We start from the raw sequence: 57,671 nt of genomic DNA, 5'->3' as shown, positions 1-57,671 counted from the left end.
TTCAGACAACTTACTCAAAGTATCCAGGCTTGTCATCCCTGTAAATCATCTGATGAAATCTGACTACTGCCGGATGATCATTATCTATTCTGCAGTCAGCAATTCACCTTTTTTCGCTTTATAGCAGCGTACGAAATGCTCCCCGGTTAACGGTAGTAGCGACTGTGGTTTAAAACACTCATGCGTAGCATAGGGGCACCGCTGACGAAAATAGCAACCTTCAGGAAGCTGGCGATTACCAGGTAACTCGCTGTTATCAGGTTCACCTTCCAGTGGACCACCGATACGTGGTACTGAGTCCATTAGCAGCCTGGTATATGGATGTTTTGGACTATCCAGCACCTGTTTTGCATCGCCGATTTCTACAATTTGTCCGAGGTACATGACTGCAACACGGTCACTCATATGACGAACGACGGATACATTATGGGAAATAAGTACATAGGTGAGTCTGTGCTGTTTTTGTAATTCTCCCAGAAGATTAAGTATCTGTGCCTGAACTGAAATATCTAATGCTGAAGTGGGTTCGTCCAGAACCATAATATCAGGATGTCCTGAAAGTGCCCGTGCAATAGCAATCCTTTGCCGCTGACCCCCGGAAAAAGCATGAGGCAGACGGTCAAGGTATTCTGGCCGTATCCCGACTTTTTCTGCGAGTGATGCAGCCAGAGAACGTCGATCACTATCTGAAGGATGAGACTGAATCCAGACCGGTTCAGTGATCGTTCTCCAGACAGGTAACCGGGGGTCTAAGGAGGAAAGAGGATCCTGGAAAACCATTTGCATTCCCCTTCCTAACCAGGAGTTTGGGGAACGAGTGAGTTCCAGTGAACCGGTGGTTGGTTTTATCATCCCCATCAATAATTTCGCCAGCGTACTTTTTCCACAACCTGATTCACCGACAATTCCCAGAGTTTCTCCGCGTCGAATCCCGACATCCAAACCGTTTAATGCATGTACAAACTCAGTGGGTTTACCCCGCCAGTTTGTCTTTACTGGAAAATGTACATGTACTTCATTGAGTGCTAATAGGGTCTCAGACATAAGGATGCTCCTGTTGAGGGTTCCAGCAAGCAATCTGTCGCTCATTATCCATCGTTTGCCGAAGTTTCGGGACGTTCTGGCAGGCATCACTGGCCGCAAAGCAGCGTTCTCTGAATGAGCAACCTGAAGGAAGTTTGGAAAGGTTAGGGACAGTTCCTGGTATAGAGGTTAGCTTCGTGCCTGGCTCACAGCCTTCCGGCGAACAACGGAGCAAACCGGTAGAGTAGGGGTGATAAGGTGTACTGAGTACTTTCCTGGTATTTCCGCTTTCTATCACTGAACCCGCATACATTACATAAAGTCGGTCACAGACCTGGGAAACAACCGCCATATCATGACTTATAAACAGAACTGCTGTGCCGGTTGATTTCGCTTTCTGCTTTAGCAGACGTAAAACCTGACGTTGTACCGTCACATCCAGTGCTGTCGTTGGCTCATCAGCAATGAGTAAGTCGGGGTTACAGGAAAATGCCAGGGCAATCATAACTCGCTGGCGCATGCCTCCTGATAACTCAAAAGGGTAGCTATTCATTATTGTGGCAGGATCGGATATCTGCATATCATTGAGTAATTCTATCGCTCTTTCCCGGGACTCCTGTTTATTGAGATGCCGGTGCTTACGAATGACATCCATCATCTGCTTACCGATACGCCTTGTAGGATTTAGTGCAGTCATAGGTTCCTGGAAAATCATGGCGACTTTATTACCACGAATATTGGTCATACTCGCTTCGCTGGCCTGCAGTATATCGGTGCCGAGCAAATCAATTCTGCCACTATGAATCTTGTAAATACTCTGTGGTATTAACCGCATAGATAACATGGCAGTCACAGATTTCCCTGAGCCTGATTCACCTACGACTCCGACGATTTCACCAGCATTAATATGCATAGAAATATCGTTCAGAACACTCACTTCTCCCTGATAAACGGGGAAACTTAGCCGCAGATTTTCTATTGTGAGAACTCGTTCGCCCATTAGTGACGCCCTCCAGCCTTCGGATCCAGCAGATCCTGAATCCCATCGCCAAAAAGATTAAACCCGATAGCTGTAATGAGTATTGCAGCGCCAGGAAAAGTGCAATACCACCACTGGTCAAGAACATAATTACGACCTACAGCAACCATGGCACCCCATTCTGCGGTTGGTTGCTGTGCTCCGAGACCGATAAAACCTAAAGTTGCGGCCATCAGGATGGCATTACCGATGTCCAGAGATGCCTGCACAACCAGCGGGGGCATCGCATTCCTCAATATATGCCAACTGATAAGATGCCAGTTAGATGCTCCAAATGTTTTGGATGCCTCAACGAAAGTATGCTGTTTGACAATTAATGTCTGTCCGCGAGCCAGCCGGACATAAAAGGGAATGCGGACAATTGCAATTGCCAGCATGGCATTAAAGAGGCTTGGCCCGAGCGCTGCAGCTAAAGCCATAGTGAGTACCAACGATGGGATAGATAACATAATATCCATAAGTCTCATGATCACTGCATCGCTACGTCCCCCTAATACACCTGATAAACAGCCCAACAGCGAGCCGCAGACCCCGGAAATAAAAACAACGGCCAGGCCGGCTGCAACCGATTGCTGAGCCCCAATGATGACGCGGCTGAAAAGATCCCGGCCCACTTCATCAGTGCCGAACCAGTGCGTACTACCAGGAGGTGCCAGTCGGGCTGAAAGATTAATAGCATCAGGGTCTTGAGGTACAATCCATGGGCCGAATATCATTATTAACAACATCAGTAGAATAATTACGCCACCAATCAGAGTCAGAGGACTTTTTCTGAGCATCCATAATCGCCGTTTCCACATGTTATGACGAATTTTCGGTTTTACAGAGGACGCTTTTTCAGCGGATAACATCATTTTTGTTCTCCCCGGCTCATTCGTGGATCAATCAATAAGTAAAGAAGATCTACCAGTAAATTAACCAATACGTAGGCAAATGAAACAACAATGGCAAATCCCATGACAGCCGGGAAATCTAAAGCCTGAATAGAATTCACCACGTATGCCCCCATACCTGGCCAGGAAAAAACGGTTTCGGTTAATACTGCGCCATACAGTAAATCTCCCAATGCAAGCCCCAGTACGGTCACTGAAGGTATTAAGGCATTGGGTAATGCATAACGAACAATAATCGTGAAACGGCTCATGCCATTAGCACAAGCGGTACGGATATAATCCTCTCTTAGTTGCTCAAGCATTGCTGAGCGAATCTGGCGGGCGACAATCCCCAGATGAACAAACGCGAGAGTCGTTGCTGGTAGAATGATATGTTGGAGAGCATTAAAAAAAGTTTCTATATCACCACTAAGAAGTGAGTCAATTAAATAAAACCCGGTAACTCTGTGAGGAGGATCTAACCAGTCATCTAATCTTCCCCCTCCGGGAAGTAAATTGAGTTTTCCGTAGAACAGTACAATCGCACCTAATCCTAACCAAAAGGCAGGAGTCGATATACCGGTCAGAGCGAGTACCCTGACTAAGTGATCCAGCCATCGATTTTTAAATACTGCAGAAAGAACTCCCAGCGGTACTCCTACGACAAGAGCAATAAAAAGAGCACAAAATGCCAGCTCCAGTGTTGCCGGGAAATAAGATTTTAAATCTTCCAGAACCGGTCTTCCCGTTCGTATAGATATACCGAGGTTTCCATGTAGAAGTTGCGCTACATATCGAATAAATTGTTCCCATAATGGTAAATTAAGGCCCAATTGTTCCCGTATGTGTTGGACTATTTCATTACTGGCTCGATCTCCGGCGAGTAAGCGAGCCGGATCTCCTGGGATAAGATGTGAGATTATAAAAGTAATCACACAGACACCTGTGACGACCAGAAATAATCCCCAAAAACGTTGTCTTATTAAACTCCAGAAACTCATTTTTTACTCCTTAGGGGGGCTGTTTAAGCCCCCGATACAAGGATGCATTGTCCGTCAGTTATTTTCTCATATCGGCAATATTGAAAATTTGTTCAAGCATTGGGTTGAAAATATACCCTTTAACAGACTTGCTCATTCCGACCTGATAATTTTTCTGGAATAAATAAACGTAGGCAGCATCAGAAATGACGATCTTTTCCGCCTGTTGATAGTATTTTTTCCTCTCATCCTGATTTGTCGTTGAGGTAGCTTCTTTGAGAAGGTTATCTACCTGGGGATTTGAATAGAAAGACCGATTTCCTGGTAGCCCTTTTTTATCAGATGAAAACCAGTAATTCATAAACATATAAGGATCAGCAAAATCCGGACTCCAGTTTCCGATGGCAATATCATAGTCACCTTTACCAATTCGGTCTCGCATTGTTGCATTAGCCAGTTTTTCAAGTTTTAAGTTAATGCCCAGTAGTTTTAGGTTGGCTTGCATAGATAATGCAATTGGCTCCCAGTTGGGATCGTTATCTGAATAAAGGAAAGAGAGGGTCTTTGGTTTATTCGATACCTTGTTAAATTCATCTTTTGCTTTATTCAAATCGAGAGAGTATTGCATCGCATCAGGGTCATAACCCCACATTCCATCAGGGATAGGTCCGCGCATTTGCTTACCATTCCCATCAAGAATACCTGAGACTATACCTTTATAATCTGTAGACCACGAGATTGCCCGGCGTAAATCAGCTTGGTTTAAAGGGGGTTTGCTGTTGTTTAAATAAAGATAAGTTACCCTTAATGCGGGATAATCATAGACTGCTACTTTATTCTGTTTTTTTAGTGCAGTAAATTGATCTACGGGTAAGGAATCGGCAATATCTATATCACCTTTCTCCAATTGCAGACGTCGGGCAGAGCTCTCACTAATGATTTTAACCACCACACGTTTAAACTCAGGTTTGACATCTGCATAATGAGGATTAGGAACTAATATGAGCTGCTGGCCTTTCTGCCAGTGTTTAAGCATGTAAGCACCGGAACCGGCAGTATGCTCTGCAAGATAGGCACGTGCATCATCTGCAGAATATTCCTTGATAATGGCCGGATTGATTATCGCGGCTCCATCATTTGCCAGTGTATAGAGAAAGGGCGCAAATGGGGCATTTAGTGTAAATTGTACGGTTTGAGGATCAATCACTGCGACCTTCATTCCGTCCGGAAAAGCTTCTGATGGCCCTTGCTTGATATGCATCAAACGCTCAAATGATAGTTTTACTGCTTCTGCTGTGACCGGGGTTCCGTCATCAAATTCTTCACCTTTACGCAGAGTAAAAGTCCACACTTTACCGTCATCAGAATTTTTCCATGCGGTTGCCAGCTCGCCTTCTACCTCAGTAGATCCTTTGCCGTTTTCTGTTTTATATTTTACCAGGCGCTGGTAGGCAGGGTAAGTGACGGTCCAATCGTTATTATCTATAGTAACAGCGGGATCCAGTGTCTGAGGATCGGCAGCTTTACCGATAACCAACATATTGTCGGGAACGGCTGCCAATACTGGTACGCTAAGCGGCGCCGTAATTGTGGCGATCATTAAAGTGAGTATGTTTCCGGACCTTGTGAACTTCGTTTTCATTGAAATACTCCGTCAGTCTTGGCTGGGGGAAAACAAGTAAATACATCATCAATAAGCGGATAATCTGCAGCGGTAGGTAATTCGAAATGCCACCATTCAGTAACTATTCCCGTAAATCCACCTCCAAACATAATGGCATTTAATAAAAGACGGTTACGCTGGCTGGTCTGATTAATAGAAGGATGGTGAGGATGAGAAAGCGGATTCATCTCATCGAACTCTGTACCCATATCAAGTATCATTCCACTGGCTGCATCCACTAATGTTACGTCAATTGCAGTCCCACGGCTGTGATTGGAACCCTGAGATAACGGCACGACATAATCATTATTTGGACAGGCATTCCAAAGTAACTCCTGTGCTGCAGTTGGTCGATAAGCATCCAGTACTAATAAATGGAATCCTGCTAATGTGGCAATGTTAATACTTTTCTCCAGCGCGTGTGCGGCATCAAAATGTAAAAGGCATTTTGATGTACTATAAATCGGCTGTTGAGTGATATTGTCTGATGAAGCATATTTCATATCTATAATTAGATTTGGGAATTTACTTCTGATGTCAATCAGGTAATTATTTTCATCCATATTAAGCTCCCTGGGTTTTTAATGTTCAAACTGTCCAAAATCTTGCTGTAATTTACGGTTATATTCGAGCCTGGCGGAAATTTTTGGTCCCAACTGCTCAACAATAGATGATAAAAGAAGATTAAAGAGGCAGCTCAGTGGCGCCAGAGAGTCCCAGAAGTTTCCTGTGTCAGTTTTTACTTGTAATAAGTCTATAGGATAGTCACGTGCCCAGGGGCACCAGATATCGGTTACTAATACCACCGGTACTTTAGTCTCTGAGGCTACGCGGCAGAATTGGCGGGCAGCGGCAGAATAAGCACGGGTATCTGTCAGAACAACATAAGGGTTTTCGTATTCTGAATTCAATGATTCAAGCCAGCTCCCTGAACTTCCGTCGGCATAGATGACCCTTGGACGTAAATATTCCAGATGGCTAAAAAAAGTATGGGCCGTTCCACGGGTGGACTGAATGCCTAAAATAATCACTGCATCGGCGGTCGCAATTTTCTGACTGACCGTAAGAAATTCTTTTGTTTTTGCCAGTTGGTAAACATACTTAATAGCTTCAATCTCCATTTTAAGAGATTGGTTACTTCTGTCCGGATGGAATTTTTGTTGTTCCCACGAATCTAAACGATCTATTACCCCCCAAGGCTTGTAGGGAGAATTAGACACGTTACGAAGAATATTCTTCATATCATCCAGATTACGAAAACCTAGCTTTCGGAGATAGCGTCCGACAGTAATACCACTGGTACCTGTCGCCTGAGCGATACTATCAGCCGTTTCATAGGGAATTTGCTCTCTGTTATTCAGCAACCAGGTGCTAATACGTTTATCACTGGGTGTTTGTTTACTGAATGTTTCTTCGATGGTTTCGAAAATTTCAGATCTCATGTTCATATCCGACTCAATGTTATATTGTTGTCATAAGGATAATTTTGATACTGAGTTAACAAAGCACAATGCGTGCCACTTTTTTATAAATAAAAAAACGATAAAATTCAGTCAGATGAAAATTAAGAGATATTTTTTATAATACTGAAAACCCGGGGGGCTGTGATCTATTGAGTGCAGGAGCGGTAAATCTTGAATTGTTATGGTGCACAGACAGTCGTAAAAAATATCAAAACAATGCAGTAAGGCTTGGAACAGGGCAACAGATAACAGCTCTCTCTGAACCGGTATTTTGCGGAGGATCCTCCGGGCAGTCCCTTAGCGGTTCATTATCTTTCCGGTCTCGTTTATACCCGGGCAGGTCTGAAACTCCTGTCTGAATGATTGTCACCAAGTCTCTGCTTGTGAGTTTTTCGCCTCGCTTCGGATCTTTGATGATCCGTCGGCTGTTCGTAGAAAACGAAACAGCCTCGGCATCCGTTTTCTTTGTAAATCGGTTATGAACCCGGGTGAGGTTGACCTGTATCTAACAATATTGCGAATGATAACTCCCGGAGTTATTGGACAGGATATCCAGCACGGGCAGGGGAGGGATAACTTATGCGGGCGTCTGCACTGAAGTTTAGCTGCGGGTAGTTGCTTCCTGATTTCACTGATCCCCTGTCTGAGATTTGCGACATTACCTCCATTGATTATTACGCTGGCCCGGCTTTGTTGCGGACCAGTCGTGAGACCCGCGTAGCCGTGATAAAGGTTTAACCTTTTTGCAGAGTAAATAGCGTAATTTCACCCGGATATCCCAGCCGCAGGGCGAAGCCATTCCATAAGCCGGTACCATTGCTGACATACAGCAACATCCGGCCCAGACGATATTCACCGGAATAGAACCCGTGGTTGGCTCGTTTCACCAGAATATCCAGCCCCGGAACCATACCGCCGTGGGTATGACCGGAAAGTTGCAGGTCGACTCCGCTGGCCGCATTCTGACGGGCATTCACCGGCCGATGGTCGAGCAGGATCACGGTATCCTGTTGCGTCACGCCCTGCAGGGCATCAGACAGTGAAGGACCGGGCTGAGAAAACCGCAGGGCTGCTTCATCGGTTACTCCGGCGACCACGATGCTCTGTTCACCGCGATAAATCCGTACCGACTGATTCATCAGTTCGCGGATCCCGGCGGCCTCAATTTCACGCATCCAGCCTGAAAAATCAGCATAGTATTCATGATTCCCCGGGATCGCGACCACGCCATCCCCGGCCCGCAGTAATCTGAGTGGCGCGACATCCTGTTGACGGTCTGCCACTGTACCATCGGCGATATCCCCGGTGATGGTGATCAAATCCGGATGTAATGCATTGGTCTTTTTGACGATCTCTGCCATTCGCTTACCCCGTAATAAGGTACTGGCATGCAAATCGGTCAGTTGTACCAGCCGGTAGCCTTCAAAGGCGGAAGGTAACCCGGAGATATTCACCGTCACATTTTTCACTGCAGGTACCTTCACGGCCTGCCATACCGCATATCCTGAAATAGCCAGTGATACGGCGCATAACAAACTATTGGTGGCCCCTTCATGGGATAACGGGTGTCCCGCAAGGTAAGCTACCCCGGCGATCAGACCATGCAGCACCAGCAGCAGCGTAAACAGGATCTCTGCGCCGAACAGTACGTTAATCGCCACCATGACCGGCTGCGGAAATTCCGGTGAAAACATATTGCCGAACACCAGACGATAAATGAGGTGACACTCCGCCACCAGCAAGGCAAAAACAAACAACAGTATTCTGACGGAAGCGGGCAGCGGAAGATGTAAAATGAAACGCCAGCCAATCACCAGCGCCATTACAGGGGTCATAAAAGGTAGCACAGTCACTCCTGTGGATTTGTCAGTCATCCCTTAACTCTAGCATCGCTCAGCCAATAGTCACATGACGGTGGCCTGAGACAGAGATCCCGCACCCTGACCCGCGGTTCGTCAGATATCCCCCGGACCGTTACTGAACCGATGTATCCCGGCATTACCGGACTCCGGGTGTGTGCTGTTGTCCGGGATGGCGGGGGCCATATGCCCTGGCCGGTAATAAGGCGGGACGATCACAAACGTCACTGTGATTTTTAGGAGGAGGGACGTCTCTGTGCAGAAAGGGTGAGGTGGCTTTTCAGTGGAAGGGGCGTGTGATGCCAGCCTGTTAAGGCAGCCGATCGTCTGTGAATACTTCCGGCCCCGGAGGGTGCTCTCCTGTCCGTGCGGAAAGGTTGTCGGGTTGCTTTTTGCAATGATATCTCACGAAATCCTTACGGCAAGTGACCGGTTAACTCTTTTTCTATGACATATCATGGAAAAAAAGACCTTATCCTTTCCCCGTCGATATTGAGATCACTTATGAAATTAAAATATCTGTCTGTCAGTGTGATTTTCCTGCTTTCAGCCTGCGATCAGGGAGCGTCCCGGCCAGTGGCATCAGCCCCGCCGGAGGTCGGTGTCGTGACCCTGAAGAGTGAGCCCGTCACGTTGTTTACCCAATTACCCGGCCGCACAAATGCGGTAAAAACCGCAGAAGTTCGTCCCCAAGTGACCGGTGTGATCCTTAAACGTCTGTTTACCGAAGGCGGAGAAGTCAGGCAGGGGCAACCACTGTACCAGATTGATCCCGCATCCTATCAGGCGGCGTATGACAAAGCCCTGGCGACCTGGCAGAACGACGAAATGCTGCGTAAACGCTATCAGCCGCTGGCCGCCGCGCATGCTGTCAGCCAGCAAACCTATGATGATGCCCTGGCCGCAGAACGCGAAGCCAAAGCAGATGTAGAAGCCGCCCGCGTTAACCTGAATTATACCCTGGTCAGAGCACCGATTTCCGGACATATCAGCCGTTCACTGGTCACCGAAGGGGCGCTTGTCACCAGCGGGCAGACCGATTATCTGGCCACTATCCAGCAACTGAATCCGATGTATGTGGATGTCAGCGAATCGTCGACCGAATTATTGCGCCTGCGCCGGGCACAGGCGGAAGGAAAACTGAAAAAAGTAGGGGATAACACGGCTGATGTTCAGCTACAGCTCGATGATGGTAGTCAGTATCCGCTGGACGGAAAACTGGCCTTTTCTGAAGTCAATGTTAACGAAGCGACCGGTACGGTCGTGCTGCGGGCGGTGTTCCCGAATCCGAATAACGAGTTACTGCCGGGGATGTTCGTCCATGCCAGCCTGCCACAGGCTGTTCAGCAACAAGGCATTCTGGTCCCACAGGAATCCATTATGCATGACAGTAAAGCCCGGCCGTACGTCTATGTGCTTCGTAAAGATGACACCATCGCGCAGCAGAGTGTGACAACCGGCGAAATGACCGGCGGAAACTGGCTGGTAACACAGGGACTGGTTAGCGGTGACAGGGTGGTGGTTAACGGGCTGCAGGATGTCCGTACCGGCATGAAAGTCAAACCTGTTGCCGCAGATACCAACGATACGCCGGATGCCAGCAAGGTCAGTCTTTCAATGACTGATCCTGCGGCACAATAAGGGGGCCTGATGTCAAAGTTCTTTATCGAACGGCCCATTTTCGCCTGGGTCATCGCGATCATTGTGATGCTGGTCGGAGCCATAGCGACCTTTAATCTTCCAGTGAACCAGTACCCGAATATTTCACCGCCGGCAATTTCTATTTCGGTCAGTTATCCCGGGGCCAGTGCTGAAACGACCCAGAATACGGTAGTACAGGTCATCGAACAGCAACTGAACGGTCTGGACGGGTTGCGATATCTTGAATCCACCACCAGCAGTGATGGCAGCGCGTCTATTATTGCCACCTTTAATCAGGGAACCAACTCAGACATTGCGCAGGTTGAGGTACAGGACCGGGTATCGCTGGCCGAGTCTCAGTTGCCATCCAGTGTGACGGACCAGGGGATCCGCATCCGTAAGTATCAGAAAAACTTTATGATGGTGATTGGTCTGATCTCCAAAGACGGCAAGCTGAGTAATGCTGATTTGGCGGATCTTCTGGTATCCAAACTGGAGGACCCGATTTCCCGGACCAAGGGTGTCGGCGACTTTATGGTGATGGGGGCAGAATATGCCATGCGCATCTGGCTGGACCCCGCCAAGCTGTACAAATATAAACTGATCCCGAGTGATGTCACCACGGCCATTGATAATCAGAACGTACAGGTCTCTTCCGGCTCCCTGGGCGGCTTACCGACGGTTCCCGGCAACAAAACCACCGCGACCATTCTCGGTAAATCACGTTTCACGACAGTACAACAATTCGAAAATGTTTTATTAAAAGTGAACAGTGACGGGTCTCAAATCCGGCTTAAAGATGTGGCTAAAGTTGCCCTGGGGCCGGAGAGTTACACCATCGACTCGACCATGAACGGGCGGCCTTCTGCCGGTATTGCGTTACGTCTGGCGACCGGGGCGAATGAACTGAACACGGCAGAAGCGGTGCGTAATACCGTGGCTGCATTGAAAGATTCATTGCCGGACAACGTCGAGGTGGAATATCCCTATGATACAACACCGGTTGTCAGTGCTTCGATTGAGGATGTGGTTAAAACACTGATTGAAGCGATTGTGCTGGTTTTCTTTGTGATGCTTATCTTCCTGCAGAACCTGCGGGCGACGTTGATCACGACACTGGTGGTGCCGGTCGTCCTGCTCGGGACCTTTGGTATTCTCGCTGTCTTCGGTTACAGCATCAATACACTCACTATGTTCGGGATGGTACTGGCGATAGGTCTGCTGGTGGATGATGCCATCGTGGTGGTCGAAAATGTGGAAAGGGTAATGCACGATGAGCAGCTCAGCCCGAAAGCCGCCACCATTAAATCGATGCAGCAAATCCAGGGGGCATTATTCGGGATAGCACTGGTGTTATCGGCTGTATTATTACCGATGGCATTTTTCTCCGGCTCGACCGGCGTTATCTATCGTCAGTTCTCGGTGACCATCGTGTCTGCTATGGCGTTGTCGGTACTGATGGCGCTGATTTTCACCCCTGCCTTGTGTGCCACCGTGCTGAAGCCCGGGTCGGCAGAAAGTAAAACCCGCGGGCTGGCGGGCTGGTTCAACCGTAAGTTTGAGCAGGGGACGCTGAGTTACAGCCGGGGTGTAAACCGGATCCTGTCGCGGCGTGGTCTGTTTATGCTGGTGTATCTGGTGATTATCGGTGTGACGGCTTTTCTGTTCACCCGGGTACCGACCACGTTCCTGCCTAACGAGGATCAGGGGCTGATGATGATTCAGGTCACCCTGCCGGTGAATGCGTCGTCGCAGCGGACACAGAAGGTGCTGAATGATGTGTCTGAGTATCTGAATAAAGATGAAGGCAGTGTGGTGTCCACCGTTTTTGCGGTGGATGGATTTAACTTTGCCGGTCGCGGACAAAACAGTGGTATGGCCTTTGTCCGCCTGAAAGACTGGAGTCAGCGAACGCAGGCTGACCAGAGCGTCAGCGCGCTGGCTGCCCGGACGATGGCCCATTTCAGTCATTATAAAGATGCCAAAATCTTCGCTATGGTACCTCCGGCGGTGATGGAGCTGGGGAATGCGACCGGATTCGATTTCTATTTACAGGATACCGGCGATCATACCCACCAGCAGATGATGGAGGCGACCCATAAATTCATTGAACTGGCGAATAAGGATCCCCGTCTGGCCGCAGTCCGTATGAACGGGATGGAAGATGAACCGCAATACCAGCTCATCATTAATGATGAGCGGGCCAGCGCATTAGGGCTGAGTCTTTCTGATATCGATAACACCTTATCCGTAGCCTGGGGCTCCAGCTATGTTGACCAGTTCATGTATAACGGGCGGGTGAAAAAAGTCTATCTGATGGGGAAAGCCAGTTCCCGCGTCACCCCGGAAGATCTGAATAAATGGTATTTCCGCAACAGCAGTGGCGATATGGTGCCGTTTTCCGCGTTCGGCAGTGGTAAATGGGTTATCGGGGCACCGCACTACGAGCGTTTTAACGGTATGTCGGCTCAGGAAATTCAGGGATCACCAGCCCCGGGTTACAGCAGCGGGCAGGCAATGAAAGCCGTAGAGCAGATTGCTAAGCAATTGCCGTCCGGATTCCGGGTGCAGTGGTACGGTATTTCCTATGAAGAGCAGGCATCAGGATCGCAGACGTACTCCTTGTATGCCTTATCCGTCCTGGTCGTGTTCCTCTGTCTGGCGGCTTTGTATGAGAGCTGGTCTGTTCCGTTCTCGGTGATCATGGTGGTGCCTTTAGGCGTCCTGGGGACTATTGCGGCGGTGCTTATCCGGGGATTAAGTAACGATGTCTTTTTCCAGGTCGGGTTATTAACCACGGTCGGGCTGGCGGCGAAAAATGCCATCCTGATAGTCGAGTTTGCGAAGGAGCAGCATGAACGTGAGGGCCGTTCATTAATTGATGCGGCGAAAGACGCTGCACGGATGCGTATCCGGCCGATTATTATGACATCGATGGCCTTTATTCTCGGCGTGTTCCCGATGACTATCGCAAACGGAGCCGGCGCAGGCAGCCAGCACTCTATCGGTACAGCGGTGGTCGGAGGAATGCTGACAGCCACTTTCCTCGCTATTTTCTTCGTGCCTATGTTCTATGTTGTGGTGTCCCGGGTGTTCTCCGGGAAGAAGCAATCCCCTTCTGAGGTGATTACACATGATAATTAAGTCGTTCCCGTGGAAGCTGCTGCCGCTGGTGGCAGCAATGGGGCTGGCAGGGTGCAGTCTGCAGCCCGACTACAAACGTCCGGCAATGCCGGTGGATGCCAGTTACAGTTTGTCCGGTACGACGGGGAATGTCGCCGACCTGTCATGGCAGAACTTTTTCACCGACAGCACGTTACAGCAGTTAATTCAGTTGTCGCTGGAGAATAACCGCGACTTACGGGTGGCGGCGCTGGATGTGGAAGAGGCCAGGGATCAGGTCACGGTAAACCGCGCGGCATTGATGCCGACGGTGGATGCCACTGCCAGCCAGACCTCTGAACATCTGCCGGCCAACCTCTACAGTACCCGGACTTCGGGGGCGGTGACGGAACATGAACTGAGTGCCGGGCTAGGGGTCACGTCCTGGGAACTGGATTTCTTTGGACGTTTGCGCAGTCTGAAGGATGAAGCTCAGGAAACCTACTTATCGACTGCCGCCACAGAACAGGCGACGCGGATCTCACTGATCGCCGAAGTAGCCAGCGCCTGGCTGACGCTTTGTTCGGACAACGATCTGCTGCACCTGGCACAGCAAACGGTACTCAGTCAGCAGGACTCTTACCGGCTGACCAAAATGAGCTATGACGGCGGGGTCAGCAGCGATCAGGACCTGGCCGAAGCGGAAATGACATTGCGCAGTGCTCAGGCCGATGTTGCCAGCTACACGCGGCAGGTACGTCAGGATGTGGATGCCTTACGGCTACTGGCGGGGACCGACTTACCGGCGACATTACTTTCTCATGCGACGCTCAACAGCCACTGGCAGTTCCCGCCCACCCCGGCAGGGCTGCCTTCTGACTTACTGACCCGCCGGCCGGATATTATTGCCGCCGAGCATACTCTGAAAGCAGCGAACGCCAATATCGGTGCAGCAAGAGCCGCGTTCTTTCCAAGCATCAGTCTGACGGCCTTCGGAGGCTCATCCAGCAGTTCACTGAGCCGTTTGCTCGATGGCGGGACCGGAGCCTGGTCGTTCGTACCGTCAATCAATCTGCCCATCTTTGATGGCGGAGCTAATACGGCCAACCTCAATATTGCCAGAATCGAAAAACGCATTGATATTGCCAATTATGAGAAAGCTATTCAGACGGCATTTAAAGAAGTGAATGACCAACTGGCCGGAGAAGACACCTGGAGGGAGCAGTTACAGGCGGTGGATCAGGAAGCGGCCGCCAGCCAGCGTGATTACCGTTATGCACAATTACGCTACCGGCAGGGGGTGGACAGTTATCTGAGCGTTCTGGTCGCGCAACGTTCCTGGTATAGCGCACAGCAATCTCTGATTGCTGCCCGACTGGGCCAGCTTAATCAGAAAATTACTTTGTATAAGGTGCTGGGAGGTGGCTGGCAAACCGGTGGCTACTCACATTCATCTTCTTCTGCGCTATAGCGTACGCTGGTAAGACGCTGTTCCGGCAGGATCAGCGCGCCGTAATGGGCGGTAGTGCACTTATCCGGCCTGCAATTGCAGGCCGGAACTTTTTCGCCTTGCCTTACCCTGTGGGATAACCGACCCGGCGAACGGGCGTCCCCTGCAGAGCCGGCTCTCTGTCCCCGTCACAGAATGACGGGGACGACAACCGTATCTCCGGCTGTTTTTCGGATTACTTCGCCCGTTTCTCAATGGCACAACAGGTCGCGAAGGAGCCGCCCACGGCCAGCATTACCGGAATGACCAGAGTACTGCCCATATGGGTGAATTCTGCCGCCAGCATCACCGTTGTCAGCGGCATCTGCATTGACGCCGCAAGGAAGGCGGCCGCTCCTGACAGCGCAATTGCCGTCTGATCTCCGGCAGGTAAGAACGGAGAAAAAACCGTGAACAGAATACTGGCGAGCAGAGCACCGACGGTAAAGCCTGGTGTCAGAACGCCGCCTTCAGCCCCGGCCCGTAAGACAGCCCAGATAAGCACCAGTTTCAGTAACAGCAACATCACGGGTAACAGACCGGTTAACTCACCCCAAAGAGCCAGTTGCGTCGGCCCCTTACCATTACCGGGTAATTGCGGAAACCAGAGTGACAGAATACCGGTCAGGCCAAAACTGAGCAGACACAGCACCGGCATTTGCCAGTTAGTCTTAATGCCTTTACGGGCATGTCCGGTATAACGGCGAAAAAGATGCGCGGCATAGCCGAACAGCGGTGAGGTCACGATAGCCCAGATAATCAGAGGCGTATCTGCGGCCGGTGCCGAAAAATGGTATTGCGACTCATTGCCCAGGCCAAAAGTGGCGACATAGGCTCCCAATGCAGAAGTCACCAGTGCCGGCAGTACGCAGGACCAGCGGAAAGAGATCAGCAGCACTTCCAGGGTAAAGATAGCTCCGGCCAGCGGGACGTTATATACCGCGGCCAGCCCGGCCCCGGCACCACAAGCGATAAGAACCCGGGTATCCTCAGGGGCAAGCCCGAAAGCACGAGCCAGAGAGGTGGCGCCCAGCGCCCCGATTTCCCGCGGAGCCACTTCACGACCTAACGGTGAGCCTAACGCAACCGTGATAATCTGTAATAAGGCATGGATCAGGGAAGTAACCCCCGGCATGGGTTTGGCAGGATCTTTCACTGCCGCGTTGACCGAAACCCGCGGGCGGCCATACCGAGCCAGTAACCACCAGCCTGCCCCGGCAATGATCCCTCCCGTCAGCAACGCCAGGAGCCGTCGTTCACCACTGGCCGCGGTCACTCCCTGTAAAAAGCTCTCTTTGCTGATAATGGCATCCTGACTGTATCCGAAAGCCAGATGCTGAACGGCATGCAGCAGCATCGCCAGTAACATTCCGCCCAGCCCGGAGAGTATCCCGGTCATTACCACCGCGCTTGCGAACCGTAGTGATTTGGTCATATGACAACCCTTAATACGATGAATAAAAAATATTGATGTCTGTAAAGTATGATGCAGCGATTATCAATCCGGCTTCAACTAACGGGTATAAGTTATCTTACATGATGAAAACACGTTACTTTTTACGTTTTTCATCGCCGTTTATGATGAGTTTTTTTTATGGAAAATCTCTGTGAGTGTGTCATTATTGAGCAGAGTTCTCATCACGCTGATACAGAATATATCAGTTATGATTATGAGCTGCGGGGAGGCAGAAAAAACAGGGGGATAAACGGGAGAAATACGGCCGGAAGAGGGGGGCCTCACCGGTTTTTAAGGAATTTTGTCAGTGGCCCGGAAGCAGCTTCCGGGAATGATCTCGCCTGTTTTTGTCAGGAAATGAATAATTGTGCGCAAGCACTCATATTTCCTATATCATAATCATTCAGGAGTTCGTACCATCTCCTTATGGCGAAAAAAAGACAGACGCAATTTGTTACATTTTGGTCCCTGAATCATTGACTCGCCAGTTTGTCTTAGTGATGAGACATAAAATAATGTCGACTAATAAATTGGTGATGCAAGCATGAAAAAAAGTAATGGGTTCAAATTAAGCTTCCTGAATCCTAAGTATTTCACCCTGTGGCTTGGGATCAGTGTTTTGTGGTGTGTGGTTAAGCTCCCTTATCCGCTGCTTCTTGCTCTGGGGAAACGTCTCGGCACCTGGTCGCAGCCGTTCCTGAAACGACGTAAATCTATCGCCCGCCAAAACATCCGTCTCTGTTTTCCTGATATGTGTCCTCAGGAACAGGAAGCGTTGTTACAACAAAATTTCGAATCCCTGGGACTGGGATTTCTGGAAACCGGCATGGCCTGGTTCTGGTCCGACAGACGTATCCGTAAATGGTTTGATGTTGAAGGGCTGGAAAACCTGAAGAAGGCACAGTCCGGCAAACGCGGTGTGATGTGTGTCGGGGTTCATTTTATGTCCCTTGAACTGGGCGGCAGAGTCATGGGGCTTTGTCAGCCAATGATGGCGACCTACCGTCCGCACAATAATCCGTTGATGGAATGGCTGCAAACCCGCGGGCGCTTACGCTCGAATAAAGCGATGATTGACCGCCGTGATCTGCGTGGCATGGTCGGTCAGCTGAAACAGGGTGAAGCAGTATGGTTCGCGCCGGATCAGGATTACGGAATGAAAGGCAGCTCCTTTGTGCCGTTCTTCGGGGTAAAAGATGTGGCGACAACCAACGGAACCTATGTGCTTTCCCGTCTGTCGCATGCTTCGCTGTTAACCATTACGCTCGTCCGAAAAAAAGACGGCAGAGGTTACCAGTTACATATAGAGGCACCTTTAGAGGATTTCCCGACCACGGAATGGAACGCGGCGGCTTATATGAACCAGATCATTGAGCGGGAAATTATGCGTGCACCTGAGCAATATATGTGGGTACATCGCCGCTTTAAAACCCGCCCGATGGGTGAAGCCTCTCTTTATACCTGATCCTGTCCTTTACAGTCCCGGTATCGCTCAGGCGGTACCGGTCTGATAAGACCGCTGTAATCCCCCCTTTGACGGTTCTGATTTTATCACCCCTCTCGGGTATAACGCGTTATGCGAACCGCCTGCATCAGTTATGTCTTAACCTTAACGGTATCGGCTTAAAGAGCGGTGGCCTCCGGTGAATACCCGCAAACCTTCTGATAAGTCCTGTCTGATCTGTTGCCTGTTCCGCGGTGTTATATACGTCCGGTATTCATGAGTATTTACGGGCCACAGAAAGGTTGTGAGTAATTACTTACATTGAGGTGGCGAGTGCTTCGTAAAAGACTCAGAGTCTGCAGTTCGCTGGAGCGATGACTGTGAACCCGGCGGGTGACAGAAACTCCGGTGACGTTGAGTGACTCCGGTGAGAGATCGCTTAAGTGAAGGGTCGCTTACCACGATAGCGCTATCTCTCCCCCGTGGTTTACAGAAAAACAGGAGGTATTTTCGGGTTCCGGGGTAAGATTTACCGGTGAAAGAGGGCTGGCAGATCCGGAATTATTCAGTAATTGCAAGGTATGAGTAAGGTGTGGGTACACACTAACATTTTAGCGGATAATATCTGCCCGGGAAGGGTAACGGCAGGATGCGCCGATGTATTGCTGAAAGGTGGCAGAGGCTTATTGTTACCGAAAAGGATGAGCAGAATAAAAGGATAAACAGAGTTCATCAACCGTTGATCCGGTAACGCATCATCGAAAGGTGTGGATTAACGCAGGTAATGTATAAGAATAAATCCGGCTGCTGAGAACTATGATTATTTCAATGCGGTTAATGATAGTAAGTGTTTACAATCATAAAGGTGAAGGGCATCAGAAAAGTGCAACATAACGTCTGCCCGGAACGAACGGAAGCCATGCTGCAGTTATCACCGATAAAGACCGGCACAGTCCTCACTGTGCCGGTAGCAGTATTAACGGATGATGACGTTCTCCATTGGCGGGATGTAACCGTAGTCGAATTCTTTGACCATAAAGGTCCGTTTACCTTCGATCTTAATCTGTACGGTGGGGGCTTCGGTACCACCGATACGGTATTCGCCATCGTAGTCACCGTCAGATGCCGGCACGGTATCGATAAATGACGTGACCAGCCCGTTTGGCATCACACAGTGTGAATAGGTCTGCAACGGCTGAGACGATGGGTTACCCAGTACCAGGCCGGAACCATTCAGAGGCTCGTAAGGGCCAAACAGTGAATCACTGACAAAACCGTAAACGCCGTCCGGGCCGGTCAGGTTATCGGCATAGGTCGATTTATGGCTGATAGTAAACAGGTAGTACTTCCCGTCCTTAAAGACAAAGTGAGGACGTTCAGTCTGGTCGTTGACGCCTACCGCCGTGATCAGTGGTGGCAGCAGTTGCCAGTCATTACCTTCCGCATCTTTCGCCGCCGCCAGACCGATACAACCTGTCTGATAACGTGCGCCACCGACATCGTCATAGCCCGGAGGAATATCACCCATATCTTCAGTGGTGATTTCATGGCTGCCACGTTCCCCGGCCACATTACCTTCAAAGACCATATAGAGGTTGCCATCATTCGGGTCGATGAACGGGCTAGGGTCACGGAAGCCCCAGTACGGGTTTTGCTCTTCTGTCTGGTAGTAGAAACCGTCAGCGGAGAACAGCTCAATCACTTCATTAAAGCCGGACATCGTTACACCGTTACCATCGGCAGCAATTTTACCTTTCACCTTCACGATGGTCGCTCCCGGTGTCACGCAGGTGTAGTACAGTTCCACATCACCCTGTTCATTCAGCAGAATCGGGGTACCTGCCCATTCACGGGTGGTGGGTGACACACCTTCTGCCATCACACGGCCGCCGAATGTCCAGTTCTTGCTGTCTTTTGAGTACCAGAAGCAGATTCGGGCACGGCCGTGACGCGCATTCCAGTCGGTGTAGATGTCGTAAGTCCCATCTTCTGCGATATATTCTTCCGGAAGACGATCAGCTGTCAGCGTGAAGATAACGGACCAGCCATTGACGGAAACAATATTACCGTCATATTTACGCAGTGGCAGAGTATCCCAGATAAAGACTTCATCACTCATTACCGGAAAATCGATAGAGACCACAGGTTGAGTGGTAGTGGGATCATCGGCCCGGACTTTCAGTGCATCGGCACGGCTCCATGCTGTTGTTTTTACTTTATCTTGCAAATTTTTAATTTCAGTATTTTTCATTTTTAAAACCTCCGTAGTTAAGTGAGGCTTTATAAAAACATGGCGTGTTATTTAATTAAACGTATCCCGGATTTGTCATTTACCACACAACAGATTCAGAAAATAAACTTATTTTTTGTTGTGTGGTGGAGGACACGACGGGGAAATATATCAATATTAATTTTTTTATTAAAAGCTAACCGGTTTCCTTCGGGGTAGATATCACCGGAATCATTTTATTGATAAGATGACAAGAAAAACATGGGGCGATATCCCTGCGACTTTTTCTTAAAATGTGGGGGTGATCGGTTTTTAAGGGAATATCCCGGTAAAAAAGTGCTGTGTTTCATGGGTGTTTAAAATAACAGGAGGGTGAGGTTGAGATATCCGGGAACCACCTCCCTGAACAGTCAATGTGATCCACTAACCGGAAAAGCGTTCAACCATTACTATGAAATAAATAGCGGTGAAAGATAAGAAATTGTCAGGATTATGACAGATCCTGTTTCTGAGATTTTCCGGATGATTCATATTTTCGTCCGGACGTTGTCCGGTATCTGTGTACTTAATTGCCGATGTCTGATCTTTATTCTTTGATATTTCTCCGGTTGTATATCAGATATACCTTTCCGGTAACGATGATGTAACTTCTGAACCCGTTACTGTTTTCTGTTCTGTTTTTCAGACGTGCTGATATGATGTTTTTCATTACGCGGAACAGGGGGCACTGCTGTACTCATCCCCTGTGATCCCATGTTTATACCGCCGGTCTGACAGGGGGTGAGAGACTCTGTCAGACGGTATGCCCGCCGCAAAGTTGGTTGCAGAGAAATATCCTCCGGCCCGGCCGCCTTGCCTGCCTGCCGGCCACGGCGGGGAAAGAGCCGCTAATCGGGGGAAATAAGCACAGAACGGTGTGTCTTCGGCTGCGGATCGCCCGGGAGGAGGGACTGCGATTACTGAATACGTCACCCCTGAGTTTTCCGGTGAATGGTGGGGGAAATATCGAAACCTGAGCTTTATGACGGCGACAGTCAGATAAGTGATCAGGGCTGTCATGTTACGGTCATTGGGCCGGGAAATATAAACGAGCATCACCGGGCCACGGGTTAATCCGGTTTCAGGAAGGCATAAATCCGCTCAGAAAGTTATTCATGTCGGGCGCTTAACTTATCGTGCATAACCGCGATAAATATTCCCCTGCGATAATCAGGGGAATATCCTTTATCTGACGTTGGATGTGGGAATAATGTTAAATAAATGAAAACCCCACACGCTATATAAGGTTATGGTGTGGGGGGATGAATTATCGGACAATAATTTTATCCGGCGTTCATCCTGTTATTCACTGCCCTGATATTCATTTTTCCAGGGGTGTCAATTTTGCGGATTAATTTAATTTCTTCATGATAATCCGGTTTATCCAGAAGCTGATTTTTTTTACGCCCATAAATCCGATAAATCCGCCCACAGAAACGGTTAACTGACTGGATACACCAAAATAATTCATTAATGATACGGAAACAAATGTCAGGCAGCCACAAATCCCTCCTTCAAGTAATGTTTCAATAATCCCCCGGCCGGAATATATCATTCGCAGGATAGCCATAAAGAAGGAGATGAAAACGCCAAAGAAAACAGAATCTCCTCGTACGGCCCCCTTAGCGGTATTAATAATGCTGTTAATATCCATTTTATTTTTCCTGATAAAGGCGCGACATCGGTCGCGCCGTAATGAATATTATTTGACGATGACATTTTCCATAGGAGGAATATAACCGTAGTCAAATTCTTTAACCATAAATGTCTGGTTCCCTTTTATTTTAATTTGTACGGTAGGGGCTTCCGTCCCTCCCACACGATAGCTACCGTTATAATCTCCGTTCGATTGCGGAATAGTATCGATAAAAGAGGTCACCAGGCCATTTGGCATCACGCAGTGTGAATAAGTCTGATAAGGCTGTGACGATGGATTCCCCAGAACTAAGCCGGAACCATTTAAGGGTTCATAAGGGCCAAATAATGAATCACTGACAAAACCATAAACCCCGTCAGGACCCGTGACTCCGTCGCCATAGGTAAACTTATGGCTGATAGTAAACAGGTAATACTTACCGTCTTTGAAGACAAAGTGAGGACGTTCGGTCTGGTCATTGACGCCGACGGCAGTGATTAATGGTGGCAGTAACTGCCAGTCGTTCCCTTCGGCATCTTTCGCTACCGCAAAGCCGATACAGCCGGTCTGATAACGGGCTCCGCCGACATTCTCATACCCCGGAGGCACCTCACCCATATCTTCGCTGGTGATGACGTGGGTCCCGCGGTCGCCGGCCACATTCCCTTCGAAGACCATATAAAGATTGCCATCTTTAGGGTCGATAAACGGGCTCGGGTCGCGAAAGCCCCAGTATTCATTTTGCTCTTCTGTCTGATAAATAAAACCATCGGCAGAAAAGAGTTCAATCACCTCTCTGAAGCCGGAAAGCGTTACTCCGTTGCCATCGGCAGCGATCTCACCCTTAACTTTAACAATCGTCGCGCCGGGGGTGACACAGGTATAATAGAGTTCAATGTCACCCTGCTCGTTGAGCAGGACAGGTGTACCGGCCCATTCCCGGGTGGTCGGTGAAACGCCGTCCGGCATGACACGGCCACCGTAAATCCAGTTTTTGCTGTCTTTGGAATACCAGAAGCAAATGCGTGCGCGGCTGTGGCGATTGACCCAGTCACTGTCGATATCGTAGTTGCCATCGGCATCGGTATAGACCTCAGGCTGGCGTTCTGCCGTCAGCGTAAAAATGACAGACCAGCCATTCACGGAAACGATATTACCGTCATATTTTTTCAGCGGCATGGTGTCCCAGATAAATACTTCATCGCTCATGACCGGAAAATCAATACCGACCAACGGCTGTGTGGTGGTGGGATCATCAGAACGAACTTTAAGGGCGTCAGCACGGCTCCATGCAGTAGTTTTCACTTTATCTATTAAATTTTTCATATTAAACCTCCGTAATTGAATGAGGTTTAATAAAATCATGCACCCGAAAATAATTAAAACAGATTTAATTTTGTAATGCACCACACAACAGACATAATTAAAAAAAGGGCTGTGTTGTTGTGTAGTGAGTGACAGACCAGAGAATGATGGCGCTGGCCGGGTATATAAATAAGTATCTACAGCCAGATAAAAAGCAGATAGAATCTTTAATCTATTATCAGCCATTAATGTAGTGATTGATCATTTATACCTCTACATGTTTTAAAATTATTCAGTAAAAATAGGTGGTACTTATGATGCGTTGCCCGATCTGTAACAAGCCGGCTCACACACGTACAAGCCGTTACTTAAGTGATACGACCAAGGAAGCATACTATCAATGTCAGGATATTACCTGCTCATGCACCTTTAAAACGATAGAGAGTCTGGAGAAAATTATATGTGCTCCGATGGCGGATCAGGAACAACGAATAATGGCTGCATTATAGGAATAGTCTTAATAACGATTTTTCCACTGAACTTTCCATCAATATTGTAAGCGCTGATAATAATCAGAGATGTCGTATGGAAAATATTTTCCGACGGCATATTCGCGGAAGCTTATCAATAATTGATCAATATTGTTTTCTGTAGGGTTAAACCGCGTATGCAAAATATACCGCGGTTTAACCCTCTCCCTGTAATAATGTAAATTACTCGTTATTATTTTGTTTTGTTGATGGTCCGGCAGGCCCGGAGCCTGACGGTTCATCCTGTTTTTTACAGAGCACCCCGGTTCCGGTTCTTCGTTATTCAGACGACCGGCTTTATGCGGTGAAGATCGCATACAAACCCTTAGGGTGCACCGTTTCCTGTCCGACGCTGACCCCTGAAGGTTTCACCTATCCTCCGCACTGTTCATTGAACTATCTCCCGCACGATCCATAACACTCTCTCCCGTACTGTCCCGCAGCAGCATCCGGCATCTTTACTCTTTCCTGACAGACTTAGTGTTTAAAAAGTGTAAATGCAGTTGATAATTATTATCATATTGATGTAGATTCTCATCCAAGAATAAGTGGCTGATATTTGCACAGTTTATTCCATTGAGAGGAAAGTCATTCGTTTGCATTCACTTGCCGGCAAACGACATTTTTGGCGTGTCTGGATACTGATAATTATGTATAAATTTCTGACTCAGGGTAAATTGAAACCCGCATTGTTCAAATTCACCGCGGTGGCACTGTCCGTTCATTCGGCCTGTACTTTTGCCGCAACCACAGCGAATACTGCCGGCGAGGCCGGGAGTTCTGAACAGCAACTGACCGTCACGGCCACCCCGTTGCCGTTGCGTGCCGATAATCAGAAAACGATAACGGCTGATCAGATGCAAAAGCAGGGAGCAACGGACTTTGGTACGCTGATGCGCTATCAGACGCTGGTCAGTGCTACCGGAGCCAGTGGCGGCTCCGGTAACGGAAAAAGTGGTTTTGACCGTGGCGGCTACACCGGCTACAACATCCGCGGTCTGGAAAGTAACCGTGTCGGCATTGATGTGGATGGGGTGGAACTCCCGTCGGCTACCGGGCGTGGCTATGTCGGACGTACCGGCGTGAATACTTTCGGTATCGGTCGCGATTATATTGACCCGTACCTGTTTGGTGTAATGAATATTGATGCAGGAGCGACAGCGGTATCACAGCCGAATACCTCTATCGGCGGCATGGTTTCCTTCCGGACTAAATCCCCGGACGATTATCTGAACCCGGAAAAGCCGGCCTATTTCGGTTACCAGTCAGATTACGATTCTTCCGATCGGGGCTGGCACAACGGGATCACTGCGGCAGCCGGTGATGAAGAACTGCGCGGGATTTTTGTCTATAGTCGTCGTGACGGCCAGCAAACCCGTAATAACAGCGGTACCGTTTCCGCGTATCCGGAGAACTGGCATTCCGACGCCTTCCTGACCACCGGCATCTGGCAACCGAATGATCAGCATAAGCTGACCGGAACGTTCAGTTACTATGATAAAACCACCCATACGCATTATGACACCTGGGATTCCTCCGGCGCGGAAGTGATCGGTACCAGTCATCAGTCCGGGGAAACCCGTCGGTTAGGTGTCAATCTGCAGGATGAATATACCCCGTATAATGACTGGATAGATTCCCTGACCACCCGGGTTAACTGGCAAAAAACCCAGGCGCATGACAATACGCTGGCACCTTATGATACCGGGGTGATAGGCCGTACCTACTCGGACTACAATACGAACTCTCTGGGGTTCTCCAGCGAACTGCGTAAAACCCTGGGTCGCCATGAGCTGAGCGGGGGAGTGAACGCCGGTCTGGAAAATACGGCGCGTCCGTTCGCTCAGTCACCGGCTCCGCTGGTGTACTTCTCAGTCATGCAGCCGCAGGCTGACAGCCGGAGCACGACCCTCGGTGCTTTCCTGCAGGATAAAATTAACTTTGATCTGCAGGGCCATAATTTCGCGATCACACCGGGTGTTCGTGTCGCCTATCAGAAAACCAAACCACAGAATCTCTCTTCTCTCGCCGCGGGGAGTTCAGTGCTGACCACTGAGGATCTGGAGACCTTATACGGTTCAGGCACCAGCGATACCGAGGTCTTACCGTCCCTGACGCTGCAATATTCGTTAACTCCGACGCTGCTGACTTATGTTCAGTATAAACGCGGGGCCGAATTCCCGGATGCCAGCCAGTTGTACGGTTCATGGAACCTGGGGTCAAGCTATGCAGGAACCCAGCAATATGCACTGATCGGTAACCCGTCACTGAAAACAGAAACCAGTAATAACTTTGAGTGGGGCCTGACCGGGCAACTGAACCCGGGGGTTACCCTGAGCGGCTCGGTCTTCTACAACCAGTACGATAACTTCATTGCGTACACACGTTATACCCGCAGCGGATCCCCGGAGGCGTTTACCCAGGTACCATCGAATATTTATACGATTTATCAGGCTGAAAACCGCGATAAAGCCTTTATCTATGGCGGAGATATCAGTGCGAAATTCCATATCGGTCATTGGCTGGAGTCTGCTGAAGGCCTGAGCACAACCCTGGCGCTGGGTTATACCAAAGGTGAGTCTAAGTCTTCACTCAGCGGTGATAGCTACACCGATCTGGATAGCGTAGCGCCAATGAAGGCAGTGGTCGGTGTGGCATGGGATGCACCGTCAGGCGTCTGGGGCAGTGCAGTAACGGCGACGTTTGTGAAAGGGAAACAAGCCAGCGAGACCACGCGTAATACCGTCACGACCGGTCCGGTGACCAGTACAGAAAGCCCGTATTTGCGTATTCCGGGTTATGGCCTGATGGATGCGACCGCTTACTGGCGTATCACAAAAAATGTCAAACTGAGCGGCGGGATCTATAACATTACTAATCGTAAATATATCGATTACCTCAGCAGTCGTGATCTGAAAACATCGACCGCGCAGAACAACAATGATATTGCATTAGCCGTGATGCCGGGCCGGACGTATCAGTTAGGTCTGAACGTTGATTTCTGATGATCCATTATCCGCCCTGCCATGGCGGCAGGGCACTCAGGGAACAGAGAGCAGGAGAAGTTATGACAACCCTTTATCAGCATTATCTGCAGTTAAAAACCGAACATCCGGGATGTTATGCCCGGGATCTGGCGAAAATGATGGGGATCAGTGAAGCTGAGCTGACGCAGGCAAGGGCAGACGAAGCGCAACCTCTGCGGGCAGACTTCCCGGCGTTACTGAATGCGCTGAAAAGTGTGGGTGAAATTAAAAGTATTACCCGCAACGAATATGCAGTACACGAACAGATTGGCACCTTTGATAACCTGCATCTTGGTCCGCATGCCGGGCTGGTATTAAACCCGCGGCACCTGGACCTGCGTTTTTTCCTGGCAAAATGGCACAGTGTTTTCAGCCTGCAGGAGCAGAGCACCCGCGGCGAACGCCACAGTATTCAGATCTTTGATAGTCAGGGCGATGCCGTGATCAAAATCTATGCCACCGGGAATACCGATCAGGCGGCCTGGCAGCAACTGATCACTGATTTCCGTCAGCCTGAACCTGCGGTGATCTCTCTGAACCAGGCACCTGCCCCTGCGTATGCAGAACAGATTGATGCGTCACTGATAGAGCAGGAATGGCGGGAAATGACCGATGTACATCAGTTTTTCCGTCTGCTCAGCCGTCATAATATCAGCCGGCAACAGGCCTTTGCGGCGGTCAGTGATGATCTGGCCTGGCGGGTAAATTCCGGGGCACTGGCACAGATCCTGACGCTTTCGAAGGAGGCAGGTAATGAGATTATGATCTTTGTCGGTAACCGGGGCTGCACACAGATTTTTACCGGTCAGGTGGAAAAACTTGAACCGATGAAGGGCTGGCTGAATATCTTTAATCCCCGCTTTACCCTGCATTTACAGGATAAGCAGATAGCTGAAAGCTGGATCACCCGTAAACCCACGGTGGACGGACACGTCACCAGCCTGGAGTTATTTGCCGCGGATGGCACGCAAATCGCGCAGCTCTACGGACAGCGCAGTGAAGGGCAGCCGGAGCAGGATCTCTGGCGTCAGCAAATCGAATCACTCACAGGGGTATAATGGCATGAGATTTTTTGGCCTGATGCTTTGTTTGCTGGCATTACCTGTTTTTGCCAGCCCGCGGGTGGTTTCCATTGGCGGAGATGTCACCGAAATCGTCTATGCACTGGGCGCCGGTGACCAGCTGGTGGGCCGTGACAGTACCAGTATCCATCCGGCACAGGCCGAAAAACTTCCCGATGTCGGCTATATGCGCCAGCTGAATACCGAAGGTATTCTGGCGTTGAAACCGGCGGTGGTACTTGCCAATAACCAGGCGAAACCCTCACAGGTTCTGGAACAGCTATCGCAGGTCGGGGTGAACGTGGTGCATGTTACCGGCGAGAACAGCCTGCCGGCCATTCTGCAAAAAATTACGACGGTTGCCAACGCCCTGCATAAAGAAGAGGCCGCAAAACCTCTGTTACGTCAGGTCCGTGAACAGATACAGGCATTGCCGACCCGGCCTTTGTCGATCAAAGCGTTGTATATTATGGCCAACAGCGGTATGACCACCCTGGTGGCGGGTAAAGAGACGGCGGCAGATGTGGCGATGCGCAGCGCCGGGCTGAGTAACGTGATGGGGAATGTCCCTCACTACCAGAGCCTGTCGGCGGAGGGCGTTATTGCCGCGGCTCCGCAGGTCATTCTCATCGACCGTCGCGGTGTGGCTGCCCTGGGGGGAACAGACAAATTGTGGCAGTTACCTGGACTGTCTATGACCCCGGCCGGCCGGGATCACCGGGTGATCATTATTGACCAGGTGGCGCTGCTGGGCTTTGGTCCGGAGACGCCGGGAGCTATCCTGCAGCTGCGTCAGGCGGCAGAAAAGATCCATGCGGAGTAACCGTCGTACTTTCGTCTGGCTGCCGGTAATGGGGGGGATCCTGCTGGCAGCCTTACTGATTTCCAGCCTGTCCGGGGCTTTACCTCTTTCTCTGTCCACCGTCTGGCATGCGGATCCTGATAGCCTGACCCGGAAGATATGGCTGAATATCCGCTTGCCCCGGGTGTTGCTGGCGGCGCTGGTCGGGCTGGCTCTGGCCGTCTCCGGTACCGTGATGCAGGGATTATTTCGTAACCCGCTGGCCGACCCGGGATTACTGGGGATCAGCAGCGGGGCGGGCCTTGCCGTGGCTATCGCCCTGATTATTCCGTTTTCCCTGCCTTCGGCCCTGGCCCTGTGGTTACCGATGATGGCGGCGTTTATCGGCAGCCTGCTGGTCACCGTGCTGATCTTTCAGCTTAGCCGGTTTACCGGCGGACATCTGTCCCGTTTATTATTGTTTGGTGTGGCCATCAATGCAGTGTGCGGGGCAATCGTCGGTGTACTGTCATGGGTAAGTAATGATCAGCAGTTACGTCAGCTATCGTTATGGGGCATGGGGACACTTTCTCAGGCACAGTGGCCGGTGATCCTCGTGTGTGGTTTACTCATTCTGCCCGCCACCTTCGGGACAGTATTCTTTTCACAGCGACTCAACTTACTGCAACTGGGTGAGGAAGATGCCCATTATATGGGGGTCAATGTCCGCCGTACGCAGCGACAGTTACTGGTGCTGAATGCCTTACTGGTGGGGACTGCCGTGTCTGTCAGCGGGGTCATTGGCTTTATCGGGCTGGTGATCCCCCATGTGATGCGAATGTGTTTCGGCAGTGATCACCGCACTGTCCTGCCGGCATCGGCGCTATGTGGCGCTATTTTACTGCTGCTGGCCGACACGCTGGCCCGTACGATAGTGGCCCCGGCCGAAATGCCGGTCGGATTGCTCACCAGCCTGATTGGCGCACCGTGGTTTTTCTGGCTGATTATTCGTCGTCAACGGGGGAGTGATGGTTCTTAACCTTGAGGCGGATAACCTCATTCTGAAACGCGGGCCAAAGACGTTGTTGTCAGGGGTATCGTTGCAGTTATCGCCGGGAGAAATGGTCGCACTGATAGGCCCGAACGGTGCCGGAAAATCCACATTACTGCGGGTGCTGAGTGGTTATCTCTCTCCGGACAGTGGCGAGTGCCGGTTACAGGGAAAAGCGTTGACCGCATGGGAAGGGCGCTTGCTGGCACAGCAACGTGCGGTCATGCGCCAGCAAAGCGACCTGACTTTTTCACTGTCCGCAAGGCAGGTCATTTGTCTGGGCAGGGCTGCCTGGCCCCGCTATCAGCAGGATGACATCGTGGCAGAGGTGGCCGGACTGACCGGTTGCGGCGGCTTACTGGATCGCAGTTATCTGCACTTATCCGGCGGAGAACAGCAGCGGGTTCAGCTGGCCCGTGTACTGGCACAACTCTGGCGTGACGGCGAGCCACAGGGATTTCTGTTTCTTGATGAACCCACCTCGGCTCTGGATCTCTACCATCAGCAACATATTCTGAGGTTACTGCATCGGCTGACCCGGCAGGGGAAACTGATGGTCTGCACTGTGCTGCATGATCTTAATCAGGCATCGCTCTGGGCAGACCGCATTATATTGCTGCATCGGGGAAGCCTTGTCGCGCAGGGGATACCACAACAGGTGCTGAATACAGAGACATTACAGCACTGGTACGGAGCGGAACTGATTGTCCATACGGCAACCCCCCACCAACGGCCACAGGTCATGCTGTTACCCTGAAACGGTGGGGTTTACCCCTGGCGAACCGGTGATGATTATTCGTCTGTCGCCGGGTTTGGGATCAGGATGATCCTTCTGTCCGGGATCGCACTCTCCGGGTCGGATCTTCCGGGTGTCAGCCGGGGGGAGGATCCGCGCCCCGGCCGGGGATGGGGGAGCGGGATCACCGAACAGGGAAGTTGCGGTTACTCATCAAAACAGAGTTCGGGGGAAGCCCCCTGATCGTCATATTCCTCATTTCCGCTGGCGGCAGGGCAGCCCGGATCCCGTGAATCATCTGAAAGGTAACGCTGACCGGTGGCCAGGATCTCTTCAATTTGCATCGCATAAGTTGTCGGCATCAGAAAACTCCATGGTTGCTGAATAGTGGATCTGCAGAGCCAGCATGGCAACCGCAGATGACATTCCTGTGAACCCGCCCGTAAAGAGTAAAGATTTAGCCGTGGCTGCAGGACAGAGCCGGGGGGAATGGCTATGCTGGATCACATCACTATTGAAGTCAGGGTTAAACCGTTCAGAGCTACAAAAATTGAAGAACAAGTGTCAGGTTGATTAGATAAGGAAGTTAATGAAATGACTATGGATTTCAGTAAAGATCGTCTTATGGCATCGGGTTTTACGGTGAAGGAATTACAGAAACTTCAACATAATATCGATAACTTTGGCGGTACGTTTGAGGAAGTTATCGGCGATTTAGCCAAAAGGTTTAAAATTTTTTTGTGGGTTTTTTTTTGCTGTGTTGCGTGTTTTTGGTTTCTTATTTATTCGAAGATTGATGACATCGGATATGTTTTTAGTGGTGGTATATCGTTATTTGTTGCTGTATTGATAATTGGATTTTCTCAGCCGCCAATCATTTCATTTAAATGCTGGCGGTTTTGCCGGATAAATAAAAATTAGTTATTATCTGTGCTGATAAGGTCAAATATCACTTTGGCATAAAGTTTCGCCGCTTTCGTGCGCAGCATTCGATCCTGCTCTTCAAGATTTTCGGTCTCTGCCCTGAGGTTTTTTACGCAGGCCATGCATTCTTCATCAGACTTTGCGCGTCGTGCGGCTGCAAACTGCTGCTCAACAACCTATTTTATTTCCCGGACAAACTTCATCCGGGTCAGGCCCTCCCGAAGATGGAAGGAGGACAGCGTATTCGCTATATTAATCAGCTTTCTGGCCTCAAGGTTAACCATTGTCTCTGCCCGGTCTTTATTCCTGCCTGAGCGCATCATATCAAGTAATGCAGCATCCATTTTTATTCTCCCTGTATATTACATCGCCGATAATACCCCTTTATGTTCAGCTGTAAATAACCGTCGTTTCAGTCGGAAATATGTCGGTTCCGATATGCCTGTTTTCTCCGATACGGCCTTGAATGACACTCTCCGCCTAATCAGCGCAAGAGCCGAAGCTGTAGCCGGATGAGGTTTACTGCCGAACCTGACTCCGGAAGCCATCGCTACTGTCCGCCCGTCATTGGTCCGTTCAGGGATACGTGCATGCGCAGACTCCGGCCCGGCTGCTGACCGAAATTCGCCGGCAGACCGGGGTTCGATTTCCATCCGATGACGTGTTGCCCTGAAGCGCGCAGGGTCAGATTTCGAAGTTATAGGGAACCTCATGGCCGGAAACCGCTTCCTGTGTATTCGCTTTTAGCTCATCGACGGACAGGTTCGGATTACATAGCATCATAAATTGCCACAGATAATCCCGTTGTAACTGACCCCGCTTCACTGCCAGCCAGACGGTACTGGCAGTGAATAAATGGCGGACATCCAGTGCAATCACTTCATCTTCCTGCCCGGAGACCGCTGTTTCGGCGACAATTCCGATCCCCATGCCCAGTCTGACATAAGTTTTCACCACATCTGAGTCCTGTGCACTGAGCACAATATCGACTTTCAGACCGGCACTCTCAAAGGCCTGGTCGATCACCGACCGTCCGGTCATTCCGCTGCGGTAGGTGATTAACGGCCACGCGGCCAGATGCTCCAGAGTAATGTCCTGCAGATCCGCCAGCGGATGTTGTTTAGGGATCAAAACCTTATGGTTCCATTTGAACCAGGGAAACGCCCGCAATGTTTCGCTGTGTGATAAGGCTTCGGAGGCGATACCTAAATCTGCGCTACCGCCACTGACCATACTGCGGATTTCTTCAGGCGTGCCCTGATTAAGCACGACGCGGATATTCGGATATAACTCACGGAACAGCTTGATCTTACCCGGCAGAGAATAGCGGGCCTGGGTATGGGTGGTGGCAATCGTCAGTATCCCGTCCTGCTGGCCGGTGAAAAGCTCCCCTAACCGCTTCGCTTTTCCGGCATCATCCAGTATGCGTTTCGCAATGGTCAGCATTTCTTTACCCGGTCCGGTCAGGCCGAGCATACGTTTACCATGGCGAATAAACAGCTCTACACCCAGTTCTTCTTCCAGCTCACGGATATGGCGACTGATCCCGGACTGAGAGGTGTATAACGTTTTGGCCACTTCGGTCAGATTGAACTGGCACCGGGAGGCCTCCCTGATAATTCTTAGCTGCTGGAAGTTCATGTTATTCACTTTTTATGCTTAGGGGTGACCTGGCTAAAATAAAAAAAATCGTCCGGCGGAGTAAATAATTAAAACTTCACATATATTCCTGAAAGATATATGTACATAAAATACGACCTTAAAAAATTCTTCTGCGGTGAAATAACAGGAAATACGGCCCGGAACGGCAGAAAATTCGCCGTCCCGGCGGGGTTAGTTCTTTTTCACACAAGCTATGCCATTTTTGTTATTTCAACTATGAAAACGATGACTCTTATTATGAATTTCCGGTTTCAGGAAAAAATAATAACGAGGCAGCATATGAGAGGGTTGAGTTCAGGTCGTTTCAGGAAACATTTGCTGGTATCGCTGGTACTGGCGTCATCAGCGGCATGGGCCGCGGATAAGCCTGTCCAGGGGGGCACGCTGATTTATCTTGAGCAGCAAGCACACACTAACCTGTATCCCCCGGCCGGCGGGTTCTATCCCAATGGCGGGATACTGAATCAGATCACCGATAAACTGACCTGGCAAAACCCGAAAACCCTGGCGATTGAACCCTGGATTGCCGAAAGCTGGAGCAGCAATCCGCAAAAAACCGAATGGACATTTAAATTGCGTCCGGGAGTCACTTTCTCTGATGGCACACCTCTGGATGCCGCGGCGGTCGCCAAAAACTTTGATACCTACGGGCTGGGAAATAAAGAAAAGCATTTCCCGGTCTCTGAAGTCGTCAATAATTATGATCACAGTGAGGTAATTAACCCGCTGACGGTCCGGTTTTATTTTAAAAAACCGTCTCCCGGCTTTTTACAGGGAACCTCGACCATTGGTTCCGGCCTGGTGTCATTATCTACTCTGAATAAAAACTTCGATCAGCTGGGCGACGCCCGGAATATTATAGGCTCCGGTCCGTTCGTGGTGAAATCTGAAACCCTCGGTCATGAAGTCGACCTGGTCGCCAGGAAAGATTATCACTGGGGACCGGCCAGCGACCCGCATCAGGGACGGGCCTGGCTGGATGGTATTAAAGTCCTGGTCACTCCGGAAGACGGGGTACGCATTGGTGCATTACTGGCAGGTCAGGCCGATTTTATTCGTCAGATCCAGGCTTATGATGAGAAACGGGTAGAAGCGCAACATCTGCCTGTCTATGCCGAAGCGACACGGGGGGTGAATGATAGTCTGAGTTTCCGCCCGGATAACCCGCTGGTGGCCGATCTCCGGGTGCGTCAGGCGCTCTCACTGGCGACCAACCGTCAGCAAATCGTCGAAACTCTCTTCTCAGCAAATTATCCTGCAGCCACCTCGGTGCTGGCCTCGACGGCCTCCGGATATGTTCCGCTACAGAACTTACTGAAGTACGACCCACAGCAGGCAGAAAAACTGCTGGATGAAGCCGGGTGGACACCTGGCCCTCAGGGGATCCGCCAGAAACACGGGGTACCGCTGTCCCTGAGTGTTCTGGTATCTCTTCCGCAGCCGCAGAACAAAGAAGTTTTAGAACTGGTGGCCCGCCAGTGGCGAAAAATCGGGGTGCTGCTGAATGTCAGGCCTTCCGATGGCGGATCGTCACTGCTGAAAAATCTCGATCCGTTAAAAGCGCCGCTGACCGTTTCCGAAGTGGGCCGGGCCGACCCGGATGTGCTGAAGAGTATGTTCTACCCCGCAAACCGTGATGCACTGCTGCAGAAAGGCGGCCAGAGCAATAAGGTTAAATCGTTCCGTGATAATACGCTGGATGATCTTCTGGAGCGGATTTCGACAGAAACGGATAACGCTCAGCGTCTGAAACTGACCGGCGATGCGCAACGCTATCTGCTGGAAAAAGCCTATGTGATCCCGATTTTTGAAGAGCCGCAGGTGTATGCAGGTGCCACCTGGCTGAAAGGGATGAGCTTTGAAGCGGTAGGCCGGCCATCGTTCTACGATGCCTGGTTAGATAAGAAATAAGCGGAGGCGAGGCCATGGGACGCTATTTACTGCAACGGCTGGCACAGGGGCTTCTGGTGCTCTGGGCTGCCTGGACACTCTCATTTATTCTGCTGCAATTACTGCCCGGCGATGCGGTGATGATTAAGTTCCTCGACCCGTCACTGGGGTTAAGTGCAGAGCAGATAGACCAGATGCGTAAGGTGTACGGTGAAGGTGTCCCTGTCTGGCAGCAATACTTCTCGGCGCTGGTGGCGGTATTACATGGCAACCTGGGCTATTCGGTACAGCTCGGGGTCCCTGTCACACAGGTTCTGGCGACTAACTTTCCGCAAACCCTGAAGCTGGTGATACCGGGATTTCTGCTGGCGCTGATCATCGGCCCCGGGCTTGCCATCCTCGCCTCACTGCCGGGACTGAACCGTTTACGGAATATGTTGCTTTCACTGCCGTCTCTGCTGGTCTCCCTGCCGGTGTTCTGGACAGGGATCGTATTGATCCAGATCTTTTCGTTTCAGTTGCATTGGGTGTCGGTTATCGATCCCTCACCCATCGGCGGCATGATCCTGCCAGTGATCACGCTGGCGATCCCCATAGCGGCACCGCTGGCACAGATCTTTATGCGCAGTATTGATCAGGTGCGGACTCAGCCCTTTATTGCGGCGGCCCGGTCACGCGGTGTCAGTCAGTTACGGGTGCTGTTCCGCCATGTATTACGGAATGCCAGCCTGCCGTTACTGACCGTCGCCGGCCTGCTACTGGGTGAGCTGATTGCCGGAGCCCTGGTCACGGAAACAGTCTTTGGCCTTAACGGACTGGGCGCAGTGACACAGCAGGCCGTGAATGCACAGGATGTGAATGTTCTGCAGGCGGTCGTCATGATTTCTGCACTGGCTTATGTCGTGATTAATCTGCTGGCCGACCTGGTCACGCCGTTGCTCGACCCGCGCCTGAAAACAGCCTACAGAGGTAGATAATGAGCCTGACAGAAACGCTTCGACTGCAACCCCGTCGCTCCGGAAAATACCTGCAGCTTCAGCGTGTCCGGCCGGGCGTCTGGCTGGCGTGGATGATTATCCTGCTCGCGATCCTGGCGGCGATTTTTCCGCAGCTTCTTACCCATTACGATCCTGAGAGCGGTGTCCCCGGGACACAACTGATGCCCCCGGACAGCCATCACTGGCTGGGGACCGATCAGTTGGGCCGTGATCTCTATAGCCGGATCATCTACGGTGCCCGCTGGTCGCTGTCGGCAGCGAGTGCGGCGGTGAGTGTCGGCCTGGTAGTCGGGTCGTTGGGCGGGATGCTGGCCGCTTTTAGCGGACGTACCACCGAAACCCTGACCATGCGGCTGGTGGATGTTCTGTTGTCCATCCCTGCATTACTCCTGTCGCTGACGATCATTATTCTGCTGGGGGCCGGGACGTTACATGCAGCACTGGCCGTGGGTTGTGCTTCCGTGGCACATTTCGCCCGCTTATCCCGGGCCGAAGTTTTGCGCATCCGGCAGCAGGATTATATCGAAGCCGCCTTTGGCAGCGGCGGGCGTTTCTTTGCGGTATTTTTCCGCCATGTTTTACCGAATGCGTTACCGAATATTCTGGCTTTTTCAGCCCTGCAATTCGGCCAGGCCATTCTGGCCTTATCGACCCTCAGTTTCCTGGGGTTCGGGAGCCCGCCGCCGATCCCGGAATGGGGACTGCTGATCGCTGAAGGCAGAAATTACCTGGCGACGGCCTGGTGGCTGACCGTCTTCCCGGGCGTGGTGGTGATCGGTATCGTGCTGGCGACCAACCGTATCAGCCGTGCATTATCAGGAGAAAACCTATGACGGGATCCACACTGCCGGTACTGCAACTGGATGGCCTGACTTTGGCTTATCGCACAGAGAATGGCTGGAACGAAACGGTTCATCAGGTGAGTCTGACGCTGGGAGCGGGAGAAATGCTGGCGGTGGTGGGCGAATCCGGTTCCGGAAAAACGACCACGGCCCAGGCGGTGATCGGCTTACTGCCGGACAACGGTCGCCGCACCGGCGGACGTATTCTGTTTCAGGGAGAAGACATCAGTCAGTGGTCTTCACGCCGGCTTGACGGGCTGCGCGGGTCGCAGATCTCACTGATCCCGCAGGACCCGGGGAACTCACTGGATCCGCTGAAAACGCTCGGGGATCAGCTGGGCGAAGTGTTGCAGGCAGGAGGTACCCGTCTGTCGCGAAAACAGCGTGATCAGCAGGCTATCGAACTGTTTACACGTGTCGGCCTCAGCCATCCGGAACAGCGAATTGCTCAGTATCCGCACCAGCTTTCCGGGGGAATGAAACAGCGGGTACTGATTGCGATTGCCATTGCGCTGAAACCGGCACTGATCGTTGCCGATGAGCCGACCAGTGCGCTGGATGTGACCGTTCAGAAACGGATTATGACTCTTATCGATGAGCTGCGACAGGAATACGGTACTGCCGTTCTGTTTGTGACTCATGATCTGGCGCTGGCGGCGGAGCATGCCGACCGGCTGGCGGTGTTCCGCGGCGGGAAATTACTGGAGCAAGGAACGGTGGCTGAAGTCATACAGCAGCCGTCGCATCCTTACACGGCACGGTTACTGTCCGATGTTGCCGCAAACATGGTGTTACCTGACCCCCGGCCGGAAAGCGACAGGGACACGTCCCCGGTCATTCGTATACAGGGAGTCAGTAAACAATTTTCTCTCAGTCGTCAGCAGCGGCTGCAGGCGCTGAACACAATTTCACTGACGGTCCGGCGGGGGACAACTCATGCACTGGTCGGAGAATCCGGGTCAGGGAAGACGACGCTGGCACGTATCCTGCTGGGCTTTGAGCAGGCAGATGCCGGCGAGGTCGTGATCTGTGACAGCCCAGTGCAGGGAGCATCGGCTGAAGGCTGGCGACAGTTGCGCAGGAAGATCCAGTTTGTGTATCAGAACCCGTTTTCGTCACTGGATCCGCGTCAGAGCCTGTTCTCGGTGATCGAGGAACCTCTGCTTAATTTTCATACGTTGACCCGTGAACAGCGCCAGCAACAGGTCATCGCAGTGGCCAGGCAGGTCGCGCTGGATCCTGAATTACTCTCACGGCGACCACATCAGTTGTCAGGGGGACAGCGGCAGCGGGTCGCGATTGCGCGGGCACTGGTCCTGCAACCTGAAATCCTGGTGCTGGATGAAGCCACGTCGGCCCTGGATGTGACGGTTCAGTCACAGATCCTTGCATTACTGGCAGAGCTACAGCAAACACTGGCGCTGACCTACCTGTTTATTACCCATGATCTGCAGGTGGTCAGACGTATTGCTCACTGGGTGACCGTATTAAAAGGCGGCGAAGTGATCGAAGAGGGGACAACTGCTAAGATTTTTACTGCTCCGGAGACGGATTATACACAGCAACTGATTGCTGCGATCCCGTCCTTTAATCGCCGTCAGGAGGTAAGCATATGACGCAGAAACGTATTGGTTTTTTTACCCGGTTGCTGGATAAAGCGCCTGCGGCGGAACGCTACCGCCTGGCGACAGAGCAGATCCGCCATGCCGAAGTTCTGGGGTTTGAAAGTGCCTGGGTTGCCCAGCATCATTTCCATGAACAGGAAGGTGGCTTACCCGCACCGCTGGTTTTCCTGGCCCATGCCGGAGCTCACACCTCAAAAATCCGGCTGGGAACCGGGATCATTACCCTGCCGATGGAAAATGCGCTACGGGTGGCGGAGGATGCTGCCGTCACGGATCTGCTGACCGGCGGCCGGCTGGAGCTGGGCCTCGGGTCCGGCGGTACGCCAGGCTCCTTTGCCCCTTTCGGCCTCACTTTTGAACAGCGCGGTGCTGCCTTTGCCGCAAACCTTGCCACCCTGACCCAGGCCTGGCAGGGGGATGCCCTGTCAGGGACGGATAATCACCTGTATCCGGCCGCTCAGGGGCTGAATGACAGGATCTGGATTGCGACCTTTTCTCCGGAAGGTGCTGCCCGGGCCGGAAAAGCCGGTCACGGACTGATGTTATCCCGCACCCAGCCACGTCCGGCCGGGCAGCCGTCATTGCCGCTGGATGCTCTGCAAAACCCGGTGATCGATGCGTATCTGGAGGCGCTGCCGGCAGGTATTGCTCCCCGTATTCTGGCGTCACGGACGGCCTTTGTGGCTGATGACCGGAATTATGCCCGAAAAGTGGCTCTGCCCGGGCTTACCGCACAGGCCGAAAGCTACCGGAAGGCGGGACATCAGTTACGGGGCGAAACACTGGATGATTTTATCGGTCAGTTTGATGCCCATATTGGTGACCCTCCGGATGTACTGTCGTCGCTGTTAGCTGACAGTAGCCTGTCACGGGTCACCGATATTTCCTTCCAGGTCCACTCCGTTGAACCGGAACATCAGGATGTGCTGCGTTCGCTGGAACTGATATCCCGTTATATCGCCCCGGTGTTACGTCGGTCTGCGGCCACCTTACAGCCAGAGAGGATAGCATGAGCGAAATTCACGATTTGATTGATGAACTGTCGGCAATTTCTGCCGGGTCTGAGCTGGCAGAAAGCCGGCAATTCCGTGCGGCAGCGACAGAACATACCCGGGGCAGCTATCAGGCCTTGTTCAGTACCGGCAGTGAGTCTTTTCCGTTAGCCCTTCGGGCAGCGATTGCCGCACAGGTAGCAGACTGGCACCAGTCTGCCGGACTGTTACAGCACTATCTGAGGCTGGCGGAGGAGGGCGTTAATCCGCAACGTCTGAGCAGTGCGCTGAGTTTTGCCCGACGACTGACGTTTCAGCCGGTGGCTGCCACACCGGCAGATCTCGCGGAGTTGCAGCAGGCAGGATGGCAGACAGATGAGATTATCACTCTGGCGCAACTGGTCTCGTTTGTCAGTTTCCAGAGCCGCCTGATCCACGGATTCACTTTACTGGAGTCGCTGACGACAGCGGCGGAGCCTCTGCCGGTAGCTCCCTTACCGGCTCCGGTCACTGCCGGACGCTGGCACACTCAGCCAAAAACGGCCGGACACCGGCAGGCCCCCCTCGCCTTTACCCGTAAACCGCTGGGCTGGGAACCCTGGCTGCCGGCGAAACCCTTCAGTGATTTCAGCCCGCAAGGGCAGGAGAGTCTGAGAAAGTTTGGTCATCAGGATTCGGATTATTTCAGGCTGCTCGGACGGGATCAGCCGGTACTGGAACAACGTACCCTGACAGACAAAGGTATTTTTTACACTCACGGGGGGTTAGCCCGGGCGGAACGGGAGCTGGCCGCCACGGTGGTCAGTAAAGTGAATGGCTGCATCTACTGTGCGTCGGTTCATGCCCGTAAAGCGAGCCAGCTTTCAAAATTACAGGATGAAGTGGCGTTACTGCTGCAGGTGCAGCCCGGAGACCCGTTATCTGACGGACAGTCTGCCCGCTGGCAGGCGGAAATAGAGGCCGTTGCCGCCTTATCTCTGACCCCGCCACAGCTGACCACGGCACATCTGCAGGCACTGCAACAGTTACCGCTGAGTACGCTCGAAATCACCGATCTGATCCAGTCGGCAGCCTTTTTTGCCTGGGCTAACCGCCTGATGCTGACACTGGGGGAACCGTTTATTCCTGCGGAGACGGCCACGCCTGCCACTGAGAAGACGACCAGCGCCTGACCGTGGTCCCGGTAGCGCAAGGCCGGGCACTGCTGAATTTCTTTGCCGGGGGTTACACGGGGTCTGCCGCATTCCCCCGGCAAATCAGTCACCGTTTCTCAGCACATACTTCAGGAAACCCGTCGATAAAGCGGTTCTGCCGGCGATGTGATGACGTCTTTATACGACAGAACTGTTAAACATCAGACAGACCGCTTATCATCCGCAGTCACGTTCTTCACCTCTGCGGATACACTATGCGACCCTGGAATTTCCTGCTGCCGATGCTAATGGCCTGGGCTTCACTGCCTGCTTTCGGGGCGAGGTATCATATTAATCCGCAGCTAAGCTCCCTGGTGTTGAGCTGGCGGATGATCGGCGGCGGCGAATACCACGCCAGGATCACCGGGATCCGCGGTGACCTGACCTATGATCCACGTGAGGACGATCGTAATACGCTGCAGTCGGCGATCCCTGTCGGGCAACTGGACGCCCATCACTGGCTGCTGACCCGGGCACTTCGCAGCCGGACGTTCTTCGATACGGCAAGCTACCCCGATGCGTTTTTCGGCAGCAGCCGGATGGTGGCTCTGGATAAGGGACGCTACCGGGTATTGGGAAGCCTGCAGATTAAAACTGTGCGTAAACCGTTGATCCTGAATGCACAGCAGAGCGATATTTCGTTGCAGCGTATCCGTTTATCCGCACAAACCCTCATTTCCCGCAGTGCTTTTGGTATGGGGCAATATCCTGCCCTTGTCAGTGATCCTATCCGCGTGGATATTGTGTTATATGCCGATAAAATAAACTGACCGCCAGGTTAGCCGGTATTTTATTATCTCCCGTCCGGGAGGCGGTTTGACATTTTATTTATTCATCGGGGCGTTTATTCGCTTAATCATTATTTATTCTTACTTTATTCATTATTAATATCAGAAAGTGAACACGCTCTATTTATTATTATTTTTATCTAACTAAGAGACGATTTTATATTTCATTAACCGGAGCCGGGAGGCTAATAATGGATTTATAATTCGGTCAGGTAAGGTAAATATATGTCTTATCAGTTAAGTGTACTTGATAAGTGCCCGGTGAATGAGGGTGAAACGGCAACCGATGCATTACAGCGGGTGGCCGGGCTTGCTCAGGCTGCCGAGCGATGGGGCTACCGGCGTTTCTGGCTGGCAGAACATCATAATACCTCAGGTCTCGCCAGTCCTTCCCCGGAGATACTCATCGCCTGGGTACTGGCACAGACAAAGCATCTGAAAGTGGGGTCAGGGGGTGTGATGTTACAGCATTACAGCCCCTATAAAGTGGCAGAAAATTTTAATCTGCTGGCCACTCTCGCGCCCGGCAGAGTCGACCTGGGTGTCGGCAAGGCGCCCGGCGGGTTACCGTTATCAACAAAAGCACTACAGGCCGCGCAGGACCCTGATAAACAGGGGACGTTCGCCAGTCAGTTGCAATCCTTAGACAGTTTTCTGCAACACCCGGGACACCCCTCGCAGGATGAGCCAGGGCTGCGCGCAACGCCTTTGCCCGGCCGGACGGCGGATAAGTATTTATTAGGCGCCAGTACTGACAGCGCTGCACTGGCGTCGTCCCTGGGCTGGAATTTTTGTCTTTGCCGCACATCTGAACGGTGACCGTTCTCTTCTGCGGACATTCAGCGACTACTGGCAGGCAGAGACCCGGTTGCCGGTCATTATTGCGGTGCAGGTCATTGTCAGCGAAGACGGTGAAGAGGCCCGCAGGCAGGCGGCGCAGTGCGAATTATGGCAGGTGGAACTGGTGAACGGCCGGCACGTGACGGTCGGGAGCGAAACTCAGGCAGACAGCTTTATCCGCCAGAGTGAGGTTGCCGTGAAATCGGTCAGCCGTAAAGAAACCGCGATCCTGGCAGGGAATGCCCGTGAAGTGCTCTCTCAGCTTGAAGCCCTGCATCAGGAATTTTCGGTCAGCGAATTTATGCTCGATCTTCCGTTAAGTCAGCCGGAGATCAGGATTAACACGCTGCGTCTGCTGGCTCAGGAAAGAGAGCACTCCGCGGCCCGCCAGGTCTCACCCGTCACGACAGAAAGTTCTGTCGCCTGATCGCCGGGCGGGGGGGAATATCCCATATTTTTCATCTGACCGGCCCTGCAGCCGGACAGTCATTCACTGATTACTTTCTGGAATACTTGTCTCCCGGAGGAACTATGTCCAATAAAAGGCAATTACGATTAGGTACGATCTTACACGGCGCATCCGGAAATATGTCCGCCTGGCGACATCCTGCGGCAACCGCAGATGCCAGTATTAATTTTGATTTTGCCCGGGAAACCGCCAGAAAAGCGGAAGAAGGGAAGCTGGACTTTTTATTTATTGCCGACGGTTTATATATTAATGAAAAGTCGATCCCTCATTTTCTTAACCGGTTTGAACCCCTGACGCTTTTATCTGCACTGGCGGGTGCCACCCGGCATCTGGGATTAGTGGGGACAGTATCCACCTCTTACAGTGATCCGTTCACCGTCGCCAGGCAGTTCGCCAGTCTGGATCATCTGAGTGGCGGCAGAGCCGGCTGGAATGTTGTGACGTCGCCGCTGGAAGGATCTGCAAAAAACTATTCCCGTGAACATCACCCTGAACATGCCCTGCGTTATCGTATTGCCGATGAGTATCTGGAGGTGGTGAAAGGGCTGTGGGATTCCTGGGAAGAAGATGCTTTCATCCGCAATAAAGCCACTGGCGAGTTTTTTGATAAAAATAAACTTCATCCGCTGAACCATAACGGCCCGTTTTTCCGCGTCGCCGGTCCCCTGAATATCGGCCGTACCCCTCAGGGAAGACCGGTCATTTTTCAGGCCGGGGCCTCCAGCGACGGGAAAAAACTGGCAGCAAAACATGCCGATGCCATTTTCACCCATCAGTACACGCTCAGTGAAGCGCAGCGCTTTTACCGGGATGTGAAACAGCAACTCGCCGGGCATCAGCGTCATCCGGATGACCTACACATTTTTCAGGGGGTCTCGGTCATCGTCGGGGAGGATGCACAGGATGTGGAGCGCCAGTATCAGCAGACGGCAGCCCTGGTCTCGATTGAAAATGCGCTGAATTATCTGGGACGCTATTTCGAGCACCACGATTTCAGTCAGTATCCGCTGGACGAACCTTTCCCGGATATCGGTGAGCTGGGCGGTAACAGTTTCCGCAGTACCACGGATCACATCAAACAGCAGGCCCGTGAACGGGGACTCACTCTGCGCCAGGTCGCTCTGGAAGCTGCAACCCCTCGCCCGGTATTTCATGGCACGCCGGAACAGATTGCCGATGAGATGCAGCTCTGGTTTGAGAATGAGGGGGCTGACGGTTTCATTATTCAGGGAGGCACACCGGAAGTCTTCCCGCGTTTTGTTGACCAGGTGATCCCTTTATTACAAGCCAGAGGCCTGTTCCGGAAAGAGTACCCGGGCACCACGTTGCGCGAATCGTTTGATTTGCCGCTTCCGGAGAACCAGTTTGCTCCGTCGTCACAGTTACAGGAGGTTGTATGATTTCAGGCGTAGCGCTGCGCACACTGGCATTCGCCGGCACTCTGGCGGTTTTTACGGCCAGTGCCGCAGAGGTCACCATCAATAACACGGCGATTAATCTGGCTAAAAATGCTCAGCCCGTGGATACCCCGAAAAACCCTGCGGCCATTGCGCAAATACCGAAGGATTTTCATTTTATTCATCCGGGAGAATTTACCGTGGCGGTCGATGGTGCCACCTCGCCACCTCTCACCGTTGTGGCTGATGACAATAAAACGCTGATCGGCAGTGAACCGGATATTGCCAGGCTGATTGCCGATAGTCTGGGCCTTAAACTGCGTATCGTGCCCACCTCCTGGGATGACTGGCCATTGGGCGTCAGCAGCGGCAAATATGATGCGGCCATCTCCAATATTACCGTGACGCGGGAACGAAAAAAGAAGTTTGATTTTGTGACTTATCGCAAGGACTTACTGGCGTTCTATGTCAAAAAGTCTTCAAAAATCAAAGCGATTAACCGACCGGCTGACATTGCCGGACTGAAAATTATTGTCGGCTCAGGCACGAATCAGGAAGCCATCTTACTGGCGTGGGATAAAGAGAACCGTAGTCACGGGCTGGCACCTTTTACGCCTGTCTACACCCAGGATGGAGCCTCGGAAACGCTGGATCTGCAATCAGGCCGTGCTGATGCCTATTTTGGCCCGCATGTCCTGGGTGCCTGGAAAGCGGCGAACGGGGGTCACTTACGTTTTGCCGGTGCGGTGGATGGCGGATGGCCAAAAGCGGCCCATATCGCCGTGACCCTTAAAAAAGGCAGTGGTCTGACCCGGGCGATACAGACGGCCATTAACGGCACAATTGCGAACGGTGATTATCAGAAAGTCCTGGATCGCTGGGGAGAAGGTCTGGAAGGGATCCCTGCCGCGGAAATTAATCCTCCCGGACTGGGCGACTAGGAGAGCGTTATGGCACAGAGGAGATTCAGGATCATTTCGCCTGAGGCGGCAGAGTTGCAGCCTGTCCTGAGCGGGCTGTTTGACGAGTACCGGCAGCGCTACGGTGATTATTTTGCCGGGCATACGGAAGATGATTTACCGGAACGCTATGTTGCGCCTGAGGGGCTATTCATTGTGCTTGAAGAAGACGGGAAAATCATCGCCACCGGGGCGTATAAGTCATATCGCGGACAGACCGCCGAAATTAAACGGATCTGGACAGATAAAATATTACGCGGGCAGGGGATTGCCCGGTGCGTGGTCAGCCAGCTTGAGCAACATGCCATCGATGCCGGTTACCGGGAGATGTATCTGACCACCGGATTCCGGCAGCCGGAGGCGGTGGCACTGTATCTCTCTCTGGGCTATCAGCCCGGTTTTGATATTCATCGTAATTTTGAAGAATACAGCCATCCTCCGTATGACGGACGGCTGAGGTTTACTAAAACGCTGGTGGCACCGGCCAGTTCCGCGCGTAAAGGAGTGAATGCTCATGTCTGATTTACCTTTATCACAGAAAATTGTGCCGGCCCGTTACCCCTGGCGGATCGCCGGGACGGTACTTTCGGTATTGATCCTGGGTGGCATTATCCAGTCGGTGGCCCTGAATCCACGCTGGGAATGGCCGGTATTTGCAAAATGGTTCTTTAACCCGGTGATCCTGGAAGGGCTGGGACGAACCTTACTGATCACCGTGTTCAGTGCTTTTCTGAGTGTGCTTTTTGGCGGAATACTGGCGATGGCGAGGCTCTCCCGCTCACCCTTACTCCGGGTGCTGGCCTGGGCCTACATCTGGTTATTTCGTTCACTGCCGCTGATTGTGGTGCTGATTATTCTTTATAACTTCTCTTACCTGTATGACACGTTATCCATTGGCCTGCCTTTTACCTCGCTGAGCTGGGGGCATTTTCAGACCATCAATGTGCTGGGCCAGTTCCAGACCGCTGTGGTCGGGCTGACGCTGGTACAGAGCGCTTATACGGCCGAGGTGATCCGCGGAGGATTCCGCTCGGTGGATGACGGACAATATGAGGCCGCCGCCGCTCTCGGTCTCCCGGTCTGGCGTCGTACCTGGCGTATTATTCTGCCCCAGGCATTACGCTCTATTCTGCCGACCGGCTTTAATGAGCTGATAGGTCTGGTGAAAGGTACCTCAGTGGTGTACGTGCTGGCAATGCCTGAACTCTTCTACACCATTCAGATGATCTATAACCGCAACCAGGAAGTGATCCCTTTACTGATGGTCGGTGCCTGCTGGTATCTGGTGATCACCAGTGTACTGGCGGTTATTCAGTTACTGGCTGAAAAAATGATGGCAAAAAGTGAGCGTAAGGCGGCTCCCCACTCCCCGGCGCATGCAGCCGCAGTGCAGACCCCGGTCCCGGCCTTGATTAAAAACAGTCATCTGCCTCAGGAGGTTTCCTATGTCCGCAACAGTTAATCCGCAGGGAAAGATCTCCATCACCGGGATCAGTAAAACCTATGGTCACTTCCATGCGCTGAAGAATATCGACCTGGAGATCCCGCCGGGATCTGTGACCGTGATCCTCGGGCCGTCGGGATCCGGTAAATCGACATTGCTGCGTACCATTAACCGATTGGAGAAACCGGATGCCGGTTTTATCCGGATTGATGAGGAGTACATCGGCTACCGGCAGAAAAACGGCAAGCTCTATGAACTGAAAGAAAAAGATATCCTGAAACAGAGGCTGAATGTCGGCTATGTCTTCCAGAACTTTAACCTCTTTCCGCATCTCACCGTGCTCGACAATATTATTGAAGCTCCGGTCGTGCATAAGCGACTGACGCGGCCACAGGCTATCGCACGGGCTGAACAGTTACTGAAATCGGTCGGGTTACAGCATAAAACCCACGCCTGGTCGCGTCACCTTTCCGGAGGGCAGCAGCAACGGGTCGCCATCGCCCGGGCGCTGGCGCTGGACCCCGGAGTGATGCTGTTTGATGAACCCACCTCGGCACTGGATCCTGAACTGGTGGGGGAAGTGCTGGAGGTCATCGCACAGCTGGCGAAGTCCGGCAGGACACTGGTGATTGTCACCCATGAAATAGGGTTTGCCCGCCAGGTCGCCGACCAGGTGGTGTTTATGGTGGACGGGGAAATTGTAGAGCAGGGGAGCAGTGATCAGGTGCTGAATCATCCGCGACATGCCAGAACACAAAATTTTCTGTCGAGTGTACTTTGAGGATCTGCTTATGACCCGCTTTCTGCACAGACGTGGCTATCTGATATTACTGATGATAGCTTCGGCCCCGTTGTATGCCCGGACTCCGCTGGATTCAGACGCAAATCAGACGCCGGTCATTGCCCCGGCGTCCCCGGCCGCCGTGGCGTTGATCCCGAAAGGTTTCCGGTTTGCGCATCCCGGCGAGCTGACGGTAGCGATTTCGGCGATGAACTCCCCCCGCTGGCCCTGCTGGGCAACGATAACCGGACCCGCATCGGCAGTGACCCGGATATCGCCAGGCTGCTTGCCGGAGGACTGGGGCTGAAGTTACGGCTGGTCCCTGTGTCGTGGGAAGAGTGGCCGCTGGGGATCAGCAGTGGCCGGTACGATGCGGCGCTGGTCAATATTGCCGTGACGGAAGACCGTAAGAAAAAGTATGACTTCGCAACTTACCGGACGGATTCGCTGGCGTTCAGTGTCCGGGAAAACAGCCCTATCCGGCAGATCCACGATGCCCGTGACCTCTCCGGATTAAAAGTCGTGGTCGGTTCGGGCACCAACCAGGAACGGATTTTACTGGACTGGAATGCGCAGAATAAGCGCCAGCATTTGCCGGAGGCGACGCCGGTCTATCTGACCGATGATGCAGCCGTCAACCTGGCACTGCTGTCCGGACGGGTCGATGTTCTGTTCGGTCCGCAGGCCGCGGCCAGCTACAAAGCAGCACTCACCGGTCAAACCCGCGTTGTCGGACTGGGTCCGAAGCTGGCTCAGGTGGCGGTCACAACGAAAAAAGGCAACGGGCTGGTGTATGCCTTACAGGCGGCGCTAAACAGCAGTATCAAAAACGGGACCTATCAGCAGGTGATGACCCGCTGGGGGGAACAGAAAGAGGCAGTGACCGTTTCACAGGTGAACCCGCCCGGAATTACTTATTAATCATCAACCGGCCATCGTGCCGGTTTCTTTGTGGTATCAGTATCGCGGGATCGACGCGGTGCGGATACCGCAGACCTGTTGCCTGCCAAAAAAACACTTTGTACAGAGCCACAACGTCCCGGAACCTTAGCCCCGCAGTATGACTGAATCATCAAATCTGCTCCTCTGAACCCGGCCAACGGCCAACTGAAATCTGACGCCCGGTGACCCTCTGACAATTGAAGATTAAGTGCAGGAGACCAGACAGACGACGCCGGGTAATGGCTAATCGCGGAGGCAGAAAAAACAGCAGGCTGCGGAGAATTCCGGACGTTACGGAGAAGGACCCGGGGGGACCCCGGGTATTTATTCCCTGATTGACGGTAAAAAGGAAAGCGGGGGCCTTTTCCCCGTAAGTCTCAGCCCGGGGCGGGCTTACTTACCGTTATCCCCGCGCAGTTTCGGGTCCAGTGCATCCCGCAGTCCGTCACCCAGTAAATTAAAGGCCAGTACGGTCAGGAAGATAGCGAGACAGGGGAAAATCGCGACGTGCGGTGCCATCACCATATCCGCCCTCGCTTCATTCAGCATCGCACCCCATTCCGGGGTTGGCGGCTGGGCACCGAGGCCGATAAACGAGAGGCTGGCCGCGGAAATAATCGAAATACCGATCCGCATCGTAAAATAAACCACAATGGAGGAGAGAGTGCCTGGCAGAATATGTCGCCATAAAATATGGCTGTCAGAGGCACCGATACTGCGGGCAGCTTCAATAAAGGTTTGCCGTTTCAGTACCAGGGTATTTCCCCGTACCAGTCGGGCGAACGCGGGAACGCTGAAAATGGCCACGGCCAGGATCACGTTGGACATGCCACTCCCCATGATAGCCACAATCGCAATCGCCAGCAGGATCCCCGGGAAGGCGAACAGCACATCGCAGATACGCATAATGATCCGGTCACACCAGCCTTCATAATAGCCGGCCATCAGGCCCAGCAGGGTGCCAATCACTGAGCCGATCGCGACAGAAAACACGCCCGCCAGCAGGGAGATCCGCGTACCGACCAGCACCCGGCTGAAAATATCCCGTCCCAGCGAGTCGACACCGAACCAGTGCACCAGGGTCGGCCCCTGGTCTAACCGGTCATAATCAAAATACATTTCTGCATTGTAGGGACTGATCCACGGGGCAATCACCGCCAGGATCAGCAACAGCAGGATAAAGACCGCCGCAGCGATGGCCACCGGTTGTTGCCGGAAGCGGTGCAGGAACTCCCGCCACGGTGTCCGTGGCCGGTGTTCGCTCAGCAGAGGCATCGCTTTTAGCGCTGCATCACGTCGCCAGTTTTTCATTGTGATCCTTCAGCGGTAACGGATAGCCGGATTGATCGCCGCATACAACAGATCAACCAGCAAATTAATCAGAATAAATTCAAAGGAGAACAGCAGTACCTCTCCCTGAATCACCGGATAGTCGCGCATGGAAACCGAATCGATGAGTAACCGGCCAAGGCCTGGCCAGTTAAAAACCACTTCAACCACAATGGAGCCGCCCAGCAGAAAGCCGAACTGTAAGCCCATCATGGTGACGACCGGGATCATCGCATTGCGCAGACCGTGTTTAAAAATCACCGAGAATTCAGTGGCCCCTTTCGCCCGGGCGGTGCGCATATAATCTTCGCCCATGACCTCAATAAAAGAGGAGCGGGTAAAGCGGGCCATCACTGCCGCCACACCGGCACCCAGCGTCAGCGAAGGCAGAATATAGTGCTGCCAGCTGCCGGCACCCACGGTAGGCAGCCAGCCAAGCTGCACAGAAAAAATCTGCATCAGTAACATGCCCAGGGCAAAGGCCGGGAATGAAATACCCGAGACCGCCAGCAGCATACCGAGCTTATCCGGCCAGCGATTCCGCCATACCGCCGAAATTAAGCCGATGATTAATCCGAAGACGCAGGCCCAGACCATGCTGGTCAGTGTCAGCAGCAGGGTCGGCATAAAACGCATGGCAATTTCCTGGCTGACCGGCCGCCTGGAAACCATCGACTGGCCCAGGTCGCCGTGCAGTAACCGCACCAGATAATTCCAGAACTGCTGCGGTAACGGCAGGTCGAGACCCAGACGGTGACGGACCATGGCCACAACGGTTGCATCGGCATTCGCCCCGGCCTGTAAGCGTGCCGGGTCACCCGGCAACAGGTGCACAAACAGGAAGACCAGCACCGTCACGATGATAAGCGTCGGGATCATCCCCAGCAGACGTTTGATAAAATAATTAAGCATGCACAGTCCTGGTGGCAGGGGGCAGGCGTTACCGCCTGCCCGATCAGTTACTTCAGATCCGCATCATCAAAGTTAAATGAGGTATCCGGCATAATGTAGAAGCCGGTCAGATTTTTGTTGTTTGCAGACACCAGTTTTTCCACCGCCAACGGGATCCAGGGCTGGTCATGCCAGATACGCTCCTGAGCATCTTTATACAGGGCAGATTTCTCTGCTTCGTTGGTGGTTTTCAGCGCATCGGCCAGGTCTTTATCGACCTTCGGATTGCTATAGAACGCGGTATTAAAGATAGCCGGTGGCCAGGAGGCCGTTGCAAAGAGCGGGGTTAATGCCCAGTCTGCTTCACCGGTGGAAGCTGACCAGCCGGTATAGAACATACGGACGCCGCTCTCTTTCTGTCCTTTATCTTCTACCTGTGAGGCCCGCTGACCGGCATCCATCGCCGTCACCTGTGCTTTTACGCCCACCTGGGCCAGTTGCTGCTGAACAAACTGCAGCACTTTCTGCGCCGTGGTGTAGTTATGGGATGACCAGAGGGTGGTTTCAAAGCCGTTCGGGTAACCGGCTTCTTTCAGCAGTTCACGGGCTTTGGCCGGGTCATACACCGGGGCCGGGAAGGTCTGTGCGTAGGCGATAGCCGGTGGCACAATGCCGGTGGCCGGAGTGGCATAGCCGGAGAAGGCAACTTTGACCAGCGCCTGACGGTTAATGGCATAATTTAATGCTTCGCGTACTCGCGGATCATTAAACGGTTTCTGTGTCACATTCAGGCTGATATAGCGCTGCATGATGGACGGCCAGGTCACGACATCCAGCTTACTGTCTTTTTTCAGTAACGGTGCCTGCTCGTAAGGGATCGGGAAAGCGACGGTGGCTTCACCGGTCTGCAGCATGGCGGCACGGGTATTGTTATCTTCTACCGGACGCCAGGTGATTTCATCCAGCTTCGGATAGCCTTTTTTCCAGTAACCATCCCATTTTTTCACCTTCATATCATCGGTCGGATCCCAACTGACAAACTGGTAAGGGCCGGTCCCGACCGGGTGGAAACCTATATCTTTACCGTATTTTTTCAGTGCCGCCGGCGAAATCATCACCGCAGACGGATGCGCCAGATTATGAATAAAGGCAGAGAAAGGCTGTTTCAGGGTCACTTTGACCGTCAGCGGGTCAACGACATCGGTATGGGCGATATATTTAAACAGGTTATAGCGTTTCAGGTGATTCGCCGGGTTACTGGCTCGATCAAGGTTCACCTTCACGGCTTCTGCATTAAAATCGGTACCATCCTGGAATTTCACCCCGGGACGTAACTTAAAGGTATACGTCAGCCCATCCGGGCTTACTGTATAGCTTTCCGCCAGCACGTTTTCCAGCTTCATATTCTTATCGAAACCAAACAGCCCCTGATAGAACGACTTGGCGACGCTCTGCGACAGGGTATCGTTCGCATCGTAAGGATCCATGGTGGTGAAGTCTGACAATACGGCAACCACGATATCTTTAGCCGCAAACGCGGGCAGTGAAACACTGCTACTGCCGATAATGCCTGCGGCGATCAGCCACTTTACTGTTTTCTGGTTCATCGTCCTGCTCTCCTGTAATGATGCTTTGCCTGACTGCCGGTCACGCGCAGAGGGCATCGTAACGTTAGCTAAAAGGGTGGCTGCTGTTAGCAACAAAATGCTGACCGGAAACGCGGGTCAGGGAAACGACCGGCGGAGATTCCCCGCGGGCATAGATGGCATCCGGCACGTCTTCTGCCTTCGTTGCAAAATGATGACGCACTGCCTCCGGGTCTGCGACCGGGACTGCCGCCATCAGTTTACGGGTATAAGGGTGTTGCGGATTTTCAAACACATCCTGACGGGAGCCGATTTCGACGATTTGTCCGAGATACATCACGGCAACCCGGTGGCTGATGCGTTCGACCACCGCCATATCGTGAGAGATAAACAGAAAAGCGATGCCGAACTCCTGCTGCAAATCCATCATCAGATTGACGATCCGGGCCTGCACGGAGACATCCAGCGCAGAAACAGATTCATCCGCAATCACAACTTTCGGGTTCAGGGCGAGGGCCCGGGCAATACAAATTCTCTGTCGCTGACCACCGGAAAACTCATGGGGATAGCGTGCGGCGTGTCCGGCCTCCAGGCCGACGCGCACCAGTAATTCTTCGGCACGCTTTGCCGCGGCTTGCGGGTCCATCACCTTATGAACCAGTAACGGCTCCATAATGGAATACCCGACGGACTGCCTGGGGTCGAGTGAGGCGTAAGGATCCTGAAAAATAAACTGAATATCCCGGCGTAAATGCGCCAGTGCGGATCCGCCTATCTTATCGATCCTTTGACCATTGAAGGTAATCGATCCTCCCTGACTTTCCACCAGTCGCAGCAGAGAACGACCGGTGGTGGATTTGCCGCAGCCGGATTCCCCGACCAGCGCCAGGGTTTCTCCGGCGTAAAGATCAAAACTGATGTGTTCCACCGCATGTACCTGCCGCTGCACGCGATTCAGCCAGCCGCCGCGGATATCAAAGCGGGTGACCAGATCACGTACCTCCAGTACCGGCGGACGATCACGTTGTACCGTATCCGGTTGTGCGCTGACCGGGGCGGTTTCTCCCGGTAAAATAAATTTTGCCGGCAATGGCTGACCGCGCATGGCGCCGAGTTTTGGCACGGCAGCCAGCAGGGCGCGGGTATATTCCTGCCGGGGCTGGCGGAATAGTTCCCGTAACGGTGCTGATTCCACCTGGCGACCACGGTGCATGACCGTCACCTTGTCGGCCATTTCGGCTACCACGCCCATATCGTGAGTGATAAAAATCACCCCCATATGCATTTCCTGTTGCAGCTCGCGGATCAGGTTCAGTATCTGAGCCTGGATAGTGACATCCAGTGCGGTGGTCGGTTCATCGGCAATCAGCAGGGCAGGACGGCAACTGAGTGCCATGGCTATCATGACCCGCTGACGCATTCCTCCGGATAGCTGGTGGGGATAGCGCTGCATAGTGTCCGCTGCTGCCGGGATTCTTACGCGATCCAGTAATTCCCGGGCTTCACGCCAGGCCTGATGCGCTGTTTTTCCCTGATGAAGTCGCAGGGACTCGGCAATCTGTTCACCGACAGAAAAAACCGGGTTTAGTGACGTCATCGGCTCCTGAAAGATCATCGCGATGTCGGAACCGCGGATCCGGCGCAGTTGTTGTTGATCCGCATTACCGAGATCAAACAGATCGCCGTTGCGACGGCGCAGCCAGCGATCGCCGGTGACACGGCCACCGGCCTGCCGGATAAGCCCCATCAGTGCCAGCGAGGTGACGGATTTACCGGAGCCGGATTCCCCGACCAGTGCCAGCGTTTCGCCGTGGCTGACGGAAAGAGATAAGGAATCCACGGCCTGAAAAACCTGATTATCCTGACGGAAGGTCACGCTCAGGTTTTCAGCCACCAGAACCCGGTCAGGATCGTGGAGCAGGATATTCTGCAAATCAGTCATGATATTTCCTCAGGAGGCTGGCGGATAACGGTAGATAGCCACCTGTGGTGGCTCATGACCGCTGGCAGAAGCCCGATACATCCCTTCGCTGTTAAACGGCAGTGCCAGGTTACCCCCGGCATCGATAGCAATCAGACCACCAACACCCTGCATTTCACCCAGAGTGTGCATCAGATGATCGCAAGCCTGTTCCAGGGAACGGCCTGCATAGTTCATCTGAGCAGAGATATCGTATCCGGCCTGAGTCAGAATAAAGACTTCACCGGTGCCGGTGCAGGACACCGCAACCCGGCGGTCGGCATAACAGCCGGCACCAGGCAGGGGAGTATCGCCTACGCGTCCGGGACGTTTGTTGGTCATACCGCCGGTAGATGTTGCTGCCGCCAGGTGGCCGGCGCTATCCAGTGCCACAGCCCCGACGGTACCGAACTTGTTGCGCGGGTCGATAGGGTCACCTTGCGGGTCGGCGGTATCCTGCTGATGATCGAGCAGAATATCGCCCTGCTGCAATGCCTGTTGTAACTGGGCATAGCGTTGCGGAGTAGAGAAAAAATCAGGAGGAACCGTTTCCAGACCCTGTTCGGCTGCGAAAGTCTCCGCACCGGCACCCGCCAGTAAGACATGAGGTGTTTTTTCCAGCACGGCCCGGGCAGCCAGCACCGGGTTACGTACCTGACTGACACAAGCCACGGCACCGGCCTGACGTGTGCGGCCATCCATCACACAGGCATCCAGCTCATGGGTGGCCTGATGCGTAAACACCGAACCTTTACCTGCGTTAAACAGAGGACACTCTTCCAGCAGACGTACGGTTTCGGTCACCGCGTCCAGCGCACTGCCGCCGGCCAGTAAAATTTGCTGACCGGCGCGGATAATATCTTCTAAGGCCTGGCGGTACTGTTGTTCTTTTTCTTTACTCAGCGCCTGGCGGGTAATGGTCCCGGCACCGCCATGGATCGCAATTGCAGTTTTCAAGCGTTATCCCTTTCAGTCAAAAGCAGCGGTGATGATCAGATAATATATATTGATGATTTTTTGTGTTTTTTGACTATAAAAAGTGCAGGGCAGCTTGTAAAGCCTGACGATTGTTCGGGCTAATATCCTTTTGTTATGACAAGTAAAAAAATAATCTGATAAAAAAGAAAAAGCGCAGCAGCAGTGAGCGCTACCGCGATAAATGATTAGGACGAACGAAGTGTTGGCGCCGCAAACCGGCGGTTTTCCAGCACCGGCAGCACCTCTCTGGCGTAACGCAGTCGCCCGGCATCGATATCAGCAAAAATCAGGGCCGGCGCTTCGGCTGCACTGGCAATCACCACGCCCAGCGGATCAGCGACCAGACTGTTCCCGATATTCTTCGGTCCGCACTCTCCGACGGCAACCAGGTAGCAGGTATTCTCCAGCGCACGGGTGGTCGTCAGCATCTGCCAGTGTTTTTCTTTGAGTGGCCCGCGTAGCCAGGCGGCGGGCAGTACCAGTAAATCTGCCCCGTCCAGCGCCAGCCGTCGGGCCATTTCCGGAAAACGGATGTCATAACAGGTCATCAGACCGACCTGCATTCCGGCCACCGTGATCAGGGGCGGGATCCGCTGCCCGGCGTTCACCCGGGCGGATTCCTGTACGGCAAAGGCATCGTACAAATGCAGCTTTTCGTAGCGTGCAATAATCTGCCCCTGATGCAGGGCAAACAGGGTATTGATAGCCCGTTCTCCCGGGGCCGGGACATGCTGGGTAAAGATAGTGGTTAAGCGGTTGCCTTCACTGGCGGCAAGTAACCGGCGCAGGAACGGGCCATCTTCCGGCTGGGCGGCTTCCACCACATAGGCAGGGGCAGTATTATCTCTGGCGAGAATAGCCTCCGGTAAAACCAGTAAATCGGCCCCGGCCCCGGCGGCCTGGGCCATTAAGGCCAGACAGGTATCGGCATTTTCCTGCCATTCACGACTGACGGCGAACTGTCCGAGAGCAACTTTCATCGGGATATCCTGTGATAGGGGGAAGATCCCATCATAGGCAAAGAGCGGGGCGGTGACCACTGCGGCGGTCAGGACGACCGGAAGGCTCAGGCGATCAGCACCTCTACACCCGCCTCCGCCAGTTGCTGCGCCAGTGTGGCAGGCAAAGGCCTGTCAGTTAACAACATATCAAAAGCGGTAATGCTGGCGATCCGTGCCGGAAAGACTTTGCCAAATTTGCTGCTATCCATCACCAGTACCTTGCGGGCAGCACGCTTGAGTGCATGGTGTTTCATGGCCAGCTCATTGAAGTTATAGCAGGTCGCCCCCTGATGTTCATCCAGACCGGCGGCAGAGATAAAAGCCAGCGTCGGGCAGAATTCGTCCAGTAACGGATGCGTCCCGGTCGGGGTGAAAATGGCATTATCCGGATGAAACTCACCCCCGCTAAGGATCACCCGACAGGACGATTTTTCCTGTAATGCCAGAAACGTATTCATGGATGCGGTGAGGGCAGTCAACGGCAAATCGTCATTGATAGCGGCAATAATATGTGGCGTTGTCGTTCCGCAATCAAAGAAGACGGTCTCATTTTTGGTGACCAGCGTGGCTGCCAGCTGTGCAATCTGTTTTTTCCGGGCCACCTGGCGGGTGGCCTGATCAGAAATGAAATAGTGGTCAGTAGTGCGCGGAGTGGCATTGAGAATATATCCGCCCAGTAATAATAACTGCTGCGGGTATTGGCTGATATCCCGGCGGACGGTCATTCCGGAAACGCCGAGCAACGCCGCGGCCCGGTGCAGGTGAAGCTGTCCGGCAGAGCTTATTTCCTGCAGCAGGCGTTGTATTCGTTGTTCGCGTTTTGATTCCATCATTTCAAAGTCCCTGGGCATGGGGGAGCAAATATTTCGCGGATAATTATGCGCTGCTTCCTCTGTCCTGTAAAAATTATCGGGAAAGAGTGAGAGGCAGTAAGCGGTATTGATGCGGTGATAAAGCAAAGAGAGCAGCCGGCCACTGGCCGGCCGTTCCGGGCGGAGGTTAGCTGTCTTCGTCGGCTTCGTGGTTTTTATACGGGTATTTGAAGTGCCCGTAGCGGACAATCAGCACGGCCACGCCCAGCAGCACGATCCCCAGGGAATAAAGAACGATTTCCTGCGGTTTAATATCGCTGGGTTCGGTCATCAGATGACGGGCAATACCGACCATCGCGATATACAGCGGCATGCGTACCGGTAGCTGGCCCATCTTCCAGTAGGTTTCCGTCATCGAAATAAACTCAAGGTACATAAACAACAGCAGGATATCGCTGACCGTGATTTGACGATCCATGATCATGGTAACGACATGACTGACTAAAGCAATAATGGTGGAAATCAGGATGACCATTAATCCGCTTTTTTCGATCACTGAAGGGATATTGCCGGGGAACTTCATGGGTTATCTCCGAATTGATACAGGCGTAATTATTTTCCCGGATAAATGTTATAAAAATCATCGCGCCGGCGCGATAATTTACTGCTACCAGGTGTTGCAGGCCCCGACAGGCTGAGAGGCCCGCTGACCGGCCGCGCGACGGATCCGCCGCACTCTGTGACAATTGCTGTAAAAAACAGCAACTAAACCCGGAGGTGCTGGATTAGCCGCCAGAGATACCTTATAATCCCCGCCACTCACTGGCCCCTTAGCTCAGTGGTTAGAGCAGGCGACTCATAATCGCTTGGTCGCTGGTTCAAGTCCAGCAGGGGCCACCAGATTCTTCCTGTGAATTCAGGACATTAAGCCACCCTTCGGGG

The 57,671-nt window shown here is 52.3% G+C and carries 45 protein-coding genes, 1 tRNA gene and 4 pseudogenes (1 of these 50 running past the window's edge); 27 read left to right on the top strand and 23 right to left on the bottom strand.

The genetic code is table 11. The features are described from left to right. Positions 1–44, top strand: partial view of an FAD:protein FMN transferase gene (locus GTPT_RS00390; RefSeq protein WP_051170803.1) — the 3' portion only. 919 nt of this gene lie to the left of the window's left edge; only the last 44 of its 963 coding nucleotides appear in the window; the start codon falls outside the window, past its left edge; the stop codon is at positions 42–44. A gap of 40 nt (positions 45–84) precedes the next feature. On the opposite strand, the gene GTPT_RS00385 is transcribed toward GTPT_RS00390, so the two are convergent. From GTPT_RS00385 to GTPT_RS00350, 8 genes are all read right to left on the bottom strand, one after another. Then, positions 85–1,044, bottom strand: coding sequence for an oligopeptide/dipeptide ABC transporter ATP-binding protein (locus tag GTPT_RS00385; protein WP_029990661.1), 960 nt, complete (start codon positions 1,042–1,044; stop codon positions 85–87). Then, positions 1,037–2,023, bottom strand: a complete 987-nt coding sequence (locus GTPT_RS00380) for an ABC transporter ATP-binding protein (protein ID WP_029990660.1) — start codon at positions 2,021–2,023, stop codon at positions 1,037–1,039. Before GTPT_RS00380 ends, GTPT_RS00385 begins: the two co-directional genes overlap by 8 nt. Continuing rightward, positions 2,023–2,862, bottom strand: a complete 840-nt coding sequence (gene ddpC, locus GTPT_RS00375; RefSeq protein ID WP_422396448.1) for a D,D-dipeptide ABC transporter permease — start codon at positions 2,860–2,862, stop codon at positions 2,023–2,025. The genes GTPT_RS00380 and ddpC overlap by 1 nt, the downstream gene beginning before the upstream one ends. A gap of 50 nt (positions 2,863–2,912) precedes the next feature. Continuing rightward, positions 2,913–3,935 (bottom strand): ABC transporter permease, encoded by a 1,023-nt coding sequence (locus GTPT_RS00370; RefSeq protein WP_029990658.1) that lies wholly within the window; start codon positions 3,933–3,935, stop codon positions 2,913–2,915. Positions 3,936–3,993: 58 nt separating this feature from the next. Then, positions 3,994–5,556 (bottom strand): ABC transporter substrate-binding protein, encoded by a 1,563-nt coding sequence (locus GTPT_RS00365; RefSeq protein WP_029990657.1) that lies wholly within the window; start codon positions 5,554–5,556, stop codon positions 3,994–3,996. Further along, positions 5,553–6,140, bottom strand: coding sequence for a D-alanyl-D-alanine dipeptidase (ddpX, locus tag GTPT_RS00360; RefSeq protein WP_029990656.1), 588 nt, complete (start codon positions 6,138–6,140; stop codon positions 5,553–5,555). Before ddpX ends, GTPT_RS00365 begins: the two co-directional genes overlap by 4 nt. 18 nt (positions 6,141–6,158) lie before the next feature. After that, positions 6,159–7,025 (bottom strand): MurR/RpiR family transcriptional regulator, encoded by an 867-nt coding sequence (locus GTPT_RS00355; protein ID WP_029990655.1) that lies wholly within the window; start codon positions 7,023–7,025, stop codon positions 6,159–6,161. Positions 7,026–7,774: 749 nt separating this feature from the next. Next, positions 7,775–8,887 (bottom strand): metallophosphoesterase, encoded by a 1,113-nt coding sequence (locus GTPT_RS00350; RefSeq protein ID WP_197709872.1) that lies wholly within the window; start codon positions 8,885–8,887, stop codon positions 7,775–7,777. A gap of 516 nt (positions 8,888–9,403) precedes the next feature. On the opposite strand from GTPT_RS00350, the gene GTPT_RS00345 reads away from it, so the two are divergent. The 3 genes from GTPT_RS00345 to GTPT_RS00335 are packed head-to-tail and all read left to right on the top strand — an operon-like array spanning position 9,404 to position 15,113. Beyond that, entirely contained in the window at positions 9,404–10,540 is a 1,137-nt protein-coding gene (locus GTPT_RS00345; protein WP_029990653.1) for an efflux RND transporter periplasmic adaptor subunit, read from the top strand. A 9-nt stretch (positions 10,541–10,549) separates the two neighbouring features. After that, positions 10,550–13,684: an efflux RND transporter permease subunit gene (locus GTPT_RS00340; RefSeq protein WP_029990652.1), complete on the top strand. Its 3,135-nt coding sequence runs from the start codon at positions 10,550–10,552 to the stop codon at positions 13,682–13,684. Beyond that, the gene (locus GTPT_RS00335) at positions 13,674–15,113 is read left to right on the top strand and encodes an efflux transporter outer membrane subunit (RefSeq protein WP_051170800.1); all 1,440 of its coding nucleotides are present in this window, start codon (positions 13,674–13,676) and stop codon (positions 15,111–15,113) included. The genes GTPT_RS00340 and GTPT_RS00335 overlap by 11 nt, the downstream gene beginning before the upstream one ends. Positions 15,114–15,327: 214 nt before the next feature. Here GTPT_RS00335 and GTPT_RS00330 read toward each other — a convergent pair whose 3' ends face one another. Further along, entirely contained in the window at positions 15,328–16,566 is a 1,239-nt protein-coding gene (locus GTPT_RS00330) for a chloride channel protein (RefSeq protein WP_025903979.1), read from the bottom strand. A 565-nt stretch (positions 16,567–17,131) separates the two neighbouring features. On the opposite strand from GTPT_RS00330, the gene lpxP reads away from it, so the two are divergent. After that, positions 17,132–18,052 carry a kdo(2)-lipid IV(A) palmitoleoyltransferase gene (gene lpxP / locus GTPT_RS00325; RefSeq protein WP_025903980.1) on the top strand — a complete coding sequence of 307 codons (921 nt, stop codon included), beginning with the start codon at positions 17,132–17,134 and terminating at the stop codon, positions 18,050–18,052. A 955-nt stretch (positions 18,053–19,007) separates the two neighbouring features. Here the strand turns inward: lpxP and GTPT_RS00320 are convergent. From GTPT_RS00320 to GTPT_RS00310, 3 genes are all read right to left on the bottom strand, one after another. Beyond that, positions 19,008–20,282, bottom strand: coding sequence for a glycoside hydrolase family 68 protein (locus GTPT_RS00320; protein ID WP_025903981.1), 1,275 nt, complete (start codon positions 20,280–20,282; stop codon positions 19,008–19,010). Positions 20,283–21,651: 1,369 nt separating this feature from the next. After that, positions 21,652–21,954, bottom strand: coding sequence for a phage holin, lambda family (locus GTPT_RS00315; RefSeq protein ID WP_029990648.1), 303 nt, complete (start codon positions 21,952–21,954; stop codon positions 21,652–21,654). A 48-nt stretch (positions 21,955–22,002) separates the two neighbouring features. Continuing rightward, the gene (locus GTPT_RS00310) at positions 22,003–23,262 is read right to left on the bottom strand and encodes a glycoside hydrolase family 68 protein (RefSeq protein ID WP_029990647.1); all 1,260 of its coding nucleotides are present in this window, start codon (positions 23,260–23,262) and stop codon (positions 22,003–22,005) included. Between the two features lie 293 nt (positions 23,263–23,555). Between GTPT_RS00310 and GTPT_RS16835 the strand changes: the two genes are divergently transcribed. The 6 genes from GTPT_RS16835 (at position 23,556) to GTPT_RS00280 (ending at position 30,447) form a co-directional block, all read left to right on the top strand. Then, positions 23,556–23,750, top strand: a complete 195-nt coding sequence (locus tag GTPT_RS16835) for an ogr/Delta-like zinc finger family protein (RefSeq protein ID WP_071780122.1) — start codon at positions 23,556–23,558, stop codon at positions 23,748–23,750. Positions 23,751–24,421: 671 nt separating this feature from the next. Then, entirely contained in the window at positions 24,422–26,776 is a 2,355-nt protein-coding gene (locus tag GTPT_RS00300) for a TonB-dependent receptor domain-containing protein (RefSeq protein WP_038010665.1), read from the top strand. A 62-nt stretch (positions 26,777–26,838) separates the two neighbouring features. Further along, positions 26,839–27,855 carry a hemin-degrading factor gene (locus GTPT_RS00295; RefSeq protein ID WP_029990643.1) on the top strand — a complete coding sequence of 339 codons (1,017 nt, stop codon included), beginning with the start codon at positions 26,839–26,841 and terminating at the stop codon, positions 27,853–27,855. A 4-nt stretch (positions 27,856–27,859) separates the two neighbouring features. Further along, a complete protein-coding gene (locus GTPT_RS00290; RefSeq protein WP_025903987.1) occupies positions 27,860–28,681 on the top strand; it encodes a heme/hemin ABC transporter substrate-binding protein in 822 nt (273 codons plus the stop codon). Then, positions 28,671–29,678: a FecCD family ABC transporter permease gene (locus GTPT_RS00285; RefSeq protein WP_025903988.1), complete on the top strand. Its 1,008-nt coding sequence runs from the start codon at positions 28,671–28,673 to the stop codon at positions 29,676–29,678. The genes GTPT_RS00290 and GTPT_RS00285 overlap by 11 nt, the downstream gene beginning before the upstream one ends. Further along, entirely contained in the window at positions 29,668–30,447 is a 780-nt protein-coding gene (locus tag GTPT_RS00280; RefSeq protein WP_025903989.1) for a heme ABC transporter ATP-binding protein, read from the top strand. Before GTPT_RS00285 ends, GTPT_RS00280 begins: the two co-directional genes overlap by 11 nt. A gap of 185 nt (positions 30,448–30,632) precedes the next feature. On the opposite strand, the gene GTPT_RS17370 is transcribed toward GTPT_RS00280, so the two are convergent. Continuing rightward, complete coding sequence (locus GTPT_RS17370) at positions 30,633–30,788, bottom strand: hypothetical protein (protein ID WP_156022693.1); 156 nt, start codon at positions 30,786–30,788, stop codon at positions 30,633–30,635. A 232-nt stretch (positions 30,789–31,020) separates the two neighbouring features. On the opposite strand from GTPT_RS17370, the gene GTPT_RS00275 reads away from it, so the two are divergent. After that, complete coding sequence (locus GTPT_RS00275) at positions 31,021–31,347, top strand: hypothetical protein (protein ID WP_051170799.1); 327 nt, start codon at positions 31,021–31,023, stop codon at positions 31,345–31,347. A gap of 23 nt (positions 31,348–31,370) precedes the next feature. Here the strand turns inward: GTPT_RS00275 and GTPT_RS00270 are convergent. Continuing rightward, positions 31,371–31,694, bottom strand: a pseudogene (locus GTPT_RS00270) (DUF4225 domain-containing protein); the annotation flags it as partial. Positions 31,695–32,034: 340 nt separating this feature from the next. Beyond that, complete coding sequence (gene cbl / locus GTPT_RS00260) at positions 32,035–32,991, bottom strand: HTH-type transcriptional regulator Cbl (RefSeq protein ID WP_029990638.1); 957 nt, start codon at positions 32,989–32,991, stop codon at positions 32,035–32,037. A 300-nt stretch (positions 32,992–33,291) separates the two neighbouring features. Between cbl and GTPT_RS00255 the strand changes: the two genes are divergently transcribed. From GTPT_RS00255 to GTPT_RS00190, 14 genes and pseudogenes are all read left to right on the top strand, one after another. Next, positions 33,292–34,923 carry a TIGR04028 family ABC transporter substrate-binding protein gene (locus GTPT_RS00255; RefSeq protein WP_029990637.1) on the top strand — a complete coding sequence of 544 codons (1,632 nt, stop codon included), beginning with the start codon at positions 33,292–33,294 and terminating at the stop codon, positions 34,921–34,923. A 14-nt stretch (positions 34,924–34,937) separates the two neighbouring features. After that, entirely contained in the window at positions 34,938–35,879 is a 942-nt protein-coding gene (locus GTPT_RS00250; protein WP_025903994.1) for an ABC transporter permease, read from the top strand. Beyond that, positions 35,879–36,733: an ABC transporter permease gene (locus GTPT_RS00245; RefSeq protein ID WP_029990636.1), complete on the top strand. Its 855-nt coding sequence runs from the start codon at positions 35,879–35,881 to the stop codon at positions 36,731–36,733. Before GTPT_RS00250 ends, GTPT_RS00245 begins: the two co-directional genes overlap by 1 nt. Then, complete coding sequence (locus tag GTPT_RS00240) at positions 36,730–38,358, top strand: dipeptide ABC transporter ATP-binding protein (RefSeq protein WP_038010603.1); 1,629 nt, start codon at positions 36,730–36,732, stop codon at positions 38,356–38,358. The genes GTPT_RS00245 and GTPT_RS00240 overlap by 4 nt, the downstream gene beginning before the upstream one ends. Continuing rightward, the gene (locus GTPT_RS00235) at positions 38,355–39,380 is read left to right on the top strand and encodes a putative FMN-dependent luciferase-like monooxygenase (RefSeq protein ID WP_025903997.1); all 1,026 of its coding nucleotides are present in this window, start codon (positions 38,355–38,357) and stop codon (positions 39,378–39,380) included. The genes GTPT_RS00240 and GTPT_RS00235 overlap by 4 nt, the downstream gene beginning before the upstream one ends. Further along, the gene (locus GTPT_RS00230) at positions 39,377–40,531 is read left to right on the top strand and encodes an alkylhydroperoxidase domain protein (protein WP_025903998.1); all 1,155 of its coding nucleotides are present in this window, start codon (positions 39,377–39,379) and stop codon (positions 40,529–40,531) included. Before GTPT_RS00235 ends, GTPT_RS00230 begins: the two co-directional genes overlap by 4 nt. Before the next feature lie 236 nt (positions 40,532–40,767). Continuing rightward, positions 40,768–41,322 carry a YceI family protein gene (locus GTPT_RS00225; protein WP_029990628.1) on the top strand — a complete coding sequence of 185 codons (555 nt, stop codon included), beginning with the start codon at positions 40,768–40,770 and terminating at the stop codon, positions 41,320–41,322. 243 nt (positions 41,323–41,565) lie between these two features. Beyond that, a pseudogene (locus tag GTPT_RS00220) lies at positions 41,566–42,607 on the top strand (MsnO8 family LLM class oxidoreductase). A 104-nt stretch (positions 42,608–42,711) separates the two neighbouring features. Continuing rightward, positions 42,712–44,014 (top strand): annotated as a pseudogene (locus GTPT_RS18005) (LLM class flavin-dependent oxidoreductase); the annotation flags it as partial. A 31-nt stretch (positions 44,015–44,045) separates the two neighbouring features. After that, a complete protein-coding gene (locus tag GTPT_RS18000) occupies positions 44,046–44,987 on the top strand; it encodes an ABC transporter substrate-binding protein (RefSeq protein ID WP_025904002.1) in 942 nt (313 codons plus the stop codon). 9 nt (positions 44,988–44,996) lie between these two features. Beyond that, positions 44,997–45,527, top strand: coding sequence for a GNAT family N-acetyltransferase (locus tag GTPT_RS00205; protein WP_029990626.1), 531 nt, complete (start codon positions 44,997–44,999; stop codon positions 45,525–45,527). Continuing rightward, positions 45,520–46,467, top strand: a complete 948-nt coding sequence (locus GTPT_RS00200; protein ID WP_371190696.1) for an amino acid ABC transporter permease — start codon at positions 45,520–45,522, stop codon at positions 46,465–46,467. The genes GTPT_RS00205 and GTPT_RS00200 overlap by 8 nt, the downstream gene beginning before the upstream one ends. Beyond that, complete coding sequence (locus GTPT_RS00195) at positions 46,451–47,230, top strand: amino acid ABC transporter ATP-binding protein (RefSeq protein ID WP_029990624.1); 780 nt, start codon at positions 46,451–46,453, stop codon at positions 47,228–47,230. The genes GTPT_RS00200 and GTPT_RS00195 overlap by 17 nt, the downstream gene beginning before the upstream one ends. 52 nt (positions 47,231–47,282) lie before the next feature. Then, a pseudogene (locus GTPT_RS00190) lies at positions 47,283–48,151 on the top strand (transporter substrate-binding domain-containing protein). A 414-nt stretch (positions 48,152–48,565) separates the two neighbouring features. Here the strand turns inward: GTPT_RS00190 and gsiD are convergent. The 8 genes from gsiD to GTPT_RS00150 form a co-directional block, all read right to left on the bottom strand. Continuing rightward, positions 48,566–49,489 (bottom strand): glutathione ABC transporter permease GsiD, encoded by a 924-nt coding sequence (gene gsiD / locus GTPT_RS00185; protein WP_025904007.1) that lies wholly within the window; start codon positions 49,487–49,489, stop codon positions 48,566–48,568. A 3-nt stretch (positions 49,490–49,492) separates the two neighbouring features. Then, the gene (gsiC, locus tag GTPT_RS00180; RefSeq protein ID WP_025904008.1) at positions 49,493–50,413 is read right to left on the bottom strand and encodes a glutathione ABC transporter permease GsiC; all 921 of its coding nucleotides are present in this window, start codon (positions 50,411–50,413) and stop codon (positions 49,493–49,495) included. A 47-nt stretch (positions 50,414–50,460) separates the two neighbouring features. After that, a complete protein-coding gene (gsiB, locus tag GTPT_RS00175) occupies positions 50,461–51,999 on the bottom strand; it encodes a glutathione ABC transporter substrate-binding protein GsiB (RefSeq protein WP_025904009.1) in 1,539 nt (512 codons plus the stop codon). 64 nt (positions 52,000–52,063) lie between these two features. Continuing rightward, complete coding sequence (locus GTPT_RS00170) at positions 52,064–53,920, bottom strand: dipeptide ABC transporter ATP-binding protein (protein ID WP_025904010.1); 1,857 nt, start codon at positions 53,918–53,920, stop codon at positions 52,064–52,066. Positions 53,921–53,929: 9 nt separating this feature from the next. After that, positions 53,930–54,895, bottom strand: coding sequence for an isoaspartyl peptidase/L-asparaginase family protein (locus GTPT_RS00165; protein WP_025904011.1), 966 nt, complete (start codon positions 54,893–54,895; stop codon positions 53,930–53,932). Between the two features lie 206 nt (positions 54,896–55,101). Then, positions 55,102–55,896, bottom strand: a complete 795-nt coding sequence (locus tag GTPT_RS00160; RefSeq protein WP_025904012.1) for a deaminated glutathione amidase — start codon at positions 55,894–55,896, stop codon at positions 55,102–55,104. Between the two features lie 86 nt (positions 55,897–55,982). Beyond that, positions 55,983–56,747 (bottom strand): DNA-binding transcriptional repressor DeoR, encoded by a 765-nt coding sequence (deoR, locus tag GTPT_RS00155; protein ID WP_025904013.1) that lies wholly within the window; start codon positions 56,745–56,747, stop codon positions 55,983–55,985. 169 nt (positions 56,748–56,916) lie between these two features. Further along, positions 56,917–57,312 carry a phosphate-starvation-inducible protein PsiE gene (locus GTPT_RS00150; protein WP_025904014.1) on the bottom strand — a complete coding sequence of 132 codons (396 nt, stop codon included), beginning with the start codon at positions 57,310–57,312 and terminating at the stop codon, positions 56,917–56,919. Between the two features lie 241 nt (positions 57,313–57,553). On the opposite strand from GTPT_RS00150, the gene GTPT_RS00145 reads away from it, so the two are divergent. After that, positions 57,554–57,629: transfer RNA gene (locus tag GTPT_RS00145), tRNA-Ile, on the top strand. The last annotated feature ends 42 nt before the right edge of the window (positions 57,630–57,671 follow it).

This window comes from Tatumella ptyseos ATCC 33301 (assembly GCF_000735525.1).
Taxonomy (GTDB): Bacteria; Pseudomonadota; Gammaproteobacteria; order Enterobacterales; family Enterobacteriaceae; genus Tatumella; species Tatumella ptyseos.
This window is presented reverse-complemented; position numbering and strand designations above follow the sequence as displayed.

What these genes read in the sequence shown, in the direction of transcription:
- GTPT_RS00385 (WP_029990661.1), bottom strand. Translation starts at nt 1,044, where the DNA reads ATGTCTGAGACCCTATTAGCACTCAATGAAGTACATGTACATTTTCCA.
- GTPT_RS00380 (WP_029990660.1), bottom strand. Translation starts at nt 2,023, where the DNA reads ATGGGCGAACGAGTTCTCACAATAGAAAATCTGCGGCTAAGTTTCCCC.
- ddpC (WP_422396448.1), bottom strand. Translation starts at nt 2,862, where the DNA reads ATGTGGAAACGGCGATTATGGATGCTCAGAAAAAGTCCTCTGACTCTG.
- GTPT_RS00370 (WP_029990658.1), bottom strand. Translation starts at nt 3,935, where the DNA reads ATGAGTTTCTGGAGTTTAATAAGACAACGTTTTTGGGGATTATTTCTG.
- GTPT_RS00365 (WP_029990657.1), bottom strand. Translation starts at nt 5,556, where the DNA reads ATGAAAACGAAGTTCACAAGGTCCGGAAACATACTCACTTTAATGATC.
- ddpX (WP_029990656.1), bottom strand. Translation starts at nt 6,140, where the DNA reads ATGGATGAAAATAATTACCTGATTGACATCAGAAGTAAATTCCCAAAT.
- GTPT_RS00355 (WP_029990655.1), bottom strand. Translation starts at nt 7,025, where the DNA reads ATGAACATGAGATCTGAAATTTTCGAAACCATCGAAGAAACATTCAGT.
- GTPT_RS00345 (WP_029990653.1), top strand. Translation starts at nt 9,404, where the DNA reads ATGAAATTAAAATATCTGTCTGTCAGTGTGATTTTCCTGCTTTCAGCC.
- GTPT_RS00340 (WP_029990652.1), top strand. Translation starts at nt 10,550, where the DNA reads ATGTCAAAGTTCTTTATCGAACGGCCCATTTTCGCCTGGGTCATCGCG.
- GTPT_RS00335 (WP_051170800.1), top strand. Translation starts at nt 13,674, where the DNA reads ATGATAATTAAGTCGTTCCCGTGGAAGCTGCTGCCGCTGGTGGCAGCA.
- GTPT_RS00330 (WP_025903979.1), bottom strand. Translation starts at nt 16,566, where the DNA reads ATGACCAAATCACTACGGTTCGCAAGCGCGGTGGTAATGACCGGGATA.
- lpxP (WP_025903980.1), top strand. Translation starts at nt 17,132, where the DNA reads ATGAAAAAAAGTAATGGGTTCAAATTAAGCTTCCTGAATCCTAAGTAT.
- GTPT_RS00320 (WP_025903981.1), bottom strand. Translation starts at nt 20,282, where the DNA reads ATGAAAAATACTGAAATTAAAAATTTGCAAGATAAAGTAAAAACAACA.
- GTPT_RS00315 (WP_029990648.1), bottom strand. Translation starts at nt 21,954, where the DNA reads ATGGATATTAACAGCATTATTAATACCGCTAAGGGGGCCGTACGAGGA.
- GTPT_RS00310 (WP_029990647.1), bottom strand. Translation starts at nt 23,262, where the DNA reads ATGAAAAATTTAATAGATAAAGTGAAAACTACTGCATGGAGCCGTGCT.
- GTPT_RS16835 (WP_071780122.1), top strand. Translation starts at nt 23,556, where the DNA reads ATGATGCGTTGCCCGATCTGTAACAAGCCGGCTCACACACGTACAAGC.
- GTPT_RS00300 (WP_038010665.1), top strand. Translation starts at nt 24,422, where the DNA reads ATGTATAAATTTCTGACTCAGGGTAAATTGAAACCCGCATTGTTCAAA.
- GTPT_RS00295 (WP_029990643.1), top strand. Translation starts at nt 26,839, where the DNA reads ATGACAACCCTTTATCAGCATTATCTGCAGTTAAAAACCGAACATCCG.
- GTPT_RS00290 (WP_025903987.1), top strand. Translation starts at nt 27,860, where the DNA reads ATGAGATTTTTTGGCCTGATGCTTTGTTTGCTGGCATTACCTGTTTTT.
- GTPT_RS00285 (WP_025903988.1), top strand. Translation starts at nt 28,671, where the DNA reads ATGCGGAGTAACCGTCGTACTTTCGTCTGGCTGCCGGTAATGGGGGGG.
- GTPT_RS00280 (WP_025903989.1), top strand. Translation starts at nt 29,668, where the DNA reads ATGGTTCTTAACCTTGAGGCGGATAACCTCATTCTGAAACGCGGGCCA.
- GTPT_RS17370 (WP_156022693.1), bottom strand. Translation starts at nt 30,788, where the DNA reads ATGCCGACAACTTATGCGATGCAAATTGAAGAGATCCTGGCCACCGGT.
- GTPT_RS00275 (WP_051170799.1), top strand. Translation starts at nt 31,021, where the DNA reads ATGACTATGGATTTCAGTAAAGATCGTCTTATGGCATCGGGTTTTACG.
- cbl (WP_029990638.1), bottom strand. Translation starts at nt 32,991, where the DNA reads ATGAACTTCCAGCAGCTAAGAATTATCAGGGAGGCCTCCCGGTGCCAG.
- GTPT_RS00255 (WP_029990637.1), top strand. Translation starts at nt 33,292, where the DNA reads ATGAGAGGGTTGAGTTCAGGTCGTTTCAGGAAACATTTGCTGGTATCG.
- GTPT_RS00250 (WP_025903994.1), top strand. Translation starts at nt 34,938, where the DNA reads ATGGGACGCTATTTACTGCAACGGCTGGCACAGGGGCTTCTGGTGCTC.
- GTPT_RS00245 (WP_029990636.1), top strand. Translation starts at nt 35,879, where the DNA reads ATGAGCCTGACAGAAACGCTTCGACTGCAACCCCGTCGCTCCGGAAAA.
- GTPT_RS00240 (WP_038010603.1), top strand. Translation starts at nt 36,730, where the DNA reads ATGACGGGATCCACACTGCCGGTACTGCAACTGGATGGCCTGACTTTG.
- GTPT_RS00235 (WP_025903997.1), top strand. Translation starts at nt 38,355, where the DNA reads ATGACGCAGAAACGTATTGGTTTTTTTACCCGGTTGCTGGATAAAGCG.
- GTPT_RS00230 (WP_025903998.1), top strand. Translation starts at nt 39,377, where the DNA reads ATGAGCGAAATTCACGATTTGATTGATGAACTGTCGGCAATTTCTGCC.
- GTPT_RS00225 (WP_029990628.1), top strand. Translation starts at nt 40,768, where the DNA reads ATGCGACCCTGGAATTTCCTGCTGCCGATGCTAATGGCCTGGGCTTCA.
- GTPT_RS18000 (WP_025904002.1), top strand. Translation starts at nt 44,046, where the DNA reads ATGATTTCAGGCGTAGCGCTGCGCACACTGGCATTCGCCGGCACTCTG.
- GTPT_RS00205 (WP_029990626.1), top strand. Translation starts at nt 44,997, where the DNA reads ATGGCACAGAGGAGATTCAGGATCATTTCGCCTGAGGCGGCAGAGTTG.
- GTPT_RS00200 (WP_371190696.1), top strand. Translation starts at nt 45,520, where the DNA reads ATGTCTGATTTACCTTTATCACAGAAAATTGTGCCGGCCCGTTACCCC.
- GTPT_RS00195 (WP_029990624.1), top strand. Translation starts at nt 46,451, where the DNA reads ATGTCCGCAACAGTTAATCCGCAGGGAAAGATCTCCATCACCGGGATC.
- gsiC (WP_025904008.1), bottom strand. Translation starts at nt 50,413, where the DNA reads ATGCTTAATTATTTTATCAAACGTCTGCTGGGGATGATCCCGACGCTT.
- gsiB (WP_025904009.1), bottom strand. Translation starts at nt 51,999, where the DNA reads ATGAACCAGAAAACAGTAAAGTGGCTGATCGCCGCAGGCATTATCGGC.
- GTPT_RS00170 (WP_025904010.1), bottom strand. Translation starts at nt 53,920, where the DNA reads ATGACTGATTTGCAGAATATCCTGCTCCACGATCCTGACCGGGTTCTG.
- GTPT_RS00160 (WP_025904012.1), bottom strand. Translation starts at nt 55,896, where the DNA reads ATGAAAGTTGCTCTCGGACAGTTCGCCGTCAGTCGTGAATGGCAGGAA.
- deoR (WP_025904013.1), bottom strand. Translation starts at nt 56,747, where the DNA reads ATGGAATCAAAACGCGAACAACGAATACAACGCCTGCTGCAGGAAATA.
- GTPT_RS00150 (WP_025904014.1), bottom strand. Translation starts at nt 57,312, where the DNA reads ATGAAGTTCCCCGGCAATATCCCTTCAGTGATCGAAAAAAGCGGATTA.